The following is a 55682-nucleotide window of genomic DNA, read 5'->3' as shown; positions in this document are numbered from 1 at the left end:
CATCCAGCAGCTCTGGGTTTCGCCCTTGTCGTTGGTGCCGCCGCAATGCGTTACCCAATGGGCGAAGGCGAGGTTGTCGGCGGTCTCGATGGCGATCTCGTGGAACTCGAAAACGTGCGGGCCGGGGCACATCTCCATGCAGGCTTCCCAGTGCGCGCGGTAGGCCGCCTTGCCTTTGAATTGCAGGGCCTTGATCGCATCGAACGAGACGATGTCGTCGGCGTACAACGCCATCACTTTGTCGACGTTCTTGGTCATCACCGCTTCGCGGTAAGTGTTGATCAGGGCCTGGATTTCAGTGTGTGCGCTCATGGTGTTCTCCGTGGTTTTTGTAGTGAAGACACCCTTAGTCGTTCGGCCATCGGGCAGATCGACAGTCGAAACAAAAAATTTCCGCCAAAGACAAAATCGCTAGAATCCAAGGCTTACCTTTGTAGGAAAAAGGAAATTCCCGTGTCAGCCCAACTCGTGCCGTACGACAGCCTGAACGCCTTGCAGCGTCAGCAGGTCGAGGCGATTGAAATCCATCCCGAGCAGATCAAGTTTTCCGGCGACATTCACGGTGCGCTGCATACGCTGCTGTCCAAACCCGGCCCCGGCGTGAAAGGCTTTGCCCTGCTGGCCGATCAAGTGCCGGTGGCGTTCCTGCTGCTCAAGCGCCCGCCGGTGTTGCCAGCCTGGGCCGATGAACACAGCGCCACCCTGCACGCCTTGCAGGTCGATCACCGCGCGCAAGGCAAGGGGTATGGCAAGGCCTGCCTGCAGGCCTTGCCCGACGTCGCGCGTGAAGCATGGCCGGAGATCAAAGGGCTGGAACTGTCGGTGGATGCCGATAACGACGCGGCGATCGCGCTGTACGCCAAACACGGTTTCGTCGACAGCGGCGAAGCGTACAAGGGCCGGATCGGTTACGAGCGGCGCATGGGGCTGTTTTTCTAAATCATCGAGGGATGCACGATGATCGATTCAATCGAAGCACTGGAAGCTGTTTACGGCCTGCCCCACGAGCGCGCGGTGCGCAAGCAGATCGGTTTTCTCAACGAGGATTATCAGGCGATGGTGCGGGTTTCGCCGCTGGTGATCGTCAGCTCGGTGGGCGCCGACGGCCTGGACAATTCGCCACGCGGCGATGCGCCGGGATTTGTGCGGATCATCGACCAGAACACCCTGGCCCTGCCGGATCGCCCGGGCAACAACCGCATCGATACCTTGCGCAATGTGCTGCAGGATCCACGGGTGTCGCTGCTGTTCATCATTCCGGGGATCGGCGAGACCTTGCGGGTCAACGGCACCGCGACCATCAGCGCCGATCCCGAACTGCTGGAAAGCTTTGCGGTGAACGGCAAACCGGCAAAAACGGTGCTGCTGGTGACGGTGGAGGCGGCGTTTTTCCATTGTTCGAAAGCGTTTGTGCGTTCAGATGCGTGGAACCCCGAGACTCACCTGCCGCGCTCGGCGCTGCCCACTGCGGGCGCGTTTCACAAGCGTTTGAACGGCGGGCAGTTCGATGCTGAGACCTACGATCGCGAAGCACCGAAGCGGGTAATCGACACCCTCTACTGACCCACCCGACCCCTTTGTAGGAGCTGCCGCAGGCTGCGATCTTTTGATCNTGCGGCAGCTCCTACAGGGGAGTTTGAGTCAGGTTCAGAGGGTCAGGATCATCTCGTGCCACGCCATCCCGCCATGGTCTGACTCCGACGGCTTGATGTAGGCAAAGCCGAATCCGGCGTACAGCGCAATGTGTCGTTCCTTGCACATCAGATGAATCGTCGCCTTGTCCATCCCGCGCATGCGCTCGATGAATTCGGCCATCAATCGCTTGGCCAGGCCCTGCCCCTGATAGTCCGGGTGCACCACCACCGACATGATCACCACGTTCGGCCCTTTGGGGTCGTGGCCGATCAGTTCCTTGAACGCCTCGTCGGACATCTGCACGTCAAACGCCGCGCCCGAATTGATGAACCCGGCGACCACGCCCTCCACTTCGGCGACGATAAAACCCTCCGGCCAGGTGGCGATGCGCGTAGCGATCTTTTCGCGCGTGGCGGCTTCATCGCCTTCGTAGGCAACGGTTTCGATGGCGTAGCAGCGGTCCAGGTCGGCGGCGGTGACGTTGCGGATGACGGTGTTCATGGCAGCTCGAAAATCAGCGGAGAAAAGTGCGCAAAGCATAAAGGAATAAGGTGTGCATATCGATCCGCGCGGGGGGCGTAAAGCTTGCGTATAAGCGCTTTTCTTCGTGCGGGCGGCAGGCTATTTCTGCGGTGTGTCTCTGATCACCCTTGGGGGTAACCGCTTATGAGCAGCGTTGAAATCGGCCTGTTGATGGTGTTGGGCATCAGTACGTTCGGCTTTATCACCTTGGGCATCGACCTGTTGCGGGCGCGACGGCTGGGCAAAGGCAAGCGCGGTTGAACAACATGAGGCGGATCAGTGATCCGCCTCATCGTTATGGTTCAGGCTTTGGTATCGACCGGCACGCAGATTTCCAGTTTGCCGGTGTGCAGTCGCGGATTGAAATCGGCGCTGTAGCGTTCCAGCTCCGGGGCGTTGAGCTCCACATAGTGGGAAGTCGGCAGCCAGGTTTTGTAGATGTATTGCAGAGTCTGAGGTAACTGATCGAGCGGTCCCTTGTGCTCGAATACGGCGTACTGACGAGGCAGCACTTCGACCCACTGATAGACCTTCTGGTCGAGGTCGTCGAGCTTGCTGATTTCCACCCCGGCGATGTAATCGAAGCCACCCTGGCCGTCGAAATTGCTGCAGACGCCGTAGGTCACTTCGTTTTTTTGTCCCTGTATCTTTCCCAAGTGCGGCAAGAACCTTTCCCACAGCGCGGGGATGTCCTTGGCGGTGTCCTGGGTAAATCGACCACGAAATCCTGCGATCAGCAGGAAGTGTCCATGTTCGAAGCGAGGTTCAGCCACTTCGACGCGTTTTTGCTCATCCATGACTCGACTCCTGGAACAAAAGAAGGGGTTCGGCTGCTGAGTATAGAAGCCAAACCCGATTCGCAATGCTACAGGGCGTGCAACTGGTCGGCGGCCCCGGAACCGACGAACTCGTTATAACCGGATACGATCACGTACACCGCGAAATAGCAGAAGATCGCTGCCGATGCCATATACGAGTAGCGCAACAGCTTGTCGCCGAGCAACTTGCCGCCGTGGCTCGCGGCGAAGCACAGCCCGGCCGACCACAGCAGCCCGGCGCACAGGAAGCCGCCGAGGAACAGCGCCGAACTTGCAGGGCCACCGCCACCGGAGCGGGCGATCAGGGTGCCGCCCACCGCGGCGAACCAGAGAATCGCGCTCGGTGAAGACATGGCGAGGAAAATCCCGCGAAAGAACTCCTTGCGATGCGAGTTCTGCCCCACCTCGGCGGTCGCAGCCAACTGCGCCTCGTGGTGAATCGCCGAATAGATCATCTTCGCCGCAAAGTAAATCAGCAGCGCCGACCCGCCGATCCACAGCACCCAGCGCACGCTTTCGTACTGCAGCAGCACGGTCATGCCGGCCAGCGCCAGCACCGCGTAGATCAGGTCACCGACGCAGGTGCCCAGGCCCAGCGCGAAGCCCTGAAAGTAACCGCGCTGCATCGCCAGGGTGATCATTGCGATGTTGGCTACGCCGATGTCCAGGCACAGCGAAAGGCTCAGCAAGAAGCCGCTGGTGAATTCCATCTACCGATTTCCTTGGGAAAAATTTGTTTACATGCAGGCTGGACAGCCTGCCATCACAGCCCTTATCTTCCGCCACAGGTCACCGCAGTGACCAGCGTCGCTCGGACGGTTCCGGGCGCTTACGTTATCCGAGGCAACAATGGCTGAACAAGGTTCGCCGCGCCGCTTTGCGCGCATAGATCGACTCCCCCCTTACGTTTTCAACATCACCGCCGAGCTGAAGATGGCCGCGCGGCGCCGTGGTGAAGACATCATCGACTTGAGCATGGGCAACCCCGACGGGGCCACGCCGCCGCACATCGTCGAAAAACTGGTACAAGTTGCCCAACGTGAAGACACCCACGGTTACTCCACGTCCAAGGGCATTCCACGTCTGCGCCGGGCGATTTCCAACTGGTACAAGGAACGCTACGCGGTCGACATCGACCCGGAAAGCGAAGCCATCGTCACCATCGGTTCCAAGGAAGGCCTGGCGCATTTGATGCTGGCGACCCTGGATCAGGGCGACACGGTACTGGTGCCGAACCCGAGCTACCCGATTCACATCTACGGCGCGGTGATTGCCGGTGCCCAGGTGCGTTCGGTGCCGCTGGTGCCGGGCGTGGACTTCTTCGCCGAGCTGGAACGGGCCATTCGCGGTTCGATCCCGAAGCCGAAGATGATGATCCTCGGCTTCCCGTCCAACCCCACCGCACAGTGCGTGGAGCTGGATTTCTTCGAACGGGTGATCGCCCTCGCCAAGCAGTACGACGTACTGGTGGTGCACGACCTGGCCTATGCCGACATCGTCTACGACGGCTGGAAAGCCCCGTCGATCATGCAGGTGCCGGGCGCCAAGGACATTGCGGTGGAGTTTTTTACCCTGTCCAAGAGCTACAACATGGCCGGCTGGCGCATCGGTTTCATGGTCGGCAACCCGGAACTGGTCAACGCCCTGGCGCGGATCAAGAGCTACCACGACTACGGCACTTTCACTCCGCTGCAAGTGGCGGCGATTGCTGCGCTGGAAGGCGATCAGCAATGTGTGCGTGACATCGCCGAACAGTATCGCCAGCGCCGTAACGTGCTGGTCAAAGGCCTGCACGAGCTGGGCTGGATGGTCGAGAATCCGAAGGCGTCGATGTACGTCTGGGCGAAGATTCCCGAGGCTTACGCGCATCTGGGCTCGCTGGAGTTTGCCAAGAAGCTGCTGGCCGAGGCCAAGGTCTGTGTCTCGCCGGGGGTGGGTTTTGGTGAGTATGGCGATGATCATGTGCGCTTCGCACTGATCGAAAACCAGGACCGGATTCGGCAGGCGGTGCGCGGGATTCGGGGGATGTTCCGGGCGGATGGGTTAGTTACCAAATAACTGACACACATCCCCTGTAGGAGCTGCCGAAGGCTGCGATCTTTTGATCTTGTTTTTTACAATCAAAAGATCGCAGCCTCGTTTCACTCGACAGCTCCTACAGGTGCCGTGTTTGCAAAGATCATCACCCACAAAAAAACCGCATCGCTGCGGTTTTTTTTGTGCCTGCAAAACGCCGCTTACACGAACAGCGACAGCAACAGAATGAAGCCCAGGCCCACCACCGACAGGATGGTTTCCATCGCTGTCCAGGTCTTGAACGTCTCGGCCACGGTCATGTTGAAGTACTGCTTCACCAGCCAGAAACCGGCGTCGTTCACATGGGACAGGATCAACGACCCGGCACCGGTGGCCAGCACCAGCAGTTCACGGTTGACGCCCGGAATCATCCCCACCACCGGCACCACGATGCCGGCGCCCGTGATGGTCGCCACGGTGGCCGAACCGGTGGCGATACGAATCACCGCCGCCACCAGCCACGCCAGCAGGATCGGCGAGATCTGCGCGCTGACCGCCATGTGGCCGATCACGTCGCCCACGCCGCTGGTCACCAGCATCTGCTTGAAGCCACCACCGGCACCGATGATCAGGATGATCGCGGCGGTCGGCGCCAGGCTCGCGTCCAGCCACTTGAGCATCTGCTGTGAACCGATGCCCTGCTTGTGACCGAAGGTGTACAGCGACAGCAGCAAGGCCAGCAGCAGTGCCGAGATCGGATGGCCGATCATGTCCATCCAGGTGCGGAAGAAATGACCGTCCGGTAGCGCGACGTCAGCGAAGGTTTTCAGCAGCATCAGGAACACCGGCAGCAGCACAGTGACCAGGGTGATGCTGAAGCTCGGCAGGTTCTGCGAATCGGTTTCGCGGGCCAGTTGATCGACCAGTTCCTGATTCGGCGTGCCGGGAATGTGCTTGGCAATGAACGTACCGAAGATCGGGCCGGCGATGATGGCGGTCGGCAGCGCAACGATCAGACCGTAGAGGATGGTCTTGCCGATGTCGGCACCAAACACGCCGATTGCCAGCAGCGGGCCCGGGTGCGGCGGCACCAGACCGTGTACCGCAGACAGACCGGCGAGCAGCGGAATACCGATCTTGATGATCGACACCCCGGTGCGTCGGGCAACGATGAACACCAGCGGAATCAGCAGCACGAAGCCGATTTCGAAGAACAGCGGAATACCGACCAGGAACGCGGCGAACATCATGGCCCACTGCACTTTGTCCTTGCCGAACGCGCGGATCAGGGTCTGCGCGATCTGATCGGCGCCACCGGATTCGGCCATCATTTTGCCGAGCATGGTGCCCAGCGCAAGGATGATGCCGACGAAACCGAGCACGCCACCGAAGCCGTCCTGGAACGCCTTGATGATGGTGCCGATCGGCATGCCGGACGTCAGGCCGAGGAACGCGGCCGCGATGGTCAGGGCGATGAAGGGGTGAATCTTGAATTTGGTGATCAGGATAATCAGACCGATTACCGTGACCACTGCATCGAGCAGCAGGTAGGCGTCGTGGGACATGCCAAACATTGGGGGTGTCTCCTGGCTTGTTGTTGTTATTAAAGCGGGTTAAACAGAATTCGTGAGGACAGCGCTAGCTCTTTCAACACACTCATACCGCCTGTTTCAGACCATGAGCCTGCCACCAGACGTGCGCCTGGGCCGCCAGCTCTTCAACGCTGTGGATCGAAGCATTCAGCGCCAGGGTCAACGGCTCGCCGACCGGCGATTCGAGGGTGGCAAACTGGCTTTCGATCAACGTCGCCGGCATGAAATGACCCGGGCGATGGGACACGCGGTCGGCAGCCACTTCAGGGGTCAGTTCGAGAAACACGAAGCCCAGGCCCGGCAAGGCACTGCGCAGCACTTCGCGGTAACTGTGTTTAAGCGCCGAGCAGGTCAGCACCGGACGCTCGCCGAGTGCATCGACACGACGCAACTCAACGCACAGGCTGTCGAGCCAGCCGGCACGGTCGTCGTCGTTCAAGGGGATCCCCGCGCTCATCTTTTCGATGTTGGCGGCCGGATGAAAAGTATCGCCTTCAATGGCAGTGGCGCCGCTCAATTGGCACAGGGCCTCGCTGACGCACGTCTTGCCGCAACCGGCAACGCCCATGATGACCAGGGCGGTGATGGGATGACTCATATAACACCTCAGCGCGCAGACAGCGCTACCTTTGCTAGCTATGACTCTAGTGCACAGGCAGAAGTTGCCGACGCCTTCTTGTCGTTTTTTTGGGTTGCAGCAGGTTGTCGCCCAACGCCAAAAAGCGAGGATCAGGCAGGACCTCGCTTACGCATTTGCAGCTGCATCAGGACAGCGCTACCTTAGTGCCTTGATTTTTGTTTGGCAAGCCGCCCGATGACCACCCCTAAAAACGATAAAAACACTCGCACCACCGGCCGTCCCACCCTTAATGAAGTTGCCCGCCTTGCCGGCGTGAGCCCGATTACCGCGTCCCGCGCCTTGCGCGGGGTCAGCACCGTGGCCACCGAACTGGTGGAAAAAGTGCAGAAAGCCGCGCTCGAACTCAATTACGTGGTCAACCCTGCCGCCCGCGCCCTGGCCTCGGCGCAGAGCCATTCAGTGGTGGTGCTGGTGCCGTCGCTGTCCAACCTGTTGTTCATCGATACGCTGGAAGCCATTCATCGGGTGCTGACACCCAAGGGCTTCGAAGTGCTGATCGGCAACTTCCACTATTCACGCGATGAAGAAGAAAACCTGCTGCGCAATTACATGGCTTATCAGCCGCGTGGTTTGCTGTTGACCGGGTTTGATCGCACGGAAAGTTCGCGACGGATGATCGAGGCCAGCAACATTCCCTGCGTGTACATGATGGAACTGGACAGCGCGGCCGGCGTGAATTGCGTGGGTTTCTCGCAGCTCAGCGCCGGCGAAACCGCGGCCGAACATTTGCTCTCGCGCGGTCGCAAGCGTCTGGCCTATATCGGCGCACAACTCGATCAGCGCACCTTGTTGCGCGGCGAAGGTTTTCGCAAAGCCCTGCAGAAGGCCGGGCGCTATGACCCGGACCTGGAAGTGCTGACCCCGCGCTCCTCGTCGGTGGGATTAGGCGGAGAGCTGTTCCTGCAACTGCTGGCGGCGCATCCGGACGTCGATGCGATCTTCTTTGGTAACGACGACCTGGCGCAGGGCGCCCTGCTCGAAGCGCTGCGCAACGGGATCAAGATCCCCGAGCAGGTGGCGATTCTCGGCTTCAACGACTTGCCGATGTCCGAGCACATGGTGCCGCGCCTGAGCAGCATCAACACCCCGCGCGAGGCGATTGGCCGGCGCGCGGCGGAGCAGATGTTGACGTTGATGGCCGGCAACAGCGTGGCGCGGCCGGTTGAGGATATGGGTTTTGAATTGAAGATTCGCGAGAGTACCTGAAGCCCCTTCCCATGTAGGAGCTGCCGAAGGCTGCGATCTTTTGATTTTGCTTTTCAAGATCAAGATCAAAAGATCGCAGCCTTCGGCAGCTCCTACAGGGGGAATGTGTTGCGGTCAGTGGCTGAGCAGTTCGACGAGGGCCGATGCGCCCTTCTGCAGTGGCTGGCTCTTGAGCCACACCGCGTGCACGGGCAGTACCAGGCCGTTTTCGATGTTGCGAAAATTCAGGCGCTGCAAGCGCCCGCTGTCCAGCCACGGCTGCACCACCGACAACGGGAAATTGCCCCAGCCCAGTCCTGCCTCGACCATCTCCAGCGCCGCCTCCAGCGTATCGGTGCGCCAGTGCGATTCGGCCACCAGCGGCCGGGTTTCGCTGATCGGCAAGTCGCGACTGGCGACGAAGATCTGCCGCACATGCACGAGATCTTCGAGAAACAGATCCTGCCCCCGCAACAATGGACTGTCTGCCGCCAGCGTGGCGATCATCCGTTCGCTGCCGACAAACTGAAAACGCTCCAGCACGTTCATGCTCAACCCGGCGAACGCCAGACAGACGCTGACGCGGCCACGGTGCAGCATCGCCAGCACATCGTCCTGCGGCGCGGTCAGCACTTCGATGTCGAGCAACGGATGACGCTCGGCAATCACCTTGATCGCGGCGAGCAAGCGCCGGCGATCGATGTCGGCGACCACACCAATCGACAGCTTGCTCTCCAGCCCCAACGACAACTCCACCGCGTGCACTTGCAGCTGCTTGAGCTGCTCGGCAATCAACCGCGCATGGGGCACCAGTGACAGCGCCATCGCGGTTGGCTGCGGTTCGCGATGGCTGCGGTCGAACAAGGCATAGCCAAGCTCCGCCTCAAGATTGCCGATGCCCATGCTGACCGCCGAAGGCACCCTGCCCAAAGCGCGGGCGGCGGCGGAGAACGAGCCACGATCAATCACCGCAAGAAACAGCTCGATGCTGTCGCTGTTGAAATTCAAACCACCACCTATCACCAAAACTGAAAGCTACTGACTTTTTCTGTCACCACTATTGAAGCTATCTTTCGCCGCCTCCGCCAGCCCCGCTGGCCAACACATTGCAAGAAAGAGGCAAATCCCCATGCAAGGCGTCAAACGCAAACTGGTCTATGTATCGCTTTACGAAGTGATCGGCATGACCTTCTCCGCCCTCGGCCTGGCGCTGTTGTCCGGCACTTCACCGGGCAGCACCGGCCCGCTGGCGGTGATCATCACCACCATCGCCGTGACCTGGAATTTCATCTACACCTCGCTGTTCGAGCACTGGGAAAGCCGCCAGCAGTCACGCACCCGCACGGTCAAGCGGCGTATCGCCCACGCCGTGGGTTTTCAGCTGACACTGATCGTGTTCCTGATCCCGCTGATCGCCTGGTGGATGAACATCAGTCTGGTGCAGGCGTTCCTGCTGGATCTGGCGCTGATTATCTTCATCCCGTGCTACACGTTCACCTTCAACTGGCTGTTCGATCGCATTTTCGGCCTGCCGGCCTCAGCGCTGCCCGACTCGGCCGCAGCGGCATAAATCGTTAATTCGTAAGCAGTTATTGCGAAAAATCGGCGGTATCTGCGGGAGAACCGCCGATATTCACAATCCATCCACTCCGATAGCAGGCTAAGCTTTTCCATCAATAAAAAATGGACCAGCCCCATGACTGCTCACGCCCCCGCCGCCGCGCCATGCGACGGCATCGATCCGATACGCGCCGCCGAGATTTCCGCTCGCATCGACCGCCTGCCCGCCGTCGCCACCATCTGGCGACTGGTGGCGCTGTTGTCGATTGGCGGCTTCTTCGAACTCTACGATTTGTTCCAGACGGCCTACATCAGCCCCGGGCTGATCCGTGACGGGATCTTCGCCACCGGCAATCAGGGTGTGTTCGGTTTCTCCGATCAGGCGGCGTTCGCGTCGGCGACCTTCCTGGGTCTGTTTCTCGGCGCCAGCCTGCTCAGTCCGTTGGCCGATCGTTTCGGCCGCCGCGCGATCTTCACCTTTGCGCTGGTCTGGTACACGGTGGCCACGGTGCTGATGGGCATTCAAAGCTCGGCGCTGGGCATCATCTGCATGCGTTTTCTGGTGGGGATTGGCCTCGGTATCGAGCTGGTGACCATCGACGCCTACCTCTCGGAACTGGTGCCCAAGCGCATGCGCAGTTCGGCGTTTGCCTTCGCCTTTTTCGTGCAGTTTCTCTCGGTGCCAGCGGTGGCGTTGATGTCGTGGTGGCTGGTGCCGCAGGCGCCGTTCGGTGTGTCGGGCTGGCGTTGGGTGGTGCTTGCGAGCGCGGTGTTTGCGCTGTTCATCTGGTGGCTGCGCAAGCGTCTGCCGGAGTCGCCGCGCTGGCTGGCGCAGCATGGGCGTTTCGATGAAGCGAACAAGATTCTCGACGCCATCGAAGCCCGCTGCGAGAAGGATCACCGACAACCGCTGGACGCCCCGGAAGCGGTGCCTGTGGATGTCGAGGGCAAGGGCCGTTTCGCCGATATCTGGCAACCACCGTATCGGAGTCGGGCGCTGATGTTGATCGTGTTTCACGTGTTCCAGGCGATCGGTTTCTTCGGTTTCGGCAACTGGCTGCCGGCGCTGCTTTCCGGCCAGGGCGTGAGCGTCACTCACAGCCTGATGTACGCCTTCATCATCACCCTGGCCTACCCGCTCGGGCCATTGCTGTTCGTGAAGTTCGCCAACCGTTTCGAGAACAAATGGCAGATCGTCGGCTCAGCCCTTGGCGCCATGACCTTCGGCACCTTGTTCGCGTTACAGACCAGCGCCTTCGGCCTGATCTTCTGCGGGGTGATGATCACCTTCTGCAACGCTTGGCTGAGTTTCAGTTATCACTCGTACCAGAGCGAACTGTTCCCCACCAACATCCGCGCCCGGGCGGTGGGTTTCTGTTATTCGTTCAGTCGCTTGTCGACAGTGTTCAGCAGCCTGTTGATCGGGTTGTTCCTCGACCACTTCGGCACGCCCGGCGTGCTGGCGTTCATCGTCAGCAGCATGCTGATCGTGATGCTGACCATCGGCGGGTTCGGCCCGCGCACGCGCAATCTGGCACTGGAAAACATTGCCCATCGCTGACGGCCACACGGTCATCCTCTGCCGCCCGGCGGCAACGGATGACCGCCTGATTGCGCATGCACCAACAGTAAAGCCTTGAAATAGCGGGATTTGCTGCAAAGGCACGCTAATTGCTCGGATATGCCCGTCAGCAATTATCCAAAGGTCTCCATCATGATGTTGGTCAGTGCCAAACAGCAGCAACTCATCCACCTGCCCAAGCGGTTGGCGGATGACGCGACCACGACCGCCGCTGCCGGTCTGCAAAGCGGCCTGCACGGCGCCATGTTGCAATCGCTGCAGAACCAGACTCAGTCGCAAGCCACCGATGCGACCTCCAAGGTCCAGGATTCGGCCACGCAGATCGCCACCCAGCAAGTGGCCGCCGCCACGCGCATCAGCGATAACGTCGACGAAGCCTTCGCCAAGACCCGTGTCGGCCTGCAAACCACCGACGCCACGACTGCCGGCAGCACCAGCGGCACCTCGGCCACCGACGCGTTCAAGGACTACATGAGCAAGTCGCCGGAACAGCGTCTGCGCGACAGTATCCTTCAAAGCATGGGCATCACCGAAGACGACATCAAAGCCATGCCGCCGGAGAAACAACTGGCCATCGGCAAAGAGATCGCCGAGCGTCTGCAGGACAAGATGAAACTGGCGCAGACGGAAAAAGACAACGCCAATGACGTCAAGGACAGCGACAAACTGGCGGACAAGTTTCTCGCGGCGCTTTGACTGCAAACCCATGTAGGAGCTGCGGCACGCTGCGATCTTTTGATCTAAAAAAACAAAATCAAAAGATCGCAGCGTGCCGCAGCTCCTACAGGTGTTCGGCGTGGCGGCTAATTCAATTGCAACGTCGCATTGAACTGCCCGATCGCATCCACCACATGTCGCGAACCCTGCTGAATCTCCAGGATCACCTCCCCCGCCTCGTTCGCCAGTTCCACACCCAGCCCGGTGCGGCTCAGGCTCGACTGCATGCTCGACACCGCGCTCAGCGACAGGTCATGGTTTTTGCGCACCACTTCGACAATCTCCAGGGTCGCCTGACTGGTGCGCGCCGCGAGACTGCGCACCTCATCCGCGACCACGGCAAACCCGCGCCCGTGCTCACCGGCCCGGGCCGCTTCGATGGCGGCGTTGAGCGCCAGCAAGTTGGTCTGGTCGGCGATCCCGCGAATGGTCTGGACGATGGTGCCGATGATGTCCGACTGCTTGTTCACCGCATCGATGCTCCGCGCCGCTTCGTTGAGGTCGCGGGAAATGTCCTGGATGATCTGAACCGTCTGCTGCACCACCTGTGAGCCTTTTTGCGCGCAGGCATCGTTCTGTACCGAGGTGCTGTGGGCCGATTCCGCGGCGTTCTGCAGCGTGGTCATCTGCTGGGTGATGTCACTGGCAAACTTCACCACCTTGTACAGACGGCCCTTGGTGTCGAACAGCGGGTTGTACGAGGCTTCGAGATAAACCATCTGTCCGGACTTGTTCTTGCGCTCGAAACGGTGCGAGTGATATTCGCCGCGATTGAGCGACGCCCAGAACGCTTTGTACTGCGCCGATTCGGATTCGGAACGGTGGCAGAACAGGCTGTGGTGATGGCCGACGATTTCCGGCAGCGTGTATTGCATGGTGCGCAGAAAGTTGTCGTTGGCGGTAATCACATTGCCTTCCGGGGTGAACTCGATCACCGCCATCGAACGGCTGATTGCCGCCAGCATGCTTTCTTCTTCGTGCTCTTTGTTGACCCGGGCGGTGATGTCGGCGGCAACTTTTATGACGCTTCTGACTTGTTTGTCCGGGCCGTACACCGGCATGTAACTGGCTTCAAGCCAGATCTCCCTGCCGGACTTGTTCAAGCGCAGAAACGTGCCGCTGATCGGCTCGCCCCGGGCCAGGTCACGCCACAATCTGGCGTATTCCTCGCTGCGGTAAAACGCTTCTTCGCAGAATACCCGGTGATGTTTGCCACGCACTTCCTCGGCGCTGTAACCCATGGTCTTGCAGAAGTTTTCGTTGGCATCCAGAACAATGCCTTCGGGGGTAAATTCGATCATCGCCATCGAGCGGCTGATCGCTTCGAGCTTGGCGTTGGCTTCGGTCAAGGCGCAGCTGAAACGCTCGATTTCCTGCAGGTCAGCCTTGTGATGTAGGTTGAACATGGTTGTATCACCTTCCGCGCGGTCTTTTGATTTGATGAAAGTTCAGGTCTTTCAGAATCCACCACTACGTTCCACAGAACAGGCACACGCATTCCTCCATGGGAGGAAGTTGTCAGGTGATAAATGATGTTTAATCCGAGCGTGCATGCCGCGACGCTCTCATCAAGACATCCTTCTCTTGATAGCCCGCGAGCGGGCCAGCCCTAACGTGCAGAAGAACTTCCATGTACAACTGGCTCCTTGTTGGTTCAGTGTCCGGTGCCTTTGATTGCGCACTCTGGCAGCGTTGAAATCACGGCTAACCGATGACGGTCGACATAGTTAGTTACAGCTAGCATAGCCAGCGCCCTGCCACGCGCAAGGCCACTAGTCGGCCAGTATCTGGCACTTTTTGCACAAGAAACGGTTCAGCGAACGGAGGCAAGCGAAGTCTCCGCCACCAAATCCAGCAGCGCCTGAACCGCTGCCGACGCCGTCTGCCCCGCAGGCAACACCAGCGAAAACACCCGCTCGACAGGTGGTTGCAGAGCAATCACGCGCAAGCCCTGACGGTCGACCGGCAAGGTCATTTCCGGCACCAGCGTCACGCCGAGGTTTTCCCGCACCAGCGTGAAGGCGCTGCTCCACTCGCGTACCTCGACCCGCACATCCTGCAACTGCAAACAGGCTTCGGCGGCAAGGCTGCGGACGTTGGTCGAGCAACCGCCGGTGGCCAGCACAAAGGGCAGCGCGGTCAGTTCTTGCAGGGTGACGCCTTGCTCGGTTCCTCGCAGCGCCAGCGGATGGCCCGTCGGCACGACCGCCACCCATTCATCACGGCCCAATGGCCCGGCATTGCGCTCGGGGGCCGGGTTGAGCACCACACCGACATCCACCAGACCGGCCGCAAGCAAGGTTTCCACCTCGTCATCGCTGACCTCCAGCGCCACCACTTCGATCCCGGGGTACAGGCGATTGAACTGGCGCAGCAGCGGCGGCAGAAAACTCGCCAGGACCATGGGAAAACTTGCCAGGCGAATCGTCCCGCGCAGCATCGGGCGCACGCTGTCGACGGTCTGGCGAATGGTTTGCAGCGCGCCGAGCATTACGCGCGCCTGCTCAATCACCGGCAGCCCAATGGCGGTGGGCAAGGTTTGCCGGCTTTCGCGACTGAACAGTTGCACACCGAGGGTTTGTTCCATCAGCGCCAGGGCCTGGCTCGCGCCGGACTGCGTCATGCCGACCCGCTCGGCCGCGCGGGTGATGTTGCCGTGATCGGCCACAGCGACCACCAGCCGCCAATGCATCAGGTTCATCATGACAGTAGCTGTCCTTATGGCTGCTTTCTGAAAGATTAATTTTACCGAGGGTGCGGCGCACTATGACACTGGCGCCAAATCCTCACCAGAGAGCTGCCGATGAAGCTGTATTACGCCCCGCAAGCCTGTTCGCTGGCGCCGCACATTGTGTTGCGCGAACTGAAGCTGTCCTTCGTACTGATCCGCGTCGACAACCGCAGCAAGCGCACGGCCAGCGGCGAAGACTTCCTGGCAATCAATCCCAAGGGCTATGTCGCCGCCCTGCAACTGGACAACGGCGTGGTGCTGACCGAAGGCCCGGTGATCCTGCAATATCTGGCGGATCTGCAACCACAGTCAGGGCTGGCGCCGGCGCCCGGCAGTTTCGAACGGCTGCGTTTGCAGGAGTGGCTGAATTTCATTTCGAGCGAGATCCACGGCGGTCTTGGTGCGCTGTTCGATGAGCGGTTGCCGGCCGAGGTCATCAAGGAGAAGTTGTTCAAGCGTTTTGCCGTGTTGGTCACGGTGCTGGAGCAGCAGGAGTATCTGCTGCCGAGCGGCTTCAGCGTGGCGGATGCGTTGTTGTTTGTGGTGCTGCGTTGGGCCGGGTTGTTTGACATTGACCTGGCGCAGTGGCCGGCGCTGGCGCGGTTTCAGGCGCGGATTGAACAGCGGCCGACCGTGGTGGCGGCATTGGCAGCGGAAGCGGCGTAAGTCTTTAGATCATTCGCGAGCAGGCTCGCTCCCACAGGAGGTTGTGCAGGCCAAAATCCCCTGTGGGAGCGAGCCTGCTCGCGAAGGCGTTCGCTCAAACAACGCAGATCAACCGGCAGAAACTCAAAGCCCCGCCGTCACCTTGCTCGCCACCTCCCCCGGCACCCACGCCTGCCACACCTGCGGCTGATCGCGCAGAAACGCTTCGGCGACCTGCCGCGGTGGCTGGCGCTTTTCGCTCATTCCGGCCAGCGTCTGGTTCAGCAGATCAATCGGCAAGTCGACTTTCTCGAAGAACGCCACCAGTTCCGGGTATTGCGCCTTGAACGGCGCCGACACGCCAATCGCCAGGCTGGCCGGCATCGAGCGGGTGCCCTTGGGATTCGGATTATTGGCATCGGCCAGGGTTTTCCAGGCCTCGGCATCGAACGGCGGTTCTTCGAGTTTTACCAGTTTGAAGCGACCGAGCAGCGGCGTCGGCGACCAGTAGTAGAACAGCACCGGTTTGCCGCGTTTGATCGACGACGCCACTTCGGCATCCAGCGCCGCGCCGGAGCCGGTGCGGAAGTTGACGTAGCTGTCGCTCAGCGCATAGGCCTTGAGCTTCTGGCTGTTGACGATCTCCGAAGTCCAGCCGGTCGGGCTGTTGAGAAAGCGTCCACGGCGCGGGTCTTCCGGGTCGCGGAACACGTCCTTGTAGCGCGGCAGGTCAGCCACCGATTTCAGCTCCGGGGCCAATGGTTTGATACCGCGCTCGGGGTCGCCCTTGATCACGTATTCCGGCACCCACCAGCCCTCGGTTGCGCCCTTGACCGTGTCCCCAAGGCCGAACACCTTGCCTTCATTGGCAGCCTTGACCCACGCCGGACTGCGCCCGGCCCATTCCTCGCCGATCACCTGAATATCGTTTTTCGCCAGCGCCGCTTCCAGGCTGACGGTGCTGCCCGGCAGCGTGTCGGTGGGGTAGCCGTAGCCTTTCTCGACGATCAGGCGCAGCACTTCGGTGATGAAACTGCCGCTTTCCCAAGTGATGTCACCGAAGTGGATCGGCGCGGATTTTTCGCTGGCGGCAACGGCGCCAATGCTCAGGCTCAGTGCCAGCAACGAACGGCCGAGCAGGGTTTTGATCGATCTCATGCGGACCTCTTGTCTGTCAGGATTTGGTTGGCGCTGTGGCGGTCGCACAGGGCCTGGGAACGGCTCATGTAAACGCTGACCGAACGCTGCGAGATGCCCAGTTCGGCGGCGATTTGCGGGTAGGTCAGGCCATCGATCCGCGCCAGCAGGAAGGTCGAGCGGACCTTGCCGGGCAGGCGTTGCAAGCTATGGTCGAGGCGCTTGAGGGTCTGGCTCAGGTGTGCGAGTTCTTCAGGCGAAGTGGCGACATCGACGCCGATCTGCTGCGCATGCCGGCGCTCCAGATCCGCCCGGCGCCAGCGCTGATAGAGCAAGCGTTGGGCAATTGTGGTGAGCATCGCGCGGGGTTCACGTATCGCCGTGACACTGGGCGCCTGAAGCAATTGCGCGAAGGTTTCGGCAGCGATGTCTTCCGCGTTTTCGGCGTCGTGCAACTGCCGGCGCAAGTACGTGCATAGCCAGCGATAGTGGGCGCGGAACAGCACGTCGAGATGATTGTGGTGAACGGTGTCGGCGCCGGACATAGGGGCTCCTGGGTAAGGGGTCGCTGAATGTCCGGTGATCCGGTGGCGCGATCGTAGCAAGGCGCCTTATGCATTAATAATATTTATATTTCATTTTTATATTCTTTTTGGAGATATAAGAGCGAAAGATCGCAGCCTTCGGCAGCGCCTGCATTTGAAATGCGCTCAACCTGTAGGAGCTGCCGAAGGCTGCGATCTTTTAGCGCAAGCGGCCATAGCCCAATTCTTCAGCCTCACGCTGATAGTCGAGCACAACCCGATAATCGCTTTCACTGGCCGGCAACACCTCAGGCAAGCCAAGGATCTGCGCCACATCGGGCAGTTCACGCAACGCCCGATTCATCACCTCGCGCAGGTGTTCGACCTGCTCATCAGTGGCAGTAGCAACCGTAATAAACGGCAACGTCGGGCTCAACGCACTGCGCGCCACCACCCGCAAACCGCTGACGTCTTCCGGCGCATGCTGAGCGAGATAGGCATAGGTCACGCTGTCGACAGCCGCCAGATCGGCGTGGCCGTCCCGCAACCAGCGCAAACTCTCGCGGTGTGCGCCACTGATACCGACCGTGGCGAAGAACTGCCCGTCGCGCTGCAACGGCGCCAAGCGCTGGCGCAACAGATTCATGCCACTGTTGGAGTCTTCACTGTTGATCACCCCGCGAATGCCACGAAAATCCGCCAGGGTTTTGCGCACATCATCGGCACGGCTGAGGATCAGGCTGCAGTGATTGCCGGCGCTGGCGTCGGGCAATTCGTAGCGCGGGCGACCGACGATGCGCACCTGATCGCGCAGCAAGGTCATCAACGGGTAGCCGCAGGTTTGCGTCAGTAGCAGATCGGGCGACAACCACAGTTCGGGCAGCGACAGGCTGGCGGCGTTCAGGCGGGAGTGGCCGAGGTGTTTGAGGATGCGGGAAATCCAGCGCTCGTTGGCCGCGCGAATGGGCTCGGGGGCGGTGTACATCAGCAGTTCGAGGTGGTGTTGGGTCATACACATTTTTTCCCTGCAAATACTTACCTGTGGTGTTCCTGGGGTCAGTGGAAGGGATGCTCGGGACTGTCGATCGGCTTGAACCCGTGGCGCCACCACAACTGCCCATAACCCTGCACCAGAAATCCGCCGCTACGCGCGACCCATTGCTCGCGGCGCATACGGTAAGCCTGGGGCAAGTCGTACCACGCCAGCCCCGGCAGGTCGTGATGCACCAGATGAAAATTCAGATTCAGAAACAGCCAGCGCCATGGCCAGCCGGCCTCGTTGAGCACGGTGCGTTGCTCCGGCTGTGCGTGCGGGCGGTGTTCGTAGTAGGAGCGGATCATCGCAATCGACAGCGCCGGTACGCTGATCAGCAAGAGATAATGCCAGACCGGCAACACGCTGAAGCGCGCGACAAAGCACAGCATCAGCACGGTGAACGCACCGTGGGTCAGCCACATTAGCCAGGCTTGCCGCTCGCGGTTTTTCAGGCGTTGCAGTTCTTCCGCGGCCAATGCCAGCAATGCCAGCGGCGCGCCAATCGCGAACCGCCCGAGCACGGTCTTGTTCAGCCAGTGCAGGCTGCGTTCGAACAAGGAACTGCCCTGCCAACGCACCGCCGTCAGATAACGGCTTTCCGGATCGACACCGGGCACTGTCAGGTCTTCATCGCGGTGATGCAACAGATGGCTGTCGCGATACAAGGTGTACGGGTACCACACCGCAAAGGGTGCATAGCCGAGGATTTTATTGCAAAGCACCGAACGGGTCGGATGTCCATGCAGCAACTCATGCTGCACTGACAGCCACAGCACCAGCAGCGGAATCAGCAGCAATGAGCTCAGGCCGCGCCCCAGCCATGCGCTGTTGAGGATGATCGCAAACCAGCCGCCATACACGCCGATCAGCAACAGCCATGTCGGCCATTCGGTGCGGGCGGTGAAGCGCTGGCGCAGGGTTTCGATTTGCTGGCGATGGTCGGCGTCGAAGTAATTCGGCATGGCGTGGCTCGGAACGGGAATCTTCCCCTTCTGTGCAACGAAGCCGGGCAATCTTGCAGATTATTTTTGCGCTGAGGCGGGAGCCCGGAGGACGGACTCCCGAGGGACGTGATCAATGACCGAAAATATCGACCTTCTTGGTTTTTTTCTCTGCACGCTTTTCAATCGCCGTCTTGGCCGGTTTCTTCTTCGCGGCTTTCTTTGAATCCATACCTTTGGACATGATGCGTACTCCACTCACAGGGATGTAGGCTCAGGTATACACCTATCGCGCGGCGCGCGTTCTTTTATAATCGGCGCTTTGCCCGCCGCCAGTCCGATCCTATGTCCGATATCCAGTACAGCCTGCTCGATGAGCCTTTGTGGCCGTTGATGAACAAGTTTTACCGCCGCCACCAATCGTCGATGAAAGCGGTGCGCGATGCGCAACTGTGGGTGGCCCGTCGCGAGGAAATCGTTGCCGCGCTGTGCTTGCGACCGGTGGTGGGCGGCCACTGGTTGACCGGATTGTTTGTTGATCCGGGTTGCCGCGAGCAAGGAATTGCCGGGCAGTTGATCGCGGCGGCGGTGAAGGATGTGCAGGAACCGGTGTGGCTGTTCTGCCATCCGGATTTGCGCGGGTTTTACGAGCGGCGTGGCTTCAGCTTCGATCCTGCCCTGCCCTATGCAATGGCCGAACGGTTGAGCCGGTATGCGCGGAGCAAGCCGATGATTGCGATGGGGCTTGTTTGAAGATCAAAAGATCGCAGCCTGCGGCAGCTCCTACAGGGATTGGTGTAGGAGCTGCCGAAGGCTGCGATCTTTTGATTTTTGCTTAATCGTCTGCGCTCGGATCAAGATCCGGGAACATCACTTCGGTAAAACCGAACTTGCTGAAATCAGTAATCCGCGAAGGATACAAGCGGCCGATCAGATGATCGCATTCGTGCTGCACCACCCGCGCATGAAAACCTGAGGCCACGCGCACGATCGGTTCGCCCTTGGGATCAAAACCTTCGTAGCGAATCTGCTGATAACGATCCACCGCGCCACGCAAGCCGGGCACCGACAGGCAGCCTTCGAAACCCTCCTCGGTCAGCGGACTCAACGGCGTGATCAGCGGATTGATCAGGATCGTCTGCGGCACCGCTTCGGCGTCCGGGTAGCGTTCGCTGTGCTCGAAACCGAAGATCACCAGTTGCAGATCGACGCCGATCTGCGGCGCGGCCAGGCCAACTCCGCCGACGCTTTCCATGGTCTGGAACATGTCATCGATCAGTTGCCACAGCTCGGGGCTGTCGAACATCTCCGGCGGCACTGGCGGGGCGATGCGCAGCAGACGTTCGTCGCCCATTTTGAGGATTTCACGAATCATGATCAGGCTTCGTCAGTGTCCGGCTTGAGCGAATGATCGCGCCCCAGGCCCGAGACGTGTTGTTTGGGATGTACATCGAGTTCGCCGGGGACTTTCTCGCCCGCGTCCTTGCCCTCGCTGGACATGTGTTCGATCACCGCATTCATCTCCGCGCCGAGCAACAGCACCGCCGAGGAAATGTAGAAATACAGCAAAAGCACGATGATCGCCCCGATGCTGCCATACATCGCGTTGTAGTTGGCGAAGGTTTTGACGTAGAACGCAAAGCCCAGCGAGGCGATGATCCACACCACCACGGCCAGTACCGAACCGGGGGTGATGAAACGGAACTCCTGTTTGACGTCGGGCATCACGTAGTAGATCAGCGCCACCGCGACCATCATCAGAATCACGATCACCGGCCAGCGCGCAATCGTCCACACGGTGACGATGAAGTCTTCCAGCCCTACCTGCGCGGCAATCCAGCCCATCACTTGCGGCCCGAGCACCATCAGCGCGGCGGCTACCAGCAGCATGCCGGCAATGCCCACGGTGTAGAAAATCGACAGTGGAAAGCGTTTCCAGATCGGCCGTCCCTCGACCACGTCATACGCGGCATTCATCGCGCTCATCATCAGGCGCACACCAGCCGACGCGGTGTACAGGGCGATGACGATACCCACCGAGAGCAAGCCGCCCTTGGACTGCTGCAACTGATCGATCACCGGGTTGACCTGCTCCAGTGCCTGCGGCGGCAATACCAGTTCCGACTGCAGACGCAGCCAGCTGAAGAAGTCCGGCAGGTGCAGGAAACCGATCAAGGCGATCAAAAACAGAATGAACGGGAACAGCGAGAACAGCATCTGGTAGGCCAGTGCCGAGGCGTAGGTCGACATCTCGTCGTCGACGAATTCGGTGACCGTGCGCATCATCACTCGATGCAGGGGCAGACCTTTCATGTCCGGAAAAATCATTCGCGTCTCCTTTCGCCGCATTACAGGTTGAAGTCGTGGCGACTCAGGGGCCGTTTTTTACATCACGGTAGCCTACTTGGCGACCTTCGTGGATGACCGTCGGGTTTTGACACAAAAACGGCCATCCTTGGATGGCCGTTCGTGTGTTTCGTTCAAGGCGGGAATTACGCCTTGTCGACACCTTTCTTGATGGCGTCTTTGGCTTTGCCGACAGCTTGCTGGGCTTCGCCTTTTTTCTCTTGCAGCTTGCCTTCGGCTTGCAGCTTGGTGTTGTCGGTGGCTTTACCGACACCTTGCTTGACGTTGCCGACGGCTTCGTTGGCCATGCCTTTTACTTTATCGCCAGTGCTACTCATGGTGTTTCTCCTTGGTGCATTGAAGGGGAAAAGTCAGTACGTAATGATTGACTGGCCGGGTTTGCCACGAGTTTCATTTATTTTTGCCCTTCATTTCGTCGTGCAATGCAGGTTGGGCTTTATGTTTGCCCCCCAAGCCCCGAGAATGCGCAGCTATGGGCGCGCTGCGCCAACGATCAGACCCCGCAGGAATGTTATGAAACTCGATAAAAAGCAGGCCATTGCCCGTCGCAACCAGGAACTGGGCGGCGCTGTGCTCGGCACCAACAACTGCCACTTCGCCGAACTGAACCGCAACCGCAACATCTGGTGGTTCGACCTGCCGGTGTCGCGTCTGGCCGTCGGTCAGTACGAGTGGATTCACCTGCTGATGCACACCCCGGCTACCGACGAACTGCTGCACCTGAAAGTACCAACCGTGTTCCTGCGGGAAAAGCTCGAAGGCCTGGTGATTCGCAACGAAGGCAAGCGCAAGGCGGCGTTGAGCCTGGAATTGAGTGCAGACAAGGATTCGTACCTGCAGGACATGCGTCCGGCGGGGACCAACGTGAATTTCGCGCCGTTTCGGCAGTAACCGTTCCTCGTGGCAACTGGACTCCGTGGCGAGGGAGCTTGCTCCCGCTGGGCTGCGAAGCAGCCCCATAACCCCGTGTCAGTTGAGTCCTGACACACCACATTCACCGTACTTACGACTGCTGCGCAGCCGAGCGGGAGCAAGCTCCCTCGCCACAGGGTCGAAGAACGCCGCCCAATAAAAAGCCCCGCATTTGCGGGGCTTTCTGTATTACGCGGCGTTCTTCGCCTTGATCTTCTTCAGCTCCTCGTCACGCAGCTCGCGGCGCAGGATCTTGCCGACGTTGGTGGTCGGCAGCGCATCGCGGAATTCCACCGAACGCGGCACCTTGTAACCGGTGACGTTGGCGCGCATGTGTTCCATCACGGTTTCCTTGGTCAGGGTCACGCCCGGTTTGGCCACGATGAAGATCTTGATCGCTTCGCCCGACTTCTCGTCCGGCACGCCGATGGCCGCGCACTGCAACACGCCCGGCAAGGTCGCCAGCACGTCTTCCAGTTCGTTCGGGTAAACGTTGAAACCGGACACCAGGATCATGTCTTTCTTGCGATCGACAATGCGCATGTAGCCATCGGGCTGGATCAGCGCGATGTCACCGGTCTTCAGCCAGCCTTCGCTGTCGAGGATCTCGTCGGTGGCTTCCTGACGCTGCCAGTAGCCCTTCATCACTTGCGGGCCCTTGACGCACAGCTCGCCGATTTCGCCCATGGGCTGCTCGACGCCGGCATCGTCGATGACTTTGCACAGGGTCGACGGCACTGGAATGCCGATGGTGCCGATCTGGATGTTCTGGATCGGGTTGACCGTGGCCACGGGGCTGGTTTCGGTCATGCCGTAACCTTCGCAGATCGAGCAGCCGGTCACGGCTTTCCAACGCTCGGCCGCGGCCAGTTGCAGGGCCATACCGCCGGACAGGGTGACTTTCAGGTTGGAGAAATCCAGCTTGCGGAAACCTTCGTTGTTGCACAGCGCCACGAACAGTGTGTTCAGGCCGACGAAACCGCTGAACTTCCACTTCGACAGTTCCTTGACCATCGCCGGCAGGTCGCGCGGGTTGCTGATCAGGATGTTGTGGTTGCCGATCAGCATCATCGCCATGCAATGAAAGGTGAACGCATAGATGTGGTACAGCGGCAACGGGGTGATCAGGATCTCGCAGCCTTCGTTGAGGTTGGAGCCCATCAGCGCCTTGCACTGCAGCATGTTGGCGACGAGGTTGCGATGGGTGAGCATCGCGCCTTTTGCCACGCCGGTGGTGCCGCCGGTGTATTGCAGTACCGCGACGTCGCTGCTGTGCGGGTTGGCTTCGGTCACTGGCTGGCCCTGGCCCCTGCTCAGCACGTCATTGAACTTGACGGCTTTAGGCAGGTGATAGGCCGGCACCATCTTCTTCACGTACTTGATCACGCTGTTGATCAGCAGGCGCTTGACCGGCGGCAGCAGGTCGGCGACTTCGGTGACGATGACGTGTTTGACGCCGGTTTTCGGCACCACGGCTTCCGCCAGGTGCGCCATATTGGCCAGACACACCAGGGCTTTGGCGCCGGAGTCGTTGAATTGGTGTTCCATTTCCCGCGCGGTGTACAGCGGGTTGGTGTTGACCACGATCAGCCCGGCGCGGATCGCACCGAAGACGGCGACCGGGTACTGCAGAACGTTGGGCAGTTGCACGGCGATTCGATCACCGGGCTGCAAGTCGGTATGCTGTTGCAGATACGCCGCAAACGCACCGGACAATTCGTACAGTTCACCGTAGGTGATTGTCTTGCCCAGGTTGCTGAAAGCCGGTTTGTTGGCGAAGCGTTGGCAGGACTGCTTCAACACTGCCTGAATATTCGGGTACTCGTCTGGATTGATGTCGGCAGCAATTCCAGCCGGGTATTTATCCTTCCAAAAGTCTTCGATCATGGAAGCCCACTCCTCAGCAACGCGAATTCTTCACCGCATTTGATGCGATTATTATTGGTGTGTGTTTTGTATTGGTGAATCTGGCTTTTCTACAGGCCGAGAAGTCACAAAGCGCGCCGAGAGTAGCAGCTTTGCCAAGGGCCGACTAGAGCCAAAAGCGGCCTCCATGGTCACTTTAATGACTCAAGACTTTCTAACAGTCATTTTAGAGCAAAAATCCTATATCACCCTGAAAGCCCCGGTTTTCCGGGCCTTCACCCCCAAAAAGGATCGCGGGCAAGCCCGCTCCAACAAGGCTGATGAAGATCCCTGTGGGAGCGTGGCTTGCCCGCGATCCGCGCAACGCGCGGCCATTCACCGATCAGGCGATATCGCGCAACTCCCGCCGCAAAATCTTGCCGACCGGCGTCATCGGCAATGACTCACGCAGCACGATGTGTTTCGGCACCTTGTAGGCCGTGAAATTCTCTTTGCAGTACGCCTTGAGCTCTTCGAGGCTGACCCCGGTTTCCCGCGCCACCACAAACAGCTTCACCGCCTCGCCCGAACGCTCGTCCGGCACACCGATCACCGCGCAGTTGGCGACTTTCGGGTGAGCCATCACCACGTCCTCGATCTCGTTGGGGTACACGTTGAAACCCGAGACGATGATCATGTCCTTCTTGCGGTCGACGATGCGCACGAAGCCGTCCGGGTCGATCACCGCAATATCACCGGACTTGAACCAGCCCTCGGCGTCCAGCACTTCGGCGGTGGCCTCGGGTTTGTGCCAGTAGCCTTTCATGATCTGCGGGCCTTTGATACACAACTCGCCGCGCTCGCCCATCGGCTGCTCGACGCCCTCGTCATCAATGACTTTCAGCAGCGTACCCGGCACCGGCAGGCCGACCGTGCCCAGGCGCGACTTTTCGCCATACGGGTTGGTGCAGGCCACCGGCGAGGTTTCGGTCAGACCGTAACCTTCGGTAATGCGGCAACCGGTGATCTGCTCCCAGCGCTCGGCGGTGGCCTTGACCAGCGCGGTACCGCCGGAGTTGGTCAGCTTGAGGCTGGAGAAATCCAGAGTCTTGAAGTCCGGGTGATCCATCAGCGCGACGAACAACGTGTTCAGCCCGAGCAACGCCGAGAATCGCCAGTTCTTCAGTTCCTTGATGAAGCCGGCGATGTCTCGCGGATTGGTGATCAGCACGTTGTGGTTGCCGGAAACCATCATGCACATGCAGTTCGCAGTGAAGGCATAGATGTGATACAGCGGCAGCGGCGCCACCATCACCTCCTGCCCTTCACGCAGCAGTGGCTGACCGTCAGGCCCCAGTTGGGCGAGACAGGCGCGCACTTGTTGCATGTTCGCCACGAGGTTGCCGTGGGTCAGCATCGCGCCCTTGGCCAGCCCGGTGGTGCCACCGGTGTATTGCAACACGGCGATGTCGTCGAGGCTGACTTTCAGCGGTTTGATTCCCAAACCACGGCCCAGCCGCAGCGCACTCTTGAACGAGATGGCCTGCGGCAGCGAATAGTCCGGGACCATTTTCTTCACTTTGCTGACCACAGTGTTGATCAGCCAGCCCTTGGCGGTGGGCATCAGATCGCCCATTTTCGCTTCGATCAGGTATTGCAGGTCGGTGTCCGGCAGCACTTCCTGGACCTTCTGCCCGAACATGTTCAGGTACACCAGCGCCCGGGCACCGGAGTCCTTGAACTGGTGGCGCATCTCGCGCGCGGTGTACAGCGGGTTGGTGTTGACCACGATCAGCCCGGCGCGCAAGGCGCCGAACACGGCAATCGGATATTGCAGCACATTGGGCATCTGCACCGCGATGCGATCCCCCGGCACCAGGTCGGTGTGGGCTTGCAGGTAACCGGCGAACGCCGCGCTGTAGCGCTCGAGTTCCGCGTAGGTCAGGGTCACGCCCATATTGCTGAAGGCCGGACGGTCCGCGAATTTCTTGCAGGAACGCTCAAACACCTCGATCACCGACTTGAACTCGCCCATGTCGATGTCCAGGGGTACGCCGGCGGGGCGTTTGTCATTCCAGAAATCAGGTTGCATTGTTCTTGTCCTCTTTACCTGAATCGATCCGGGAGCCGCTTTTCTGTGGTTTCGCGCTTACCCCTGAGGGCACAAAGCAAAAAGCGGAGCTTCACGGACACTAGCAGTTATGGCCATTGAGGCAAATAAGGGCAATGGCGACATTGATCGTATGAATCTTCCTGCCGTGGCGTGAGCTGATCGGACGCGCTATACAATGCAACGACTGCGGGCCGTAACCGCTCGATCAAAAAGGAATTGCCATGATCCACCGTGCCTTCTGGCTGGACGCGAGTGACCGCAGCCGCCTGTTCGTCAACCAGTGGCTGCCCGCCGCGCCAATGAAAGCAGTGATCCTGCTGGCCCACGGCATGGCCGAACACAGCGCTCGCTACGAAAGGCTGGCGAATGCGTTCTGCGAACAAGGCTACGGTGTGTACGCCCCGGATTTGCGCGGGCATGGCAAAACCGCCGAACACGGGACGCTCGGGCATTTCGCCGATGACGACGGCTGGTGCAAAGTGATCGGCGATCTGGCCAGCCTCAATCAGCACATCGGCCAGCAGCATCCCGAGGTACCGATCATCCTGCTCGGGCACAGCATGGGCAGCTACCTCGCCCAGGGTTACCTGCTGCATCACAGCGCCAGCCTGCACGGGGCGATTCTCAGCGGCTCGAATTTTCAGCCTGTCGCGCTTTACGGCGCGGCGCGGCAAATCGCCCGTTTCGAAAAACTGCGTCAAGGCGGCAAGGGCCGCAGTGCGTTGATCGAGTGGTTGTCATTCGGCTCGTTCAACAAAAAATTCAAACCGGCGCGTACCCCGTTCGACTGGCTGAGCCGCGACCCGGTGGAGGTCGATCGCTATGCCAGCGACCCGCTTTGCGGCTTTCGCTGCACCAACCAACTGTGGATCGACTTGCTCGGCGGCTTGCAGCAGATCAGCAAAGCGTCCAATCTCGCCCAGATCGACCCGGGCCTGCCGCTGCTGGTGATCGGCGGTGAATGTGATCCGGTGAGCGAAGGCAAACGTCTGACAGATCTGGCCGAAGCGTTGCGCTCGGCCGGCAGCCAGAACCTGCAACTGAAGATCTACCCGCAGGCACGGCACGAATTGTTCAATGAAACCAATCGCGACGAAGTGATCGCCGATGTGCTGGCCTGGATCGACCAGGCGCTGAGCCATCGTCGCCCTCATCGCAGCGAATAATTTTTTGTGGATTCACTTTAATCCGTCACAGGAATCAAGACCGATGACCCAGGTTACCAACATCCCTTACGAAGCCCTCGAAGTCGGCCAGACCGCCAGCTACAGCAAGACGGTGGAAGAGCGCGACATTCAGCTGTTCGCCGCGATGTCCGGCGACCACAACCCGGTGCACCTGGACGCCGAGTTCGCCGCCGCCAGCATGTTCAAGGAACGCATCGCCCACGGCATGTTCAGTGGTGCGTTGATCAGCGCGGCCGTGGCGTGCGAGCTGCCTGGGCCGGGCACCATCTACATCGGTCAGCAAATGAGCTTTCAGAAGCCGGTGAAGATTGGCGATACCCTGACCGTGCGTCTGGAAATTCTCGAGAAATTGCCGAAGTTTCGCGTGCGCATCGCCACTCGCGTGTTCAACCAGCGTGATGAATTGGTGGTGGATGGGGAGGCCGAGATTCTCGCGCCGCGCAAGCAACAGACTGTGACCCTGCCGACGTTGCCGGCGATCAGCATCGGCTGATGGAAAAGATCGCAGCCTTCGGCAGCTCCTGCCCTGGAATGCGATCCCCTGTAGGAGCTGCCGCAGGCTGCGATCTTTGGCTTCTCCCTCACGCATAAAAAAACGCCAGACTAGCTGGCGTTTTTTATAACCTGCAAACGCTTACGAACGCGCGCGAGCTTGGTTACGCAGGGCTTTCACCTGGTCGTGGTTGCGTTGTACGCCGTGGTACTGACGCTCAACCAGGTCACGGATGCCGACCAGGTTGTGCTTGTTGATTTTCTCGATGGCTTCACGATAAGCCTTGAGTGCATGGTCTTCACCGCGCTCGGCTTCGTTCAGTACAGCCTCTTCATCCTTGCCGGTGAACATGGCTTTGACGTCGACCCAGCGACGGTGCAGGTCACCGCTGACGCTGGTAGAGGTTTCCGGATCACCGCCCATCGAGCGCACGGTAGCCTGCAGTTCGGCAGCGGCAGTGGCGCAATCGGCAGAACGCTTGGCGAACAGCGCTTTGAGTTCTGGATGCTTGATGTCTTCGGCGCAAGTCTTGAACCCTTCCTGACCGTCCTTGCTGGTTTCGATCAGGTCGTTGAGTACAGAGATGGCTTCTTTATTCATGTCAGTCATTTTTCAATTCCTTGCGGTTGGTTGAAGATGCAAGGGTTATTGCAGTGTGCGTGCCAGCTTTTCAATTAAAAATAAATCCTTATTTTTCAACAAGTTAAATATATTTGAACTATCTGTATCACGGTTATTTGCATGATCTGTCATTTGGCCTGCATGCAGAATGCCTGTATTTTCCAGAGTGTTCCGAAGCCAGATGATTGCCCCTGATGAATCCTGAAAAACTCGAACTGCTGATCACCCGTGAAATGCCCTTTGGCAAGTACAAGGGCCGCATCATTGCCGACCTGCCGGGCCCTTATTTGAACTGGTTCGCTCGCGAAGGCTTCCCTCACGGCGAGCTCGGCGGACTGTTGGCGCTGATGCAGGAAATCGACCATAACGGTCTGTCGGAGCTGCTTGAACCGCTACGCGCCAAACACGGCAAACCCGCCCCGCGCCACTGAACCGCCCTCCCCCTCCTGAGCCGAGTCGACCATGCCTGACAACACACGCCGCGCCCGTGACGAAGCATTCTGGCAAACCTTCGCCGATCGCTACGAAGCACAAACCGGTCCGCTGAACCTGGAAAACGGCTACTTCGGACGCATGTCGCGCACGGTGATCGAGGACTACCAGCGCAACATCGAGCTGATCAACACCCGCAACTCGGTGTATGTGCGCCAGCGTTTCGAGCAACACGACAGCCTCGACATCCGCGCGCAACTGGCCGAGACGATCGGCGTGCGTGCGCAGAGCATCGCCTTCACCCGCAACGCCAGCGATGCGCTGCAGTCGCTGATCCGCAATTACAATCGCCTGCAGCCGGGCGATCAGGTGCTGATCTGCGACCTGGAATACGACACGGTCAAAGGCGCCATGCGCTGGCTGGCGCGCCATCGCGGTGTGGAGGTGATCGAGATCAGCCACACCCATCCGGCCACTTTCGACAGCCTGCTGGATACCTATCGCGAAGCCTTCGTCCGCTATCCAAAACTCAAGCTGATGGCCCTGACCCACGTGACTCATCGCACGGGGCTGGTGATGCCGGTGCAGGCCATCGCTGCGCTGGCGAAACAACATGACGTAGACATTATCCTCGACGGCGCCCACGCCCTCGGCCAGATAGAGTTCAACCTTGAAGCCTTGGGCATCTCGTTCGCTGGCTTCAATCTGCACAAATGGATTGGCGCACCGTTGACTCTGGGTTTTCTGTACATCGCCCCGCAGCGCCTTGCCGACATTGATCCGGACATGGGCGAAATGCACTTTCCGGCCAGCGACATCCGCGCGCGCACGCCGTACAGCACACCGAACATTCCGGCGTTGATGTCCCTGCCGCTGGCGCTCGAGGAGCATCGTTCGCTCGGCGGCGCAGCAGCCAAGGGCGCGCGACTGAATTACCTGCGCAACCTGTGGGTCAGCGCCGTGCGCCACTTGCCGGGGATCGAAGTGATGACCCCGGACGATCCGCGCTTGTATTGCGGCATCACCTCGATGCGCTTCACTCGCCACACCGATCAACAGGCGATGGTCGAACGCCTGCTCGATGAGTACCACTTGTTCACCGTGGTGCGTAACGGTGCGGCGAGCGGGCCGAGCATCCGTATCACTCCGGGATTGACCACCACGGCGGCTGACATGCAGTTGCTGACCCGTGCACTCAACGAGCTGCGCTGATCCGTTCACACAGTGTACTTGTCGAAGTCCTCGGGCTTGATCTGCGACGAGGCGGCAAAGGTGTCGATGCCGATGGTCAGGTGGCCGAAAAAACCGTCCTCGTGCGATTCACGCCCGATCGGCCACACCGTCAAGGTTGAGCCCTCGCCGCCCATGTTGGCGTAGTAGCTGTCCTCGGCGTTGTTCAACGGTGCAGAGGCCCGCCCGCGATAGTCCCGGGCATTGAGCACGGCGCGGGACACCACCTCGGGAAAATACAGCTGACCGACCCAGGCCACGTTGCGCTCATCCAGATATTCACTGCCGCTGACCATGCGCACGGCCACATGAATGTGCAGCGCCCGACCGGCATAGAACCCCGGATAGATGGTGGTGAAGCGCGCCCGTCCCTGCTGATCACAGAACTGGCTGCCGCGCAGGTAGGTGTCATCATCGGTACGCGGGATCGAGCCGATGGCATCGGTGTCGACCTCCCGATCCGGATTGATCCGGCTCCACCCCGAATAGGCGCCCCGCGCATTGCAGTGCCAGATATCCACCAGCGCGCCGCTCACCGGCTCGCCGGTCATCGCGTCGACGATCGTCAGGCGCAGCAGCAGTGGCAGGCCCTCGGCGCCCTCGCTGATATTGCGTCGCAGTAATTTGGGGTTGCGGAAATACGGCCCGGCGATCTGCTCGGGCGCCAGTTGATACACCGGTTGGGGTGTTGCGGCTGAAGTGTCTCGTTCCATGACGCGTTCTCTCTTCCATAAGATGAACGCAGATTAACGGCGCGCGCCGCTCTCGGTGCGGTAACTATGTATCGCAGCGTAACGGTGACACCGCACGCCCCCACTGTAGGAGCTGCCGCAGGCTGCGATCTTTTGATGTTGTTTTTTAAATCAAGATCAAAAGATCGCAGCCTGCGGCAGCTCCTACAGGGGTTGGATTTTCTTCGGGCAAAAAAAACGGTGCACCGACCAAGCGCACCGTAAAGCCGTAGAACACACAACGAAGTGTCAGGTAAAACGTTTAGTCCAGCAGTGCCAGGGCCTCGGCAGTGCATTCCTGAATGCGCGCCCAGTCGCCGTTCTTGATCCACTCCGGATCGAGCATCCAGCTGCCGCCCACGCACATGACGTTTTTCAGCGCCATGTAGCTCTTGATATTGGCCGGGCCGACGCCACCGGTCGGGCAGAATTTCACTTCACCGAACGGGCCGCCAAGGGCCTTGATCGCTGCCACGCCACCGCTGACTTCCGCCGGGAACAGCTTGAAGCGGCGATAGCCCAGGCCATAGCCTTCCATGATGCCGGAGGCGTTGCTGATGCCTGGCAGCAGCGGAATCGGGCTGTCGACGCTGGCTTCGAGCAGGTCACGGGTGATACCCGGGGTGACGATGAACTGCGAACCCGCCGCTTCAGCCGCCGCAAGCATGTTGCGGTCGAGCACGGTGCCGGCGCCGGTCACCAGTTCCGGACGCTGCTCACGCAGGATCTGGATCGCCTTGAGACCGAACTGCGAACGCAGGGTCACTTCCAGCGCCGTCAGACCACCCGCGGCCAGGGCGTCGGCCAGCGGTAGCACGTCCTGTTCACGGGCGATGGTGATCACCGGCAGGATCCGCGCCTTGGCGCAGAGGCTGTCGATCAGGGCAACTTTGTCCGCCATGGAAACGGTCGGGGATGGGGTTGTCATAGCGGCTGTTCCTTGGCTCATGGGCACCAGTAGATCTCTAACGTAGGTTGCAGAAACGCGCGCACCGGCATGGCCGCGACGTCGTCGGATGCCAGCGCGGCATTCAGTGTGGTCAGTTTCGATTGACCGGAAATCGACAGAATCTTGTGCTTCGCCGAAGCCAGCAGCGCTCGGCTCATGGTCAGGCGTTGACGCGGTACGCTCGGCGCCAGCATCGGCCAGCAGCGACGGCTGCCGTCAGCCTGCAACGCTTGCGTCAGGTTCGGGCTGTCGGGGAACAGCGACGCGGTGTGACCGTCATCGCCCATGCCCAGCACCAGCACGTCAATCGGCGGCAATTCGGCAAGCAAGCGGTCGGCCTGCTCCGCAGCCTGCTCGACGTTCGCCGCCGCGCTGTAGAGGCTGAGGAACTGCGCCTTGGCGGCCGGCCCCTTGAGCAGGTACTGCTTGAGCAGACCGGCGTTGCTGTCGGCGTGTTCGACCGGTACCCAGCGCTCGTCGGCGAGGGTCACGACGACCTTCGACCAGTCCAGCTCCTGCTTGGCCAGGTGCTGGAAAAACGCCACCGGACTGCGACCGCCAGAGACCACCAGCACTGCGTTGCCGCGTGCCGAAATGGCATCGCTCAGCTGCTTGGCGACATTCAGCGCCAGACCTTCGGCCAACAGCACCGGACTCTTGAACTGGTGAGCGTGGACGCCCGCAGGCAGTTTCACATCAGATATCGCCATACCACGACCTCCCGTCCCGCGTGATCAGTGCAATCGAGCTCATCGGCCCCCACGACCCGGCCGCATACGGCTTGGGCGCGTCACCGGATTTTTTCCAGCCGGCGATCAACTGATCACACCACTTCCACGCGGCTTCGATTTCATCTTTACGGACAAACAGGTTCTGATTGCCGTTCATCACTTCCAGCAACAACCGCTCGTAGGCGTCGGGGATCCGCGCACTGCGCCAGGTGTCGGAGAAATTCAGTTGCAGCGGGCCGCTGCGCAGTTGCATGCCCTTGTCCAGGCCTTGCTCCTTGGTCATCACCCGCAAGGAAATGCCTTCGTCCGGTTGTAGACGGATGATCAGTTTGTTGCTGATCTGCAGGCGCTGTTCCGGCGCAAAGATATAGTGCGACGGCTCCTTGAAGTGAATGACGATCTGCGACAGCTTCTGCGGCATGCGCTTGCCGGTACGCAGGTAGAACGGCACGCCGGCCCAGCGCCAGTTGCGGATGTCGGCACGCAGGGCGACGAAGGTTTCAGTGTCGCTCTGGGTGTTGGAATTCGGCTCCTCGAGGTAGCCCGGCACGGACTTGCCTTCGCTGTGCCCGGCGATGTACTGACCGCGCACCACTTGGGTGGTCAGGCCTTCCGGGCTGATCGGCGCCAGGGCCTTGAGCACCTTTACCTTTTCATCACGAATGCTGTCGGCGGACAGGTCGGCCGGCGGGTCCATGGCGATCAGGCACAGCAGCTGCAACAGGTGATTCTGGATCATGTCGCGCAGTTGGCCGGCCTTGTCGAAGTAGCCCCAACGGCCTTCGATGCCGACCTTCTCGGCCACGGTGATTTCCACGTGGGAGATGTAATTCTGGTTCCACTGGGTTTCGAACAGGCTGTTGGCGAAACGCAGGGCGATCAGGTTCTGGACGGTCTCTTTGCCCAGGTAGTGGTCGATGCGATAGGTGCGGTTCTCCGGAAAGAACTGCGCCACGGCGTCGTTCACCTTGCGCGAGGATTCCAGATCGGAGCCGATCGGCTTTTCCAGAACCACGCGGGTGTTTTCTGCCAGACCAACTTTCGCCAGGTTCTCGCAGATCGCGCCGTACACTGCTGCCGGTGTGGCGAAGTAGGCAATCATGCGTTGCGCGCTGCCGGCCGCTTCGGCCAGCGCCACATAGTCTTCAGCCTTGAGGAAGTCGACGTGCAGATAGCTCAGGCGCGCGAGAAAGCGCTCGGCCACCGCCTCGTCCAGCTCTTTGCCGACGTAACGGCGCAATTCGGCGGCGATAAACGCCAGGTGCTGCTGCTCGGAACCGGGTTCACGAGCCAGCGCAATAATGCGCGTGTTCTCGTGCAACAGGTCGGCACCATCGAGGTGATAAAGGGCAGGAAACAGCTTGCGCAGGGCCAGATCGCCCAGAGCGCCGAACAAGGCAAAGGTGCACGGTTCAACCGTAATCGAAGGCATGATGTTTGTTCTTTTATCAAGTTAAGCTACAAATACCTTTTTTCAAGGCATCACTCAAGGGAAAATGTAGTAATAACCACAACATTTTCGCAAGATACAGATTCCGAGTGGTGGTCGGTCGGAGCCATCAGTAGGATAGGCCACCGTCACGGGCCACATCAAAGGCCCAATTTGCATAGCCCGGCGCACCTTTGCGCAGGTGAATTAGGAATTCCATATGGACCGCGTGCGAAATTTACTGGAACAGATCCAGAGTCGCCTTGAAGAGCTGAACAAGGCCGAACGCAAAGTCGCCGAGGTGATCCTGCTCAACCCGCAGCAGGCCACCCGCTTCAGCATCGCCGCCCTCGCCCAGGCCGCGTCGGTGAGCGAGCCGACGGTCAACCGTTTCTGCCGTTCGTTCGGTGTCAGCGGCTACCCTGAACTCAAGTTGCAACTGGCGCAAAGCCTGGCCAGTGGCGCGGCGTATGTCAGCCGCGCGGTGGAGGCCGATGACAATCCCGAGGCGTACACGCAGAAGATTTTCGGCAGCGCCATCGCCTCGCTGGACAGCGCTTGCCAGGCGCTCGATCCGAACCTGATCAGCCGCGCCGTCGACCTGTTGATCCAGGCGCGGCAGATCCACTTTTTCGGCCTGGGTGCTTCGGCTCCTGTGGCGCTGGATGCGCAGCACAAATTCTTCCGTTTCAACCTCGCCGTCACCGCGCATGCCGATGTGCTGATGCAGCGGATGATTGCGTCAGTGGCACACACCGGCGAGCTGTTCGTGATCATTTCCTACACCGGGCGCACCCGCGAACTGGTGGAAGTGGCGCGCATCGCCCGTGAGAACGGCGCTTCGGTGTTGGGCCTGACGGCGGAAAATTCGCCGCTGGCCAAGGCCAGTACCCTGAGCCTGAATATTCCGCTGCCGGAAGACACTGACATCTATATGCCGATGACCTCACGGATCATTCAGTTGACGGTGCTGGATGTGCTGGCGACCGGCATGACCCTGCGTCGCGGGGTGGATTTCCAGCCGCATCTGCGCAAGATCAAGGAGAGCTTGAATGCCAGCCGGTATCCGGTGGGTGACGAGTTCAATTAGGACGCTTCGCGTAAAAGATCGCAGCCTTCGGCAGCTCCTACAGATGTGTACGCCACCTAAATGTAGGAGCTGCCGGAGGCTGCGATCTTTTGATTTTCAGGCAGCTGCCCACGCCTGCAAACTCAAATGCGCCTTCTCCCCCGGCGCCAGATGCAGGCTGTCGGTACCGCCCGCCGCCGCTTCGACACAGACAAACTCCGCCACTTCATCCCAGCTCACCCCCAGCAATGGTCGCGAGCCAGGATGCCAGACCACGGTGTCGCCGCTGCCACCGGTATCGATGCACAATTCGCGCTGCCAGGCATGATCCTTGAGCTGCAATTCGCCGTCGTGCTGGAACACCCGCTGACAACCGCCCTCCACGCGCAACTCACCTTCCTGCTGGCAGGACTGGCGACTCAACTGGTCATAACCCTGCGCCCCTTCGAGCCCAGACAGCGCTATCTCACCGACATCGCCAATACGCCAGTAAGCATGCAAAGCCTGGCTCAACTGGCACGGCATGTCGTCCTGATGCTCGGTGCTCAGGCGTAATTCCATGCGTTCGCCCAGATGCGCATGCAGGTCGACCTGCCAGTCGCACAGCTGCAATTGCCAGTGCAGGCGCACGCCATCCTCGGCGCTGCTGCTGTCGAGCAATTTCCAGTCGAGCAGTCGCGCCCAGCCATGGGACGGCCACGCGTTTTCGCTCGGATGGCGGCCATACCACGGCCAGCACACCGGCACGCCGCCACGAATGGCGCCAACGTGGGGCCACTTTGCCGCACACCACAGCCACGGTTTCTGCCCGCGCGGCTGAAAGTGCAGCAACTGCGCGCCCTGCCGACTGAACACCGCCTGACACAGCGGATGGTCGATCACCAGCACATCGCGCATCTGATAGCGCTCCCAGGCAAACACCGGTCGTTCGCGCAGGGATTTGAAGAAGCGTTGCAGCGGATGCTCATGCATTGGCCACGGTTCCGAATTCGACTGTCATGGGTTGCGCCACCCTCAAAAAAAAGCGGACAGCCTGGGCTGTCCGCAAATATGCGCACATGGAGAGGAGCTTATCGCAGACGCGTCAGAACGTAGACTGAATTTTCAGGCCAGCGACCAAAGCGTTGTCCACGGCATCAACACCGCCCGGGTGAGTGATGTACTGCAGGTTAGGACGCACGGTCAGCCAGTTGGTGACGTGGAAGCCGTAGTTGATCTCGTAGTTGTATTCGGTTTCACGAATCGGCGAGAACACCGGATTGTCGTAATCCGAGACACCGTTGGAGGCATTCAGCAGTTCGGCGTTTTTCTTCACGTCATCGTTGACGTGTATACGCGCCGCGCCGATGCCGACGTCATCTTTCGGACGGGCGTCGAACGGGCCTTTGTAGACAAACATCACCGACTGATAGTTATCGATGAAGTTGGTGTCCTTGTCGTGGAAGGTCGCGTTGGCGGCAATGTTCAGACCGCGGCTGGCATCACCGTTGTGGCTGGTGAGTTGCTGCTGCGCGACGAACCAGTAGCCGTGTTTGCTGCTGTGGGTCTTGTAGGCGTCACCAGTGGTCGCTGCGTCGAAACCGTTGACGTCTTCACGCACGTCGCTGGCGTCAGCGGTGCTCTTGTAGTAACCGATGCGGTATTCGCCCGGCAGGCTGTTGACCTTCGGCGACCAGACCAGTTCGACTGGCAGAACAGTCCCTTTGGTGCCGCTGCCGCTGAGCTTGAAGCCGTTGCCGTGTTCCAGCTGCGACGGGTTCTGGTTGTACGCACCGATCTGCGCGTAGAGCTCGTCGTTGATGTTGTACTTCACGCGGATCGCGGCCTGGCTGACCGGCCAGTTGTACCAGATGTTGGTCGCCCAGTTACCCACTTGCGAGCCGCAGAACGCCAGGTTCTGGAAGTCGCACGGGAAGGTGTTGAAGTCTTCGCCTTCACCGAAATAACCGGCCTTGACGTCGAGCTTGTTGTCGAAGAACTGGTGCTGAATCCACAACTGGGTCAGACGCACCATGTGGCCACGACCGTAGACTTCCTGCGAGGAAGACAAGGTGCCGGCACGCGGATCGCCAACGCGGTCGTTGGAGATGTTTTGCCCGTTACGGTTGGTCAACTGGATCTTGGCCTGAGTGTTGTCCCAGCCCCAGAGTTTTTGCAGGTCCAGCGCCACGCCCAGACCGAACTGATCGCTGTAGCGACCGGTCTTGTCGTCGTTGTAGCCGCCATGCAGGTTGGCACCCATTTCCCCAACGTAGTCGGCCTTGATGTCGATACCCTGCTCGATCAGCTTGGTCCGCTCGCCACCCCAGTCGCCGGTCATCCATTTCGAATCGGAGCTGAATGCATCGGCAGCCATTGCGTTGCCGGCCAGCACCAATGCCGCCGCAGCTGACACTTGGCAGATCAACCGGGCATTGACGTGTTTCTTTTTCATCCCTACATCCTCGTCTTTATTGTTATTAACTGTTTTTTTCCAACGCGGTTTACATAAATTGCGATGGATTACAGGCAATCCAGCGCGTGCTCCTGTTTGGAATCCGATCCCTGTGGGAGCTGGCTTGCCAGCGATGGCGGTGATTCAGGCGACATCCATGTTGGATGTGCCGNGCTGGCAAGCCAGCTCCCACATGACCGCATTCCAGCATTGATCTTCAGCGACCTTTGAACTGGGCGACATTTGCCGACCGCGCTTCGGTCTGCGCCTGGCCCGCAACGCCCAGACGCTCGCCAGTCTTGGCATCGAACAACAACACTTTCGACGGATCGAATTGCAGGGTCAGGGTTTCGCCCACCTGCGGCGCCACGTCCGGTGCCAGGCGGCAGCAGACTTTGGTTTCATTCAGGTTGACGAACACCAGGGTGTCCGGACCGGTCGGCTCGGTGACCTGCACTTCGGCCTTGATGCTCGGCAGGCCATTGCCCTCGCCGTTCGCCAGCACGATCTGCTCCGGGCGCAGGCCGAGGATCACTTCGCGATCTTCCAGCCCTGCATCCTGCATGCTCATCGGCAACTCGCAACGCGCCTGACCGCTGTCGAGCAGCGCCAGCAGACGACCGTCCTTGCGTTGCAGACGCAGCGGAATGAAGTTCATCGGCGGCGAACCGATGAAGCTCGCCACGAACAGGTTGGCCGGATCGTTGTAAATCTCTTTCGGCGTGCCGAACTGCTGAATGATGCCGTCCTTCATCACCGCCACCTTGTCGCCCAGGGTCATCGCTTCGATCTGGTCGTGGGTCACGTAAACGGTGGTGGTTTTCAGACGCTGGTGCATCAGTTTCATTTCGGTGCGCATCTCGACGCGCAGCTTGGCGTCGAGGTTCGACAGCGGTTCGTCGAACAGATAGATCTTCGGCCGACGCGCCAACGCACGGCCCATCGCCACACGCTGTTGCTGACCACCGGAGAGCTGGCCCGGCTTGCGGTTGAGCAGGTGTTCGATCTGCAGCAGCTTGGCCACGCGCGCGACTTCTTCGTCGATCGCCGACTGGCTCATCTTGCGAATTTTCAGACCGAACTCGATGTTCTCGCGCACGCTCATGGTCGGGTACAGCGCGTAGGACTGGAACACCATGGCGATGTCGCGATCCTTCGGGCTCATGCCGCTGACGTCCTGGTCGCCGATCATGATCGCGCCACCGGTGATGGTCTCGAGGCCGGCGATGCAGTTCATCAGGGTCGACTTGCCGCAGCCCGACGGGCCGACCAGGATCAGGAACTCACCGTCCTTGATCGACAGTTCGATGTTCTTCAGGGTATCCGGCAGGCCGGCACCGTAGGTCTTGTTGACGTTGCGAAGTTCGAGCGTTGCCATGATTACCCCTTGACTGCGCCGGCCGTCAGCCCGCGCACGAAATACTTGCCTGCGACCACATAGACCAGCAGGGTCGGCAGCCCGGCGATCATCGCCGCTGCCATATCAACGTTGTATTCCTTGGCCCCGGTGCTGGTGTTGACCAGGTTGTTCAGCGCCACCGTGATCGGTTGCGAATCACCGCTGGAGAACACCACACCGAACAGGAAGTCGTTCCAGATCTGGGTGAACTGCCAGATCAGGCAGACCATGATGATCGGGGTCGACATCGGCAGAATGATCTGCCGGAAAATCGTGAAGAACCCCGCGCCATCCAGCCGTGCTGCCTTGATCAGCGCATCGGGAATGCTCACGTAGTAGTTGCGGAAGAACAGCGTGGTGAACGCCAGACCATAGACCACGTGCACGAACACAAGGCCGGTGGTGGTGCTCGCCAGGCCCATCTTGCCGAGGGTGAACGAGGCCGGCAGCAGCACGGTCTGGAACGGCAGGAAGCAACCGAACAGCAGCAGACCGAAGAACAGCTGCGAACCGCGGAAGCGCCAGAACGACAGCACGTAACCGTTCAACGCGCCAATGGCAGTGGAGATGACCACGGCCGGCACGGTGATCTTGATCGAGTTCCAGAAGTAGCCGTCCACCGTGGCCCAGGCCTTGACCCAGCCGATGCCGCTGACCACGGTCGGCCAACTGAGCAGGTTGCCGGTGCTGATGTCTTCCGGCGTCTTGAAGCTGGTCAGCAACATCACCACCAGCGGAATCAGATACAGCAATACCGCGAGGATCAGCACCGCGTAGATCGCCACACGACTGAGGCTGAAAGCGGGTTTGGCAGCGAGACTAGTCATGACGCTTGGTCCTCAGCTCGGAGTACAGGTAAGGCACGATGATCGCGAGAATCGCACCGAGCATCAGAATCGCACTGGCCGAGCCCATGCCCATCTGGCCGCGACTGAAAGTGAAGGAGTACATGAACATCGCCGGCAGGTCGGAGGAATAACCCGGGCCACCCGCCGTCATCGCCGCGACCAGGTCGAAGCTCTTGATCGCGATGTGGGCGAGGATCATTACCGCACTGAAGAACACCGGACGCAGGCTTGGCAGCACGACTTTCCAGTAGATGGTCGGCATGCTCGCACCGTCGATCTGTGCGGCACGGATGATCGACTGATCAACTCCGCGCAGGCCGGCGAGGAACATCGCCATGATGAAGCCCGAGGCTTGCCACACAGCGGCGATCACCAGGCAATACACCACACGATCCGGGTCGATCAGCCAGTCCAGACGGAAGCCTTCCCAGCCCCAGTCACGCAACATTTTGTCCAGGCCCATGCCCGGGTTGAGCAGCCATTTCCACGCGGTACCGGTGACGATCATCGAGAGCGCCATCGGGTACAGGTAAATGGTGCGGATAAAGCCTTCGCGACGGATGCGCTGGTCGAGGAACACCGCCAGCAGCACACCGATCACCAGGGTGATGCCGATGAACATGCCACCGAACACCGCGAGGTTCTTGCTCGCTACCCACCAGCGGTCGTTGTCGAACAGCCGGGCGTATTGCGCCAGACCGGCCCACTTGTAGTTGGGCAGGAACGTCGAGGTGGTGAACGACAGCACGAACGTCCACAGGATGTAGCCATAGAAGCCCACCAGTACGATGAACATGCTCGGCGCCAACACCAGTTTCGGTAGCCAGCGCTGCAGTGCATCGAACGGCGAGGCTTTGCTGAACACAGCAACAGAACTCATGGGGAAATCCAGTACGAGGGTAGAAAATTCACACGCTTTCCCCTTGTGGGAGCGAGCTTGCTCGCGAAGGCATCCTGTCAGTTGATATTTCGATTGCCTGACACTCCGCTTTCGCGAGCAAGCTCGCTCCCACAGGGGCTGCGGTGCTGATGCTTATTTGGCCGACTGAACCGCCGCGCCCAGTTTCTTGGCCGCATCGGCCGGGTCGGCTTTCGGGTCGTTGATGTAGTTGGTCACGACATCAAAGAATGCGCCCTGCACCGCCAGCGTGGTCGCCATGTTGTGCGCCATGCTCGGTTGCAGGCCACCGGACTTGGCGTCAGCCAGGAAATCCTTGGCAGCGGTCTGCGCGCAGGAGTCGAAACCGAGTTTGTCCATGTTGTTCAACATGTCGTTACGTACCGGGATCGAGCCTTTGTTGATGCTGAAGACTTTCTGGAAGTTTTCCCCCAGCACGACTTTGGCGATGTCTTGCTGACCGGCCGCAGTGCCTTTGTCTTTCTGCTTGAACACCGCCAGGGAGTCGATGTTGTAGGTGAACGCCTTGTCGGTGCCCGGGAAGGCTACGCACTCGTAATCCTTGCCGGCGACTTTCTTGGCGGCGGTCCATTCGGACTTGGCCCAGTCACCCATGATCTGCATGCCGGCCTTGCCGTTGATGACCTTGGCCGCTTCCAGGTTCCAGTCCTGGCCTTTGCCGTCCTGGTCCATGTAGGTCGCGACTTTCTTCAGCTCGGTCAGCGCCTTGACCATTTCCGGACCGGTCAGCGCTTTGTTGTCCAGATCGACCAGGGCTTTCTTGTAACCATCAACGCCCATGACCGAGAGCACCACGGCTTCGAACACGGTGCTGTCCTGCCAAGGCTGACCGCCGTGAGCCAGCGGGATGAAGCCCGCAGCCTTGAGCTTGTCGCCGGCGGCGTAGAATTCTTCGAGGGTGGTCGGGTTCTTGGTGATGCCGGCTTTCTTGAACACTTCCGGGTTGATCCACAGCCAGTTCACGCGGTGAATGTTCACCGGTACGGCCACGTAATCACCGTCGTACTTCACGGTATCGGAGACTTTCTTGTCGAGCAGGCTGTCCCACTTCTCTTCTTTGGCCACGTCCTTCAGGACGTCGGTGTCGAGCAGACCGGTGGAGGCCCATTCCTGAATATCCGGGCCTTTGATCTGGGCCACGCCCGGCGGGTTGCCGGCCACGGCGCGGCTCTTCAACACGGTCATGGCCGTGGCACCGCCACCGCCGGCGACAGCGCCGTCTTTCCAGGTGAAACCGTCTTTTTCAACTTGCGCCTTGAGCACATCGACAGCGGCTTTTTCGCCACCGGACGTCCACCAGTGCACGACTTCAACCGAACCTTTGGATTCGGCAGCGGACACACTGAGAGGCAGAATTGCGAGCGGGAACAGGGAGGCGACAGAAATGACAGTAGCGAGGCGAGAAATCGCATTCATCTGAGATGTACCTTTCTTGTTGTTATGCATGCAAGTCTGGTGCTTGCGCTGCACAGGAGTTTAAACAGGGCGATTCCCTTCGCAGGTAACGAAGGGACGCGCAAATGTCACCACATGGTTACACAGGAACAGCCCGGGATATTTGCGCCAGAGCGGTTGCCATACTCGGTGACAAGGGTAGACGAGGGATCAACACCGCTTGCCACGCGTGGTAGAGATCGGGTTTGCCCGGCCAGATATCGGCGCTCGGACGGTTTTGCGGATCGAGTTCGTGATGCCAACTGCCATCGCAGCGATCGATGAAATGGCCTTCACAGAATTCCCAGAACAGCCGGTACCAGGTTTCGTATTGCGCATCACCGGTGCGTTTGAGCAAGGCGCTGGCCGCCGCGCTGGCTTCGGCATGGGTCCAGTGCAAGCGATGACGCACCACGGCTTTGTTGTCCCAGTCGAGGGTATAAACGATCCCCGGCGCGCCATCGACGTCCCAGCCGTTTCGGCAATTCTGCTCGAAGAGTTTTTGCGCATCGGTCGCCAGCCAACCGGGCGTGAGCATCCCGGCCTGGACCCGCGCCGCTTCGAGGTGCAGCAGCAGCCGCGCCCACTCGAAACCGTGGCCCGGGGTGGTGCCGTATGGGCGAAAACCATCAGCCGGGTTGTCGTGGTTGTACTCGCGCAGCGGTTGCCAGTCGCGGTCGAAGTGTTCGATGACCATGTAGCCGTTAGCTGCTGCATGACCATGAATCACCCGCTCGACGATGCGTTGCGCGCGCACCAGCCAGCGCGGGTCTTCAGTGACATCAGCCAGCGCGAGGAACGCTTCGGTGGCGTGCATGTTGCTGTTGGCGCCGCGATAGGCCTCTTCTTCGCGCCAGTCGCGATTGAAGAATTCGCGCATGGCGCCCTCTTCTTCGCTCCAGAAATACGTGTCAATGATGTCGATCGCATCATCCAGCAACGCCTGGGCGCCGGGACGTTGCGCGACCACCGCCGAGCTGGCCGCGAGCGCAACAAAGGCATGCAGATAGGCGTTCTTGCCGGTGTTGCCGTCGCGATGTTCGGCGACCGCAAACCAGCCGCCGTGCAGCGCATCCCGCAACGGGCCGCGCAGGGCCGCGATGCCGTGATCGACCAGTTCGGCAAACCCCGGCAGGCCTTGAATGTGAGCCATGGCGAAGCTGTGGGTCATGCGCGCGGTGTTCATGGTTTCGGCTTGCGCGTGCGCCGGCAGATGGCCGCGCTCGTCGAGGTTGCCGAAACCTTCGGGCAGTTTTGCCGCTCTGGCGAAAGCCAGCAGGCGCAGACCTTCGTCGGCGAGCCATTGCTGGTGGGCAGGGGCATTCAGCCAACTGCTGAAGTCTGGGTGAAAGGTGTCCATGAGTGGCCCATTTTTGTTGTTATGACTGCGGGCAGTCTAAACAACGGGCCGGGGTGGTCTTGTAACGAAGGGGGCGGGTTTTGTCACCAAGCAGTGACATTAGAAAAGCAAAGTCAAAAGATCGCAGCCTTCGGCAGCTCCTACAGAGTGCGGTGTAGGAGCTGCCGAAGGCTGCGATCTTTTGATCTTCAGTCTACTGAACGCGGCAATTGCAACGTCACCCGCAACCCGCCCTCACGCAGGTTCTGCAACGTCACCTCACCACCATGGCTGTGGGCGATGTTGCGCGCAATGCCCAAACCGAGACCATAGCCTTGCTGCTGCCCGGCCAAGCGAAAGTGCGGCTCGAACACCTGCTCCAACCGCTGCTCCGGCACGCCCGGGCCTTCGTCGTCGACGTGCAGGACAAACGCGCGCTCATCGTCATCGATGTGCAGGTGCGCGTTCTGCCCGTACTTCAGCGCATTGTCGATGAGGTTGCCGATGCAGCGTTTCAACGCCAAAGGCTTGCCCGGATACGCCGCCAGCGCCTTGCCTTGCAGGGTCACGCGACCATTACCGTTGGGCGCCAGGTACGGTTCTACGAGGCAGTCGAGTACATGATTGAGATCCACCGGCTCGATATTCTCGTGGATGTCGGTGTCTTTCACGCATTGCAGCGCGCCTTTGACCAGCAGCTCCAACTCATCCAGATCGCGACCGAACTTGGCTTGCAGCTTCTCGTCTTCGAGCAGTTCGACGCGCAAGCGCAGACGGGTGATCGGCGTGCGCAGGTCATGGGAAATCGCGCTGAACAACTGGCTGCGTTCGGTCAGGTAACGGCTGATGCGTTCGCGCATGGTGTTGAACGCACGGCCCACTTCCACCACTTCGCTGCCGCCGCCCTCGGCCACCGGCTCGACATCGGCGCCCAGCGACAGATCCCGCGCCGCCCGCGCCAGACGCTTGAGCGGCCGGCTCTGCCAGTGCACCAGCAGGCCGATGAACAACAGCAAGAAACCGCTGGTGAGGACAATGAACCACACCTGCTGCGCCGGCAGGCCTTGCTCTTCAAGACTGGTGTAGGGCTCGGGCAATAACGAGGCGATGTACAGCCATTCGCCCGGGGCCATTTGAATCTGTGTGACCAGCACCGGCGGATTCACCGGTTCCAGGGTCAACGCGTAATGCGCCCACGAGCGCGGCAGCTCATCGAGTTTCAGCCCGGCATTGAAGATCCGCAGATCCTCGGGACTGACGAAGGTCACCGAAATATCAGTGTCATGCCCCAGCGACTGGCGCAGCACTTCATCCACCGCTTGAATCACCGCGGCCTTGCGTGGGGTGATCGGCAGCACGTCCATACCCAGCGGTTTGTCGTTGAGCGTCACCACGAAACGGGTGCCGCCCATGCTGCGCAACTGGTCGAGCACCAGCGGCCGGTAAGCCACTGGCAGCGAGCGGAAATAACTGACGCTGGCGGTCATCGAATGGGCGAGGCTGCGGGCGCTGGTGACCAAGCCTTCGAGCTGGGTGGCGCGCAGTTGCGAGACCCAGATCACGCTCGACAACGTCTGCGCAAACAACACCGCGAGCAACGTCAGCAGCAGCATCCGCCCGAGCAGCGAACGCGGCACCGGTACTGTGTTGGCGAGCCTGCGCAGCGACTCAGTGAGCATTGCCGGCAACCACATTGGCTGCCAGTTGGTAGCCACTGCCGCGCACGGTGCGGATCAGCCGTGGCGGTTTTTCCGTGTCACGCAGGCGCTGGCGCAAACGGCTGACGGCCATGTCGACAATCCGGTCGAGCGGCATCAGGTCACGGCCACGGGTGGCGTTGCCGATAGTGTCGCGGTCGAGAATTTCCTGCGGATGATCGAGAAACAACTTCAGCAGCGCGAAATCGGCGCCGGAGAGAATAACTTCTTCGCCGTCGGTGTGGAACAGTCGATGGCTGACCATGTCCAGTCGCCACTCGTCGAAGGCCAGCACGTCGCTGCCGCTGCGTTCCTGACCGAACTGCGCTCGTCGCAGCAGCGCCTTGATCCGCGCTTGCAGCTCGCGGGGGCTGAAAGGTTTGCCGAGGTAGTCGTCAGCGCCAAGCTCCAGACCGATCACGCGGTCGGCTTCGTCGGAACTGGCGGTGAGCATGATGATTGGCACCTGCGCCTGACGCGGATGCTGACGCACCCAGCGGCAGAGGCTGAAACCGTCCTCGTCGGGCAGCATCACATCGAGGATCACCAGATCGCTCGGCGCCTCGTTGAGTGCCTGGCGGAAACTGGCGCCATCGGCGGTGGCCCGCACCTGAAACCCGGCGCGGGTCAGGTAGGTTTCCAGCAACTCGCGTATTTCCTGGTCGTCATCGACCAACAATATCGACTTGTTGACTGAGCTCACTTCGAAGGCATCCTTGTTGTTGGAATTGGGGCGGATTATGCCTTAAGCACTGATTTTACAAACACCACAAAACACCTGTGGGAACAAACCTGTGGTGAGGGGATTTATCCCCGATGGGTTGCGCAGCGACCCTGGAAAAACCGGGCCTGCTTCGCAGGCCATCGGGGATGAATCCCCTCGCCACAAAGGCTCACTCCTACAATTGGATTGCATTTCAGGCAGGGATTGCTTGCTCCAGGGCCACACCGGCACCCACCAGCCCGGAATACGGTGCCGTTACCAGCCACACCGGAATGCCCTTGAAATAATCGCTCATGCAGCCCTTGTCGGCGAAGCTGCGGGCGAAACCGCTTTCGACGAAGAAATCGGCAAAGCGCGGAATCACCCCGCCCACGATGAAGACCCCGCCACGAGCCCCGGTGGTCAGCACGTTGTTGCCAGCCACGCGGCCGAGCCAGCAGCAGAATTGCTCCAGCACTTCCAGCGCGATCGGATCGCCAGCCAGACCGGCCGCGGTGATCGCTTCCGGCGTATCAAGCTTTGGTTCATGTCCGTCCACCGCACAGATCGCGCGGTACACACGAGGCAAGCCGCCGCCGCTCAACGCAGTCTCGGCGCTGACGTGGCCAATCTCGTTGTGGATGTGCTGCCAGAGCTGGGTTTCACGCGGACTGCTCAGCGGCAGATCGACGTGTCCGCCCTCCCCCGGCAGCGCGGCAAACCGGCCTTCGCCGAGATCAAGCAAGGTGCCGACACCCAGCCCCGTGCCCGGACCGATCACCACCGCCGGGCGCAACGGTTCCGGCGTGCCTTCGCAGACCACACGGAATTCCCCGGGCTGCAAACGGGTCATGCCCAGCGCCATCGCCGAGAAATCGTTGATCAACAGCAGTTGTTCGACCTGCAAGGTTTTGCAGAACGCCGTGCGACTCAAGCGCCAGTGATTGTTGGTGAATTTGAATTCATCACCACTCACTGGCCCCGCCACCGACAGGCACACCGAACCGATCGAACCCGGCGCCAGACCGAGGCCGCTCAAGTACAGGCTGATCGCCTCTTCCGGGCTGGCGTGGTCGGCTGTGGCCAGCACCTGAACCGATTCCAGTTGCTGGTTTTTCCACAACGCGAACCGCGCGTTGGTGCCTCCGATATCACCGACCAAAGCCAGTTTCAATTAAGCGTCTCCAGGGCAGAAGTGAAGGCGCTGGCGCCCTGCTCCGCCGAGCTGAAGGCCAAACGCATGAAGCCAAACAGTTCGCGACCGCTGCCGATGTTGTTGCCCAACAGGCCTTTGGCGGGTTCGCGCGCTGCAAATTCGGCGGCGTCGACCTTGAGTTCCAAAGTGCCTTTGACGCCATCGACGCGGATGATATCGCCCTCTTGCACCCGCGCCAAAGCACCGCCGACATACGCTTCGGGACTTACGTGAATCGCCGCCGGGATTTTCCCCGACGCGCCGGACATGCGCCCGTCGGTGACCAGCGCGACTTTGAAGCCACGATCCTGCAGCACGCCGAGGAACGGCGTCATCTTGTGCAGCTCGGGCATGCCGTTGGAGCGCGGGCCCTGGAAGCGCATCACCGCAACAAAATCCTTCTCCAGCAAACCGGCCTTGAACGCGTCGGCCAGGTCCTGCTGATCCTGGAACACCATGGCTGGCGCTTCGACGATCTGGTTTTCCAGCGCCACGGCGGAGACTTTCATCACGCCGCGACCGAGGTTGCCTTCCATCACCCGCAGACCGCCCTCGGCGGAAAATGCACGGGCGACCGGACGCAGGATGTTTTCGTCGAGGCTTTCAGTCGGGCCTTCGCGCCACACCAACTCACCGTTATCGAGGAATGGTTCTTTGGTGTACTGGCTCAAACCGTGGCCGAGCACGGTGTTGACGTCTTCGTGCAGCAAGCCGGCCTCGAGCAGTTCGCGGATCAGGAACGACATGCCGCCAGCAGCCTGGAAGTGGTTGATGTCGGCTTTGCCGTTCGGGTAGACGTGGCTCAGGGTCGGCACGACCTCGGAGAGGTCGGCCATGTCCTGCCAGGTCAGCTGGATGCCTGCAGCCATGGCGATGGCCGGCATGTGCAGGGTGTGGTTGGTCGAGCCGCCGGTGGCGTGCAGCGCGACGATCGAGTTGACCAGCGCCTTCTCGTCGACGATTTCGCCGATCGGCATGAAGTTGCCGTTCTGCTTGGTCAGACGCGTGACCTGATGCGCGGCTTCGCGGGTCAGGGCATCACGCAGCGGCGTGTTCGGGTTGACGAAAGACGCGCCCGGCAAGTGTAGGCCCATGACTTCCATCAGCAACTGGTTGGTATTGGCGGTGCCGTAGAAGGTGCAGGTGCCCGGGCTGTGGTAGGACTTCATTTCCGATTCCAGCAGCTCTTCGCGGGTCGCCTTGCCTTCGGCGTACTTCTGCCGCACGTCGGCTTTTTCCTTGTTGGAAATCCCCGAGACCATCGGCCCGCCCGGGACGAAGATCGTCGGCAGATGGCCGAAGCGCAGCGAGCCCATCATCAGGCCCGGGACGATCTTGTCGCAGATGCCGAGCATCAGCGCGCCGTCGAACATGTTGTGCGACAGCGCCACCGCCGTGGACATCGCGATCACTTCGCGGCTCGGCAGGCTCAGCTCCATGCCCGGCTCGCCCTGGGTCACGCCATCGCACATCGCCGGCGTACCACCGGCGAACTGGCCGACCGAGCCGATTTCGCGCAAGGCGTTTTTGATCTGCTGGGGAAACACTTCGTACGGCTGGTGCGCCGAGAGCATGTCGTTATACGAAGAAACAATGGCGATGTTCGCCGAGTTCATCATCCGCAGGCTGTGCTTGTCTTCGCTGCCACACCCGGCCACGCCGTGGGCGAAGTTGGCGCATTGCAGCTTGCCGCGCATCGGCCCGTCAGTGGCGGCGCCGCGAATCAGTGCAAGGTAAGCCTGACGCGTGGCGCGGCTGCGGGCGATAAGCCGTTCGGTGACCTCAAGAACGCGGGGATGCATGTGTAGAACTCCAGGCTAACGGATGTGGCGACCTGATTGTCTATGCTGATCAAACGCCGTTGTTGTTGGAATGACAGACGGCTTTTTTGACCATTCGGACCAGTTGATTCAGGTCACTCGTTGTAGATAAAACAAAATATTGCCACTAAAAAGGCTTGTTTTCTATTTTTATGCGAATAATCTTGTAATTCCAACAACAAAACGACGGCGGCGCTGTTCAATGACTCTTCGAATCGCAATCAATGGTTTTGGCCGCATCGGCCGTAATGTCCTGCGCGCACTGTATACCCAAGGCTATCGACAGGATTTGCAGATCGTCGCCATCAACGATCTGGGCGACAGCGCCATCAATGCCCATCTGCTCAAATACGACACCGTTCACGGCACATTCGACGCCGAAGTGGCCCATGACAATGAGAGCCTGACAGTCAATGGCGACCGCATTGCGGTCAGCGCCATTCGCAACCCGGCCGAGCTGCCATGGGCCGCGGAAAAGATCGATGTGGTGTTCGAATGCACTGGTCTGTTCACCGACCGCGCCAAAGCGGCCGCGCATCTTACTGCCGGCGCGCGCAAAGTCATCATCTCGGCACCGGCCAAAGGCGCCGACGCTACCGTTGTTTACGGCGTGAACCACGACATTCTGCGCCAGTCGCACCAGATCATCTCCAACGCTTCGTGCACCACCAACTGCCTGGCGCCCGTGGCGCAGGTGCTGCACCGCGAACTGGGGATCGAAAGCGGCCTGATGACCACGATTCATGCCTACACCAACGACCAGAACCTCACCGACGTCTATCACACCGACCCGTACCGCGCGCGTTCGGCCACGCAGAACATGATCCCGAGCAAGACCGGCGCCGCCGAAGCGGTAGGCCTGGTGCTTCCGGAACTGGCGGGCAAACTGACCGGCATGGCCGTGCGCGTGCCGGTGATCAATGTGTCGCTGGTGGACCTGACTGTGCATTTGAAGAAGGAAGCCACGGCCGACGAAGTCAACGCACTGATGAAGGCTGCCAGCCAGCACTCGAAAATTTTGGGTTACAACACGTTGCCGCTGGTCTCCAGCGACTTCAACCACAACCCGCTGTCGTCGATCTTCGACGCCAATCACACCAAATCCAGCGGCAAACTGCTGAAGGTGCTGGCCTGGTACGACAACGAATGGGGCTTCTCCAACCGCATGCTGGATAACTGCCTGGCGCTCTGCAACGCGGAGTAACCGACAACTCCTTGTAGGAGCTGCCGAAGGCTGCGATCTTTTGATCTTGTTTTAAAAGCAACATCAAAAGATNATCGCAGCCTTCGGCAGCTCCTACATTTGTCTGCTTCGTTCAAAAACAACACTTGACCACTCGACTAGATGATAAGCATTAACATTCGCTCGAAATGGATCAGGTTCCCCCGTGAGTCAATCGCGCTTCAATCACGTCTTCCTCTCTCAGCGCACATCCCTGCTGCGTACGATCGAGCGGATGGTCAACAATCACAGCACCGCCGAAGACCTGTTGCAGGAAACCTACCTGCGCGTCACGCGGGCGCTGAGCGAGCGCGCCATCGATCACCTTGAACCCTTCGTGTTCCAGACCGCGCGCAACCTGGCGCTGGATCACCTGCGTGCGCGCAAGATCCATTCGCGAACCATGGTCGATGACGTGCCGCAGGACGTGGTGCACAGCGTCGCCGCCCCCGCCAGCAGCGCCGAAGACGCCGCCCACGCCGAACAACTGCTGGAGCGCCTGAACGTGAGCCTCAGTCAACTCAGCCCGCGTCAGCAGCAGATTTTCATCCTCAGCCGCCTGCACGGGCACAGCTACCAGGAAATCGCCGACGAATTGAATGTGTCGCTCAGCACCGTGCAGAAGGAACTCAAGCTGATCATGTCGATCTGCATCGGTGTCGCCGAGCGCTTGAATGGCGCCTGAGGTCGCAGGCGATTTCTGTCAGCATCAGCATCGACTGCACTGATCAGCGGGCTTTGCTACCCTTGCCCGACTTTTACGCTTCACTAAAAAACAGCCGTGCACAGACACTGCCGAGGAAACACCGTGACGGACACCCACCGCCCGCCTTCGCCCGACACGGCGCAGGACGCTGCCCGTGCAATGGACCAGGCTCTGGACTGGCTCATCGTGCTCGGCAGTGCGGACGAAGAGCAGACCCGGCAATTTCACGCATGGCTGGCGGCCGATCCGTTGAATGCCGAGGCGTTCGCCAAGGCGCAGGCGATCTGGGACGGGCCGCAAGTCGCCCTATGCGCGCAAAGCCTCGCGGCCAAACCGGCGAAAGTCACCGTCCTCAAGCGGTTGCGTCCGCACTGGAAACCGTTGGCCACCGCTGCGGTGCTGATTCTGGGCCTGTTCAGTTTCAGCAACCTGCCGATGCGCCTGCAGGCCGATCATCTGACCGTGGTCGGCGAGCGTCAGCGCCTGCAACTGGAGGACGGCTCCAAGGTGCTGCTCAACACCAATTCGGCCTTCTCCAGCAGCATCAATGACCGGCAGCGCGTGGCGCGGCTGTATCAGGGCGAAGCGTTTTTCGAGGTGGCCGCCAACCGTGGCCAACCGCTGGAAATCGATGCGGGCCCGGTACAGGCCAGCGTGCGCGACACCGATTTCGCCGTGCGTTATCTGGACGGTGTGGCACAGGTCAACGTGCAGCGCGGCGATGTCGATCTGCGCGCCACCCACAACGACGCGCGCGTGCGTTTGAGCGCCGGCGAAAGCATCCGTATCGGCCCCAACGGTTTCGATCGTCCGGCCAAACTCGATGCCGCCACCGACCTGGCCTGGGTCCAGGGTCGGTTGATCTTCGAAAACTGTCCGCTCGACAAGGTGCTGGCCGAACTGCGCCGCTACTACCCGGGCTGGATCATCAACACCAACGAACAGTTGGCCGACGTCAACGTCACCGGCAATTACCGTCTCGACCAGCCGCTGGACGTCGTACGTTCCCTCGCCCACATCACCTCGGCGCGCCTGCAGGAATTCCCGGCGCTGGTGATCCTGAACTAAATGAGAATTATTTTTACTCGATAGCGAAACCCCGTTCGTCTCGTTATAGCCAATGCAATTGATTCGCATCTTCGGAGGCGGATCAGCACCTATAAAGATTCGTGCGACACGGAGCGCTATCGATGTCCTCTCGCCTTACCCGCCAGACTGCTTCCCCTTCCCGCGTATTGTCGCTGCTGACGGCTGCCATCCTCATGGCCGGCACCGCACCGCTGATGGCTGCCACCGAGCAACCGGCACGCAACATGGGTGATTACTCGTTCTCGATCGGCCAGCAACCGCTGGTGTCGGCGCTCAATGCCTTTACCAGCGTGACCGGTTGGCAGGTCGGCTTGCCGGCGGAACTGGGTCAGGGCGTGTCGTCGCCGGGCGTGCGCGGTTCGCTGCCGCCGGAGAAAGCCCTGGAACGCCTGTTGGTGGGGACCAACCTGAGCTTCCGCAAGCTGAGCAACAACAACGTGGTGCTGGAAAAACGCAGCACCAGCGGCACCTTGAATCTGGATCAGGTGACCATCAGCGCCACCCGCCAGGAACAGTCGGTCAACAGCGTGCCGGCCACTGTCACCGTGCAGACCCGTCAGGATCTGGACCGCAACAACGTCAACACCATCAAGGATCTGGTGCGCTACGAGCCGGGCGTGTCCGTCGGCGGCGCCGGTCAGCGCGGCGGTATCAGTGGCTACAACATTCGCGGCATCGACGGCGACCGCATCCTCACTCAGGTTGACGGCGTCGAAGTGCCGGATGGTTTCTTCAACGGCCCGTACGCCAAGACCCAGCGCAACTACGTCGACCCGGAAATCATCAAACGCGTGGAAATCCTCCGTGGCCCGGCCTCGGTGCTGTACGGCAGCAACGCCATCGGCGGCGCCGTCAGCTACTACACCCTCGACCCGGACGACATCATCAAGCCCGGCAACGATGTCGGTGCCCGGTTGAAGACCGGCTACAGCTCCGCCGATGAGAGCTGGCTGAAATCCGCCACCGTCGCCGGGCGTGCCGAGCAGTTCGACGGCTTGCTGCACTTCAGCCAGCGCGACGGTCACGAAACCGATTCCTACGGCAGCAACAACGGCACCGGCCTCGCCCGCACCGCCGCCAACCCGGAAGACGTCAAAGCCACCAACGTGCTGGCGAAGATCGGCTGGAACTACAACGACGATTCGCGTCTGGGCCTGACCTACGAAAAGTACAAGGACGACCGCGACACCGATCAGAAAAGTGCCTACGGCGGCCCGTACTTCAACGGTGCCCCGACCATCCCCAACAGCGTGCTGCCCGGCGGCATGTACCAGTGGCGCACCGGCAACGACACCATCACCCGCGAGCGTTTCGGCCTCGAACACAGCTTCGCCCTCGACAGCCTGTTGGCCGACAACGTGAAGTGGAGCCTCAACCACCAGATCGCCAAGACCGACCAGAGCACTGAAGAGTTCTACTACCCGATGACCCGTAAAGTGCTGCGCACCCGCGACACGGTCTACGAGGAAAAACAGTGGGTATTCGATGCGCAACTGGACAAGGCCTTCGCCATCGGTGACACCGATCACGTGTTGACCTACGGCACCACGATCAAACAGCAGAAGGTCACCGGCTCGCGCAGTGGCGACGGCAAGTGCCTCGCGGTCGGCCGTGGCTGCACCGCCATCGGCGCCACCAGCGCGGCGGATGTGCTGAAAAAATCCAGCGACTTCCCGGACCCGACCATCAACACCTACAGTCTGTTTGCCCAGGATCAGATCAGCTGGAACAAGTGGACCTTCCTGCCGGGCCTGCGCTACGACTACACCCAGCTCAAGCCGCACATCACTGAAGAATTCCTCAACACCGTGGCCGCCGACGGCAACGGCACCGTCAGCGACGAGAACAAGACCTGGCACAAAGTCTCGCCCAAATTCGGCCTGACCTACGCCCTGACCGACAACTACACCTGGTACGGCCAGTACGCCGAAGGTTTCCGCACGCCGACCGCGAAAGCGCTGTACGGACGCTTTGAAAACAGCACCACCGGCTACAACGTGGCGCCGAACCCGAACCTGGAACCGGAAAAAAGCAAAAGCTATGAAACCGGTCTGCGCGGCAACTTCGAGCAAGGCTCGTTCGACGTGGCGGTGTTCTATAACAAGTACCGCGACTTCATCAACGAAGACGCAGTCACTCCTGGTTACGATGAGCTGACCTTCCAGTCGAGCAACATCAAGCACGCGACCATCAAGGGTGCCGAAGTCAAAGGTCGCCTGAACCTCGATGCGTTCGGCGCGCCGCAAGGCCTGTACACCCAGGGCTCGATCGCCTACGCCTACGGGCGCAACAACGACACCGGCGAGCCGCTCAACAGCGTCAATCCGCTGACCGGTGTATTCGGTCTGGGTTACGACCAGGACCACTACGGCGGCCTGCTGAGCTGGACCGTGGTGAAGAAAAAGGACCGCGTCGACGACAGCAACTTCAAGTCGCCGGATGGCGTCAGCAGCCAGTTCAAGACCCCGGGCTTCGGCATTCTGGATCTGGCCGGTTATTACAAAGTCACCGACGACGTAACCGTCAGCGGCGGCATCTACAACCTCACCGACAAGAAGTACTGGCTGTGGGATGACGTGCGCGGTTACGACAGCGTCGGCGAAGCCTCTGTAACGCAGCCGGCCAACCTCGATCGCCTGACCCAGCCGGGCCGCAACTTCGCGATCAATCTGGTCTGGGACATCTGATCCGCACAGCCCTGCGATACGCATTGATCAGCGCGTCGCGGGGCTTTTTTTACGGTTGGGCAGCTGCCCGTTCGTCTCGTTATCAAGCGCCTCTTTTATCAAGGACACCCCCATGACCACTTCGGAAAAAGCCCTGCGTTCACAACGCCTGAACCAGATCACCCACGAGCCGCACAGCAAGCTCGACGCGCTGGTCAAAACCCACGCGCCGTTCGAAACCCGCGCCAACTTTGCGCGTTTCGTGGTCGCGCAGTACCTGTTTCAGTCGGAACTGGTCGACCTCTATAACAACGCCGAACTGACGGCCATCGTCCCGGATCTGCCGGCCCGTTGCCGCGCCGAAGCGGCCAAGGCTGACCTGGCGGATCTCGATACCGACATCCCGCCACCGGTGGCCGGTGCGCTGAAAAACCCGAGCAAAGCCCGTGCATTGGGCTGGATTTTCGTCTCCGAAGGTTCGAAGCTCGGCGCTGCGTTCCTGATCAAACGTGCGGTGGCGCTGGAGCTGAGCGAAACCTTTGGTGCCCGTCACCTGGGTGAACCGGAAGGCGGTCGTGCCGAAGGCTGGAAAAGCTTCGTGCGCACTCTCGACTCCCTGCCGTTCACCGCCGAAGAGGAAGCCGAAATCGAGCAAGGCGCAATCGACGCGTTCAACCGCTTCACCGTGCTGCTGGAACAGGCTTACGCCACCGAAGCCGAACCGGCCTGATTTACCGGCACAACACAAAACCCTGTGGGAGCTGGCTTGCCAGCGATGGCGGCGGGTCAGACAGGATCTATTTCGACTGATACATCGCTAT

53 protein-coding genes and 2 pseudogenes (1 of these 55 running past the window's edge) are annotated in these 55682 nt (G+C 60.3%); 20 read left to right on the top strand and 35 right to left on the bottom strand.

Translation table 11 applies throughout. From position 1 onward, the window contains the following. Window positions 1-312, bottom strand: the 5' portion of a protein-coding gene (locus ACTJKS_RS00275; RefSeq protein ID WP_108183567.1) for a YybH family protein. The gene continues 114 nt to the left of window position 1, outside the view; 312 of the gene's 426 nt are visible here — the first part of the coding sequence; the start codon lies at window positions 310-312; the stop codon falls past the left edge of the window. A 141-nt stretch (window positions 313-453) separates the two neighbouring features. On the opposite strand from ACTJKS_RS00275, the gene ACTJKS_RS00270 reads away from it, so the two are divergent. Next, a complete protein-coding gene (locus ACTJKS_RS00270; RefSeq protein ID WP_222018582.1) occupies window positions 454-939 on the top strand; it encodes a GNAT family N-acetyltransferase in 486 nt (161 codons plus the stop codon). 18 nt (window positions 940-957) lie between these two features. Further along, on the top strand, window positions 958-1563 hold the full coding sequence (locus ACTJKS_RS00265) for a pyridoxamine 5'-phosphate oxidase family protein (protein ID WP_262948250.1): 606 nt from the start codon (window positions 958-960) through the stop codon (window positions 1561-1563). Window positions 1564-1647: 84 nt separating this feature from the next. Here the strand turns inward: ACTJKS_RS00265 and ACTJKS_RS00260 are convergent, their stop codons facing one another. The 3 genes from ACTJKS_RS00260 to ACTJKS_RS00250 all read right to left on the bottom strand — a co-directional run bounded on the left by ACTJKS_RS00260 (window position 1648) and on the right by ACTJKS_RS00250 (window position 3685). Further along, window positions 1648-2136: a GNAT family N-acetyltransferase gene (locus tag ACTJKS_RS00260; RefSeq protein WP_041066417.1), complete on the bottom strand. Its 489-nt coding sequence runs from the start codon at window positions 2134-2136 to the stop codon at window positions 1648-1650. A gap of 323 nt (window positions 2137-2459) precedes the next feature. Then, on the bottom strand, window positions 2460-2954 hold the full coding sequence (locus ACTJKS_RS00255; protein WP_041066414.1) for a GyrI-like domain-containing protein: 495 nt from the start codon (window positions 2952-2954) through the stop codon (window positions 2460-2462). 68 nt (window positions 2955-3022) lie between these two features. Next, window positions 3023-3685 (bottom strand): LysE family translocator, encoded by a 663-nt coding sequence (locus ACTJKS_RS00250; RefSeq protein ID WP_108183570.1) that lies wholly within the window; start codon window positions 3683-3685, stop codon window positions 3023-3025. A 139-nt stretch (window positions 3686-3824) separates the two neighbouring features. Between ACTJKS_RS00250 and alaC the strand changes: the two genes are divergently transcribed. Continuing rightward, window positions 3825-5033 carry an alanine transaminase gene (alaC, locus tag ACTJKS_RS00245; protein ID WP_108183571.1) on the top strand — a complete coding sequence of 403 codons (1209 nt, stop codon included), beginning with the start codon at window positions 3825-3827 and terminating at the stop codon, window positions 5031-5033. 179 nt (window positions 5034-5212) lie between these two features. Here alaC and ACTJKS_RS00240 read toward each other — a convergent pair whose 3' ends face one another. Beyond that, window positions 5213-6565 (bottom strand): GntP family permease, encoded by a 1353-nt coding sequence (locus tag ACTJKS_RS00240; protein WP_047295923.1) that lies wholly within the window; start codon window positions 6563-6565, stop codon window positions 5213-5215. 82 nt (window positions 6566-6647) lie between these two features. Next, the gene (locus ACTJKS_RS00235) at window positions 6648-7181 is read right to left on the bottom strand and encodes a gluconokinase (RefSeq protein WP_041066400.1); all 534 of its coding nucleotides are present in this window, start codon (window positions 7179-7181) and stop codon (window positions 6648-6650) included. Between the two features lie 216 nt (window positions 7182-7397). On the opposite strand from ACTJKS_RS00235, the gene ACTJKS_RS00230 reads away from it, so the two are divergent. After that, window positions 7398-8429: a LacI family DNA-binding transcriptional regulator gene (locus ACTJKS_RS00230; RefSeq protein ID WP_047295927.1), complete on the top strand. Its 1032-nt coding sequence runs from the start codon at window positions 7398-7400 to the stop codon at window positions 8427-8429. Window positions 8430-8543: 114 nt separating this feature from the next. Here the strand turns inward: ACTJKS_RS00230 and ACTJKS_RS00225 are convergent, their stop codons facing one another. After that, window positions 8544-9416 (bottom strand): LysR family transcriptional regulator, encoded by an 873-nt coding sequence (locus tag ACTJKS_RS00225; RefSeq protein ID WP_041066394.1) that lies wholly within the window; start codon window positions 9414-9416, stop codon window positions 8544-8546. Window positions 9417-9537: 121 nt separating this feature from the next. Between ACTJKS_RS00225 and ACTJKS_RS00220 the strand changes: the two genes are divergently transcribed. The 3 genes from ACTJKS_RS00220 (at window position 9538) to ACTJKS_RS00210 (ending at window position 12246) form a co-directional block, all read left to right on the top strand. After that, window positions 9538-9978, top strand: a complete 441-nt coding sequence (locus tag ACTJKS_RS00220) for a PACE efflux transporter (protein ID WP_108183572.1) — start codon at window positions 9538-9540, stop codon at window positions 9976-9978. 126 nt (window positions 9979-10104) lie between these two features. Further along, the gene (locus ACTJKS_RS00215) at window positions 10105-11529 is read left to right on the top strand and encodes an MFS transporter (protein ID WP_262948249.1); all 1425 of its coding nucleotides are present in this window, start codon (window positions 10105-10107) and stop codon (window positions 11527-11529) included. Window positions 11530-11685: 156 nt separating this feature from the next. Beyond that, window positions 11686-12246, top strand: coding sequence for a hypothetical protein (locus tag ACTJKS_RS00210; RefSeq protein ID WP_222019368.1), 561 nt, complete (start codon window positions 11686-11688; stop codon window positions 12244-12246). Between the two features lie 107 nt (window positions 12247-12353). On the opposite strand, the pseudogene ACTJKS_RS00205 reads toward ACTJKS_RS00210, so the two are convergent. From ACTJKS_RS00205 to ACTJKS_RS00195, 3 genes and pseudogenes are all read right to left on the bottom strand, one after another. Next, window positions 12354-12776 (bottom strand): annotated as a pseudogene (locus ACTJKS_RS00205) (methyl-accepting chemotaxis protein); the annotation flags it as partial. A 120-nt stretch (window positions 12777-12896) separates the two neighbouring features. Continuing rightward, window positions 12897-13673, bottom strand: a pseudogene (locus ACTJKS_RS00200) (PAS domain-containing protein); the annotation flags it as partial. A gap of 407 nt (window positions 13674-14080) precedes the next feature. Continuing rightward, entirely contained in the window at window positions 14081-14971 is an 891-nt protein-coding gene (locus tag ACTJKS_RS00195; RefSeq protein WP_108183575.1) for a LysR family transcriptional regulator, read from the bottom strand. A gap of 99 nt (window positions 14972-15070) precedes the next feature. Here ACTJKS_RS00195 and gstA point away from each other — a divergent pair, with 99 nt between their 5' ends. Next, entirely contained in the window at window positions 15071-15664 is a 594-nt protein-coding gene (gene gstA / locus ACTJKS_RS00190) for a glutathione transferase GstA (protein WP_262948248.1), read from the top strand. A gap of 123 nt (window positions 15665-15787) precedes the next feature. Here the strand turns inward: gstA and ACTJKS_RS00185 are convergent, their stop codons facing one another. From ACTJKS_RS00185 to ACTJKS_RS00170, 4 genes are all read right to left on the bottom strand, one after another. Continuing rightward, window positions 15788-16801 (bottom strand): ABC transporter substrate-binding protein, encoded by a 1014-nt coding sequence (locus tag ACTJKS_RS00185; RefSeq protein ID WP_108183577.1) that lies wholly within the window; start codon window positions 16799-16801, stop codon window positions 15788-15790. Beyond that, a complete protein-coding gene (locus ACTJKS_RS00180; protein ID WP_262948247.1) occupies window positions 16798-17325 on the bottom strand; it encodes a sigma-70 family RNA polymerase sigma factor in 528 nt (175 codons plus the stop codon). Before ACTJKS_RS00180 ends, ACTJKS_RS00185 begins: the two co-directional genes overlap by 4 nt. Before the next feature lie 199 nt (window positions 17326-17524). Beyond that, window positions 17525-18316, bottom strand: coding sequence for a phosphate/phosphite/phosphonate ABC transporter substrate-binding protein (locus ACTJKS_RS00175; protein ID WP_262948246.1), 792 nt, complete (start codon window positions 18314-18316; stop codon window positions 17525-17527). A gap of 44 nt (window positions 18317-18360) precedes the next feature. Continuing rightward, window positions 18361-19302, bottom strand: coding sequence for a fatty acid desaturase (locus tag ACTJKS_RS00170; protein WP_108183580.1), 942 nt, complete (start codon window positions 19300-19302; stop codon window positions 18361-18363). Between the two features lie 324 nt (window positions 19303-19626). Here ACTJKS_RS00170 and ACTJKS_RS00165 point away from each other — a divergent pair, with 324 nt between their 5' ends. Beyond that, complete coding sequence (locus ACTJKS_RS00165) at window positions 19627-20034, top strand: GNAT family N-acetyltransferase (protein ID WP_440828787.1); 408 nt, start codon at window positions 19627-19629, stop codon at window positions 20032-20034. Window positions 20035-20116: 82 nt separating this feature from the next. Here ACTJKS_RS00165 and def read toward each other — a convergent pair whose 3' ends face one another. The 3 genes from def to ACTJKS_RS00150 form a co-directional block, all read right to left on the bottom strand. Next, the gene (gene def / locus ACTJKS_RS00160; protein ID WP_047295954.1) at window positions 20117-20656 is read right to left on the bottom strand and encodes a peptide deformylase; all 540 of its coding nucleotides are present in this window, start codon (window positions 20654-20656) and stop codon (window positions 20117-20119) included. Window positions 20657-20658: 2 nt separating this feature from the next. Continuing rightward, a complete protein-coding gene (locus ACTJKS_RS00155; RefSeq protein ID WP_108183583.1) occupies window positions 20659-21609 on the bottom strand; it encodes a YihY/virulence factor BrkB family protein in 951 nt (316 codons plus the stop codon). Between the two features lie 164 nt (window positions 21610-21773). Further along, window positions 21774-21965, bottom strand: a complete 192-nt coding sequence (locus ACTJKS_RS00150; protein WP_027612573.1) for a CsbD family protein — start codon at window positions 21963-21965, stop codon at window positions 21774-21776. A 196-nt stretch (window positions 21966-22161) separates the two neighbouring features. On the opposite strand from ACTJKS_RS00150, the gene ACTJKS_RS00145 reads away from it, so the two are divergent. Then, complete coding sequence (locus ACTJKS_RS00145; RefSeq protein WP_041068691.1) at window positions 22162-22539, top strand: hypothetical protein; 378 nt, start codon at window positions 22162-22164, stop codon at window positions 22537-22539. 210 nt (window positions 22540-22749) lie between these two features. Here ACTJKS_RS00145 and fadD1 read toward each other — a convergent pair whose 3' ends face one another. Together fadD1 and fadD2 are read right to left on the bottom strand one after the other, a co-directional pair. Beyond that, the gene (fadD1, locus tag ACTJKS_RS00140) at window positions 22750-24447 is read right to left on the bottom strand and encodes a long-chain-fatty-acid--CoA ligase FadD1 (protein ID WP_108183584.1); all 1698 of its coding nucleotides are present in this window, start codon (window positions 24445-24447) and stop codon (window positions 22750-22752) included. A gap of 361 nt (window positions 24448-24808) precedes the next feature. Continuing rightward, window positions 24809-26497, bottom strand: a complete 1689-nt coding sequence (gene fadD2, locus ACTJKS_RS00135; protein ID WP_041068686.1) for a long-chain-fatty-acid--CoA ligase FadD2 — start codon at window positions 26495-26497, stop codon at window positions 24809-24811. A 242-nt stretch (window positions 26498-26739) separates the two neighbouring features. On the opposite strand from fadD2, the gene ACTJKS_RS00130 reads away from it, so the two are divergent. Continuing rightward, window positions 26740-27684 carry an alpha/beta hydrolase gene (locus ACTJKS_RS00130; RefSeq protein WP_108183585.1) on the top strand — a complete coding sequence of 315 codons (945 nt, stop codon included), beginning with the start codon at window positions 26740-26742 and terminating at the stop codon, window positions 27682-27684. Between the two features lie 43 nt (window positions 27685-27727). Beyond that, window positions 27728-28198, top strand: a complete 471-nt coding sequence (locus tag ACTJKS_RS00125) for a MaoC family dehydratase (RefSeq protein ID WP_003227420.1) — start codon at window positions 27728-27730, stop codon at window positions 28196-28198. A 141-nt stretch (window positions 28199-28339) separates the two neighbouring features. On the opposite strand, the gene ACTJKS_RS00120 is transcribed toward ACTJKS_RS00125, so the two are convergent. After that, the gene (locus ACTJKS_RS00120) at window positions 28340-28807 is read right to left on the bottom strand and encodes a ferritin-like domain-containing protein (RefSeq protein ID WP_025112834.1); all 468 of its coding nucleotides are present in this window, start codon (window positions 28805-28807) and stop codon (window positions 28340-28342) included. A 206-nt stretch (window positions 28808-29013) separates the two neighbouring features. Here ACTJKS_RS00120 and ACTJKS_RS00115 point away from each other — a divergent pair, with 206 nt between their 5' ends. Together ACTJKS_RS00115 and ACTJKS_RS00110 are read left to right on the top strand one after the other, a co-directional pair. Beyond that, window positions 29014-29250 (top strand): DUF3820 family protein, encoded by a 237-nt coding sequence (locus tag ACTJKS_RS00115; RefSeq protein ID WP_003213031.1) that lies wholly within the window; start codon window positions 29014-29016, stop codon window positions 29248-29250. 31 nt (window positions 29251-29281) lie between these two features. Further along, window positions 29282-30463, top strand: coding sequence for an aminotransferase class V-fold PLP-dependent enzyme (locus ACTJKS_RS00110; protein WP_041068670.1), 1182 nt, complete (start codon window positions 29282-29284; stop codon window positions 30461-30463). A 5-nt stretch (window positions 30464-30468) separates the two neighbouring features. Here ACTJKS_RS00110 and ACTJKS_RS00105 read toward each other — a convergent pair whose 3' ends face one another. The 4 genes from ACTJKS_RS00105 to zwf all read right to left on the bottom strand — a co-directional run bounded on the left by ACTJKS_RS00105 (window position 30469) and on the right by zwf (window position 34324). Continuing rightward, entirely contained in the window at window positions 30469-31194 is a 726-nt protein-coding gene (locus ACTJKS_RS00105) for an intradiol ring-cleavage dioxygenase (RefSeq protein WP_108183586.1), read from the bottom strand. Between the two features lie 280 nt (window positions 31195-31474). Next, the gene (locus tag ACTJKS_RS00100) at window positions 31475-32140 is read right to left on the bottom strand and encodes a bifunctional 4-hydroxy-2-oxoglutarate aldolase/2-dehydro-3-deoxy-phosphogluconate aldolase (RefSeq protein WP_007969324.1); all 666 of its coding nucleotides are present in this window, start codon (window positions 32138-32140) and stop codon (window positions 31475-31477) included. Window positions 32141-32157: 17 nt separating this feature from the next. Continuing rightward, window positions 32158-32871 carry a 6-phosphogluconolactonase gene (pgl, locus tag ACTJKS_RS00095; RefSeq protein WP_108183587.1) on the bottom strand — a complete coding sequence of 238 codons (714 nt, stop codon included), beginning with the start codon at window positions 32869-32871 and terminating at the stop codon, window positions 32158-32160. After that, window positions 32858-34324, bottom strand: a complete 1467-nt coding sequence (zwf, locus tag ACTJKS_RS00090) for a glucose-6-phosphate dehydrogenase (RefSeq protein ID WP_047295976.1) — start codon at window positions 34322-34324, stop codon at window positions 32858-32860. The genes pgl and zwf overlap by 14 nt, the downstream gene beginning before the upstream one ends. Window positions 34325-34550: 226 nt before the next feature. Here zwf and ACTJKS_RS00085 point away from each other — a divergent pair, with 226 nt between their 5' ends. Then, the gene (locus tag ACTJKS_RS00085) at window positions 34551-35411 is read left to right on the top strand and encodes a MurR/RpiR family transcriptional regulator (protein ID WP_169842436.1); all 861 of its coding nucleotides are present in this window, start codon (window positions 34551-34553) and stop codon (window positions 35409-35411) included. Window positions 35412-35507: 96 nt separating this feature from the next. Here the strand turns inward: ACTJKS_RS00085 and ACTJKS_RS00080 are convergent, their stop codons facing one another. From ACTJKS_RS00080 to edd, 11 genes are all read right to left on the bottom strand, one after another. Continuing rightward, the gene (locus ACTJKS_RS00080; RefSeq protein ID WP_108183588.1) at window positions 35508-36362 is read right to left on the bottom strand and encodes a D-hexose-6-phosphate mutarotase; all 855 of its coding nucleotides are present in this window, start codon (window positions 36360-36362) and stop codon (window positions 35508-35510) included. 112 nt (window positions 36363-36474) lie between these two features. Next, window positions 36475-37824, bottom strand: a complete 1350-nt coding sequence (locus ACTJKS_RS00075; RefSeq protein WP_108183589.1) for a carbohydrate porin — start codon at window positions 37822-37824, stop codon at window positions 36475-36477. Between the two features lie 217 nt (window positions 37825-38041). Next, window positions 38042-39202, bottom strand: a complete 1161-nt coding sequence (locus tag ACTJKS_RS00070) for an ABC transporter ATP-binding protein (RefSeq protein WP_027612564.1) — start codon at window positions 39200-39202, stop codon at window positions 38042-38044. 2 nt (window positions 39203-39204) lie between these two features. After that, entirely contained in the window at window positions 39205-40050 is an 846-nt protein-coding gene (locus tag ACTJKS_RS00065) for a carbohydrate ABC transporter permease (RefSeq protein ID WP_007969317.1), read from the bottom strand. Continuing rightward, the gene (locus ACTJKS_RS00060; RefSeq protein ID WP_108183590.1) at window positions 40043-40951 is read right to left on the bottom strand and encodes a carbohydrate ABC transporter permease; all 909 of its coding nucleotides are present in this window, start codon (window positions 40949-40951) and stop codon (window positions 40043-40045) included. Before ACTJKS_RS00060 ends, ACTJKS_RS00065 begins: the two co-directional genes overlap by 8 nt. Before the next feature lie 153 nt (window positions 40952-41104). After that, window positions 41105-42406, bottom strand: coding sequence for an ABC transporter substrate-binding protein (locus tag ACTJKS_RS00055; RefSeq protein ID WP_027612563.1), 1302 nt, complete (start codon window positions 42404-42406; stop codon window positions 41105-41107). 118 nt (window positions 42407-42524) lie between these two features. Continuing rightward, the gene (locus ACTJKS_RS00050; RefSeq protein ID WP_108183591.1) at window positions 42525-43784 is read right to left on the bottom strand and encodes a D-mannose isomerase; all 1260 of its coding nucleotides are present in this window, start codon (window positions 43782-43784) and stop codon (window positions 42525-42527) included. A gap of 188 nt (window positions 43785-43972) precedes the next feature. Then, window positions 43973-45442, bottom strand: a complete 1470-nt coding sequence (locus ACTJKS_RS00045; protein ID WP_108183592.1) for an ATP-binding protein — start codon at window positions 45440-45442, stop codon at window positions 43973-43975. After that, complete coding sequence (locus ACTJKS_RS00040) at window positions 45432-46163, bottom strand: response regulator (RefSeq protein WP_007917879.1); 732 nt, start codon at window positions 46161-46163, stop codon at window positions 45432-45434. Before ACTJKS_RS00040 ends, ACTJKS_RS00045 begins: the two co-directional genes overlap by 11 nt. Window positions 46164-46377: 214 nt before the next feature. Beyond that, window positions 46378-47337 (bottom strand): glucokinase, encoded by a 960-nt coding sequence (locus ACTJKS_RS00035; RefSeq protein ID WP_108183593.1) that lies wholly within the window; start codon window positions 47335-47337, stop codon window positions 46378-46380. Next, a complete protein-coding gene (gene edd, locus ACTJKS_RS00030; RefSeq protein WP_041068637.1) occupies window positions 47334-49160 on the bottom strand; it encodes a phosphogluconate dehydratase in 1827 nt (608 codons plus the stop codon). Before edd ends, ACTJKS_RS00035 begins: the two co-directional genes overlap by 4 nt. 220 nt (window positions 49161-49380) lie before the next feature. On the opposite strand from edd, the gene gap reads away from it, so the two are divergent. The 5 genes from gap (at window position 49381) to ACTJKS_RS00005 (ending at window position 55591) form a co-directional block, all read left to right on the top strand. Continuing rightward, entirely contained in the window at window positions 49381-50382 is a 1002-nt protein-coding gene (gene gap / locus ACTJKS_RS00025; RefSeq protein WP_108183594.1) for a type I glyceraldehyde-3-phosphate dehydrogenase, read from the top strand. A 184-nt stretch (window positions 50383-50566) separates the two neighbouring features. Further along, on the top strand, window positions 50567-51085 hold the full coding sequence (locus ACTJKS_RS00020) for an RNA polymerase sigma factor (protein ID WP_041068631.1): 519 nt from the start codon (window positions 50567-50569) through the stop codon (window positions 51083-51085). A 123-nt stretch (window positions 51086-51208) separates the two neighbouring features. Next, window positions 51209-52174: a FecR family protein gene (locus ACTJKS_RS00015; protein ID WP_108183595.1), complete on the top strand. Its 966-nt coding sequence runs from the start codon at window positions 51209-51211 to the stop codon at window positions 52172-52174. Between the two features lie 122 nt (window positions 52175-52296). Then, window positions 52297-54882, top strand: a complete 2586-nt coding sequence (locus ACTJKS_RS00010) for a TonB-dependent receptor (RefSeq protein WP_108183596.1) — start codon at window positions 52297-52299, stop codon at window positions 54880-54882. A 112-nt stretch (window positions 54883-54994) separates the two neighbouring features. Continuing rightward, window positions 54995-55591 carry a biliverdin-producing heme oxygenase gene (locus ACTJKS_RS00005; RefSeq protein WP_108183597.1) on the top strand — a complete coding sequence of 199 codons (597 nt, stop codon included), beginning with the start codon at window positions 54995-54997 and terminating at the stop codon, window positions 55589-55591. Window positions 55592-55682 lie beyond the last annotated feature (91 nt).

It is taken from the genome of Pseudomonas sp. 22189 (assembly GCF_052045635.1).
In the GTDB taxonomy this organism is placed as follows: Bacteria; Pseudomonadota; Gammaproteobacteria; order Pseudomonadales; family Pseudomonadaceae; genus Aquipseudomonas; species Aquipseudomonas parakoreensis.
This window is presented reverse-complemented; position numbering and strand designations above follow the sequence as displayed.

Excerpts from the sequence above, each read along its gene's own strand:
- ACTJKS_RS00130 (WP_108183585.1), top strand. The coding sequence starts at position 26,740 with ATGATCCACCGTGCCTTCTGGCTGGACGCGAGTGACCGCAGCCGCCTG.
- ACTJKS_RS00010 (WP_108183596.1), top strand. The coding sequence starts at position 52,297 with ATGTCCTCTCGCCTTACCCGCCAGACTGCTTCCCCTTCCCGCGTATTG.
- fadD2 (WP_041068686.1), bottom strand. The coding sequence starts at position 26,497 with ATGCAACCTGATTTCTGGAATGACAAACGCCCCGCCGGCGTACCCCTG.
- ACTJKS_RS00045 (WP_108183592.1), bottom strand. The coding sequence starts at position 45,442 with ATGCTCACTGAGTCGCTGCGCAGGCTCGCCAACACAGTACCGGTGCCG.
- ACTJKS_RS00120 (WP_025112834.1), bottom strand. The coding sequence starts at position 28,807 with ATGACTGACATGAATAAAGAAGCCATCTCTGTACTCAACGACCTGATC.
- ACTJKS_RS00125 (WP_003227420.1), top strand. The coding sequence starts at position 27,728 with ATGACCCAGGTTACCAACATCCCTTACGAAGCCCTCGAAGTCGGCCAG.
- gstA (WP_262948248.1), top strand. The coding sequence starts at position 15,071 with ATGAAGCTGTATTACGCCCCGCAAGCCTGTTCGCTGGCGCCGCACATT.
- ACTJKS_RS00250 (WP_108183570.1), bottom strand. The coding sequence starts at position 3,685 with ATGGAATTCACCAGCGGCTTCTTGCTGAGCCTTTCGCTGTGCCTGGAC.
- ACTJKS_RS00210 (WP_222019368.1), top strand. The coding sequence starts at position 11,686 with ATGTTGGTCAGTGCCAAACAGCAGCAACTCATCCACCTGCCCAAGCGG.
- ACTJKS_RS00115 (WP_003213031.1), top strand. The coding sequence starts at position 29,014 with ATGAATCCTGAAAAACTCGAACTGCTGATCACCCGTGAAATGCCCTTT.
- edd (WP_041068637.1), bottom strand. The coding sequence starts at position 49,160 with ATGCATCCCCGCGTTCTTGAGGTCACCGAACGGCTTATCGCCCGCAGC.
- fadD1 (WP_108183584.1), bottom strand. The coding sequence starts at position 24,447 with ATGATCGAAGACTTTTGGAAGGATAAATACCCGGCTGGAATTGCTGCC.
- ACTJKS_RS00150 (WP_027612573.1), bottom strand. The coding sequence starts at position 21,965 with ATGAGTAGCACTGGCGATAAAGTAAAAGGCATGGCCAACGAAGCCGTC.
- pgl (WP_108183587.1), bottom strand. The coding sequence starts at position 32,871 with ATGGCGATATCTGATGTGAAACTGCCTGCGGGCGTCCACGCTCACCAG.
- ACTJKS_RS00055 (WP_027612563.1), bottom strand. The coding sequence starts at position 42,406 with ATGAATGCGATTTCTCGCCTCGCTACTGTCATTTCTGTCGCCTCCCTG.
- ACTJKS_RS00170 (WP_108183580.1), bottom strand. The coding sequence starts at position 19,302 with ATGCCGAATTACTTCGACGCCGACCATCGCCAGCAAATCGAAACCCTG.
- def (WP_047295954.1), bottom strand. The coding sequence starts at position 20,656 with ATGATTCGTGAAATCCTCAAAATGGGCGACGAACGTCTGCTGCGCATC.
- ACTJKS_RS00105 (WP_108183586.1), bottom strand. The coding sequence starts at position 31,194 with ATGGAACGAGACACTTCAGCCGCAACACCCCAACCGGTGTATCAACTG.
- ACTJKS_RS00155 (WP_108183583.1), bottom strand. The coding sequence starts at position 21,609 with ATGATTTTTCCGGACATGAAAGGTCTGCCCCTGCATCGAGTGATGATG.
- ACTJKS_RS00255 (WP_041066414.1), bottom strand. The coding sequence starts at position 2,954 with ATGGATGAGCAAAAACGCGTCGAAGTGGCTGAACCTCGCTTCGAACAT.
- ACTJKS_RS00195 (WP_108183575.1), bottom strand. The coding sequence starts at position 14,971 with ATGATGAACCTGATGCATTGGCGGCTGGTGGTCGCTGTGGCCGATCAC.
- ACTJKS_RS00080 (WP_108183588.1), bottom strand. The coding sequence starts at position 36,362 with ATGCATGAGCATCCGCTGCAACGCTTCTTCAAATCCCTGCGCGAACGA.
- ACTJKS_RS00260 (WP_041066417.1), bottom strand. The coding sequence starts at position 2,136 with ATGAACACCGTCATCCGCAACGTCACCGCCGCCGACCTGGACCGCTGC.
- ACTJKS_RS00065 (WP_007969317.1), bottom strand. The coding sequence starts at position 40,050 with ATGACTAGTCTCGCTGCCAAACCCGCTTTCAGCCTCAGTCGTGTGGCG.
- ACTJKS_RS00175 (WP_262948246.1), bottom strand. The coding sequence starts at position 18,316 with ATGACCCAACACCACCTCGAACTGCTGATGTACACCGCCCCCGAGCCC.
- ACTJKS_RS00050 (WP_108183591.1), bottom strand. The coding sequence starts at position 43,784 with ATGGACACCTTTCACCCAGACTTCAGCAGTTGGCTGAATGCCCCTGCC.
- ACTJKS_RS00145 (WP_041068691.1), top strand. The coding sequence starts at position 22,162 with ATGAAACTCGATAAAAAGCAGGCCATTGCCCGTCGCAACCAGGAACTG.
- alaC (WP_108183571.1), top strand. The coding sequence starts at position 3,825 with ATGGCTGAACAAGGTTCGCCGCGCCGCTTTGCGCGCATAGATCGACTC.
- ACTJKS_RS00070 (WP_027612564.1), bottom strand. The coding sequence starts at position 39,202 with ATGGCAACGCTCGAACTTCGCAACGTCAACAAGACCTACGGTGCCGGC.
- ACTJKS_RS00075 (WP_108183589.1), bottom strand. The coding sequence starts at position 37,824 with ATGAAAAAGAAACACGTCAATGCCCGGTTGATCTGCCAAGTGTCAGCT.
- ACTJKS_RS00110 (WP_041068670.1), top strand. The coding sequence starts at position 29,282 with ATGCCTGACAACACACGCCGCGCCCGTGACGAAGCATTCTGGCAAACC.
- ACTJKS_RS00100 (WP_007969324.1), bottom strand. The coding sequence starts at position 32,140 with ATGACAACCCCATCCCCGACCGTTTCCATGGCGGACAAAGTTGCCCTG.
- gap (WP_108183594.1), top strand. The coding sequence starts at position 49,381 with ATGACTCTTCGAATCGCAATCAATGGTTTTGGCCGCATCGGCCGTAAT.
- ACTJKS_RS00265 (WP_262948250.1), top strand. The coding sequence starts at position 958 with ATGATCGATTCAATCGAAGCACTGGAAGCTGTTTACGGCCTGCCCCAC.
- ACTJKS_RS00165 (WP_440828787.1), top strand. The coding sequence starts at position 19,627 with ATGTCCGATATCCAGTACAGCCTGCTCGATGAGCCTTTGTGGCCGTTG.
- ACTJKS_RS00235 (WP_041066400.1), bottom strand. The coding sequence starts at position 7,181 with ATGAGTCATCCCATCACCGCCCTGGTCATCATGGGCGTTGCCGGTTGC.
- ACTJKS_RS00005 (WP_108183597.1), top strand. The coding sequence starts at position 54,995 with ATGACCACTTCGGAAAAAGCCCTGCGTTCACAACGCCTGAACCAGATC.
- ACTJKS_RS00185 (WP_108183577.1), bottom strand. The coding sequence starts at position 16,801 with ATGAGATCGATCAAAACCCTGCTCGGCCGTTCGTTGCTGGCACTGAGC.
- ACTJKS_RS00230 (WP_047295927.1), top strand. The coding sequence starts at position 7,398 with ATGACCACCCCTAAAAACGATAAAAACACTCGCACCACCGGCCGTCCC.
- ACTJKS_RS00060 (WP_108183590.1), bottom strand. The coding sequence starts at position 40,951 with ATGAGTTCTGTTGCTGTGTTCAGCAAAGCCTCGCCGTTCGATGCACTG.
- ACTJKS_RS00240 (WP_047295923.1), bottom strand. The coding sequence starts at position 6,565 with ATGTTTGGCATGTCCCACGACGCCTACCTGCTGCTCGATGCAGTGGTC.
- ACTJKS_RS00215 (WP_262948249.1), top strand. The coding sequence starts at position 10,105 with ATGACTGCTCACGCCCCCGCCGCCGCGCCATGCGACGGCATCGATCCG.
- zwf (WP_047295976.1), bottom strand. The coding sequence starts at position 34,324 with ATGCCTTCGATTACGGTTGAACCGTGCACCTTTGCCTTGTTCGGCGCT.
- ACTJKS_RS00220 (WP_108183572.1), top strand. The coding sequence starts at position 9,538 with ATGCAAGGCGTCAAACGCAAACTGGTCTATGTATCGCTTTACGAAGTG.
- ACTJKS_RS00180 (WP_262948247.1), bottom strand. The coding sequence starts at position 17,325 with ATGTCCGGCGCCGACACCGTTCACCACAATCATCTCGACGTGCTGTTC.